Below are 53,794 nucleotides of genomic sequence, written 5' to 3'. Positions count from 1 at the left end.
CCTGGGCGTGTTCGAGCTGGAGGACGTTGAAGGCCCCCACTCCGGTGCCCGCGGCGCGGGCGCGGCGGACGATCTCGTCGGTGGGCGTCAGCGGCACGGTGCTTCTCCCGGGTGGTGGGCGGGCGTGGGGCGGCGGTCAGGCATGGACGTCGGAGAGGACGACGGAGCGGGTCAGGTTCCGGGGGGTGTCCGGGTTGAGCCCCTGGGCCTCGGCGACGGCGACGGCGAGCCGCTGGGCGCGGACGAGGTCGGCGAGCGGGTCGAGGTCGCTCTCGGCGAGGGTGCCGCCGACCTTGCGCACGTCGTCCGCGAGCCCGGCGGGCAGGGCACCGAAGCCCCAGGCCACGCGGCCGGGGCCGGTGATGCTGATCGGGCCGTGGCGGTACTCCATGGCCGGGTACGCCTCGGTCCAGGCGCCGGCCGCCTCGCGCATCTTCAGGCCTGCCTCCAGGGCGAGTCCGTAGGTCCAGCCGGTGCCGAGGAAGGTGAACTGCTCGGCCGTGCGCACGCTCTCGTCGAGCGGGGAGCCGAGGGCCTGCTCGGCGTCGCGGGCCGCGTCCTCGACGGTGCCCAGTCCCTCGGGGAGGGCGTCCTCGGCCTCCAGGTGCGCACGGAACAGGGCGAGGACGGTGGTCGCGAAGCGGGTCTGGACGACGGACTCCTCGTCGGCGAAGTCGAGGACGGCGACCTCGTCGGCGAGGTCCATCACCGGGGTGGTGGGGTCGGCCGTGATCGCGCCGGTGGGGACGGTGCCGCGGAGCCGGGACAGGACGGCGAGGACCTCGCTGGTGGTGCCGGAGCGCGTGATGGCGACGACACGGTCGTAGCGCCGGCCGTAGGGGAACTCGGAGGCGGCGAAGGCGTCGGTCTCGCCGTGGCCGCCGGACTCGCGCAGCTCGGCGTAGGCGAGGGCCATGAACCAGGAGGTGCCGCAGCCGATCACCGCGACCCGCTCGCCGCGTCGGGGCAGGGCCGCGACGTGCTGGGGCAGGGTGCGGGCCGCCTGGCGCCAGGTCGCCGGCTGGGAGGCGATCTCCACGGCGGTGCGGGTGGTGGTCATGCCGATCTCCTTGCAAGAAGTGTGCGCGATAATGACGGAAGATGCTTGAAGACGCCCCTATTCAAGCAGAAACAAGCATCCTCTTTCCAGATCCCGCGCCCTTCGGCGGCTAGAATCAGACGCGCGCACGAGCGGGGTGGTCATGCGGGCGTGGCCCCGGTGGAGGGAGGGACCCATGTCCAAGCACGAGCGGTGGAACACGCTCCTGGAGCTGCTTGCCGCCTCGGGGAAGCTGGAGGTGGAGGAGGCGGCGACCACGCTGGACGTCTCCGCCGCCACGATCCGCCGGGATCTCGACGAGCTGGCCGAGCAGCAGCTGCTCGTCCGCACGCGGGGCGGGGCGGTCGTGCACGGCGTGTCGTACGAGCTGCCGCTGCGGTACAAGTCGACGCGGCACGCGCCGGAGAAGCGGCGGATCGCGGAGGCGGTGGCGGATCTGGTCGCGCCCGGCGAGGTCGTCGGGCTCAACGGGGGCACGACGACGACGGAGGTCGCACGCGCGCTCGCGCTGCGGTTCGCGAGCGGTCGCACCGAAGCTCCGGGCACGGCGGTGCCGGCCGGGCCCGCGCTGACCGTGGTCACCAACGCGCTCAACATCGCGGGCGAGCTGGCGGTGCGTCCGCAGATCAAGATCGTCACCACGGGAGGGGTCGCCCGCCCGCAGACCTACGAGCTGGTGGGTCCGCTGACGGTCGGGGTGCTCAACGAGGTCGTGCTCGACGTGGTGGTCCTCGGGGTCGACGGGGTCGACGCCGAACTCGGCGTGATGGCGCACCAGGAGGACGAGGCGAGCATCAGCCGGCTCTTCGCGGAGCGGGCGAGCCGGGTCGTCGTGGTGACCGACTCCTCGAAGATGGGCCGCAGGGCGTTCGCGCGGATCTGTGGTCTGGACCGGATCGACCTGCTCGTGACCGACACCGGCATCGCCCCGAAGACGGCCCTGCAGCTCACCGAAGCCGGGGTAGAGGTCCTCACCGTCTGACTCATTGGTCTGATGGTGAACCAATCCAGACCTTGGTGTCTACGGTCCTCCGCGTATTCACACACTAATTACCGCGCGTGTGTATACCTTTAAGCTGCCCTCCCCCATCATGTCTCCGACGTGCCGCTGGGGCACACGGTGACAGGAAGGGCGGGGCATGATTCCCATCAGCCGCAGGGGATTCGTCGGGATCGGCGCGGGGCTCATGGCGGGGGCCGCGCTGCCGCCGCTGCGGGCGTCCGCCGCCGCGAGCGGCGCGACCGGCACCCTCGCGGACGTCAAGCACGTGGTGATCCTCATGCAGGAGAACCGCAGCTTCGACCACTACTTCGGCACGCTGAAGGGCGTCCGGGGCTTCGGCGACCGCGCCGCCGGCAACATTCCCGGCGGCTGGGGCATGTTCAACCAGCCCAACTGGGGCGGCCGCCAGTACCCCTGGAAGCTCAGCGACACCCCGGCCGCCGGCGGCGTCGACGGCGAGACCCTCGCGCAGTGCAACGGCGACCTGCCGCACAGCTGGACCTCGCAGCACGCCGCCTGGAACAAGGGCCGCCTCGACAACTGGGTCACGGGCGTGGGCAACACCCGGACGCTCGGCCACCTCGACCGCGGGGACATCCCCTTCCACTACGCGCTCGCCGACAACTACACGATCTGCGACGCGTACTTCTGCTCGACGCTGAGCGCCACGGGCCCCAACCGCACCTTCCTGTGGAGCGGGAAGGTCGACGGCACCAGCAAGGACGGGGGCGACGAGTCGGGCCTCACCTGGGAGTCGTACGCCGAGGCGCTCCAGCGCGCCGGGGTGAGCTGGAAGGTCTACCAGAACGCCCAGGACAACTACGGCGACAACGGCCTCGCGTACTTCAAGAAGTTCACCGACGCCCGCCCCGGGGACCCGCTGTACGACCGGGGCATGGGCTCGGTCCCGAAGGTGACCGGCTCGACGCCGGACGACATCGCCGCGGCGATCCGCGCCGACGTCGTCGCGGGGACCCTGCCGCAGGTGTCGTGGGTGGTCGCGAGCGAGGCCTTCTCGGAGCACCCGTACGCCCCTCCGGGCGACGGCGCCCACTTCGTCGACCTCGTCTACCGCGCGCTGGCCGCGAACGCCGAGGTGTTCGACTCCACGGTGCTGTTCCTCAACTACGACGAGAACGACGGCTTCTTCGACCACGTGCCCCCGCCGGTCGCCCCTCCGGGCACCGCGGGCGAGTACATCGACGGCGTGCCGATCGGCCTGGGCTTCCGCGTCCCGATGATTGTCATGTCCCCGTGGACCCGCGGTGGCTGGGTGAGCTCCGAGGTCTTCGACCACACCTCGGTGCTGCGCTTCATGGAGAGCTGGACGGCGGCGCTCGGCACCCCGGCGACCTGCCCCAACATCAGCGCCTGGCGCCGGAAGGTCACCGGCGACCTGACCGGGGTCTTCGACTTCGCCAACCCGGTGTACGGAGTGCCGGCCAACCTTCCCTCCACGGCGAAGGTGATCGGGCAGGCCACCTGCGGCCCGCTGCCGAACCCGGCCCCGCAGAACAACGCGCTGCCCGTACAGGAGTCCGGCACCCGCCCGGCGCGCGCCCTGCCGTACCAGGTGAACGGCAACCTCGACCGCTTCGAGTTCGGCTCCGCGGGCAAGATCCTCGCCTGGTTCTCGATGACGAACCAGGGCACGGAGGCCAAGCGGTCGGCGCACTTCTCGATCCACCCCCACCAGTACCGGGACACCGCCGCCTGGCAGTACACCGTCGACCCCGGCGGCACGGCCACCGACTACTTCAACATCGGCCTCGGCTCGGGCTCGGGGAAGTACGACATCTCGATGATGGGCCCCAACCGCTTCCTGCGCCGCTTCATCGGGGACGCCTCGAAGGCGGGCAAGGCGGTCGAGGTGGCCGCCAGGTACGCGCCGGAGGCGGGTACGGGCAAGACGGCCCTGTGGTTCAAGATGACCAACACCTCGGCCGGGCCCGTCACCTTCACGATCCGCTCGAACGCCTACCGCTCGGACGGCCCGTGGACGTACACGGTGCCGGCGAACTCCAGCCGCGAGGACTTCTTCAACGCGGTGGCGTACAACGACGGCTGGTACGACTTCACGATCCTCGCCGACATCGACGGCACCTGGTCGCGCCGGTACACCGGCCACATCGAGACCGGAGCCCCGAGCATCAGCGGCTGATCCCCCGCGGGTCCGGGCGGCGGCATGGCCGCCGCCCGGCCTCCGGTACGGCGTCAGCGGCCCGCTTCGGCGGCGCGCCGGACCGTGGCGTCGAGGAGGGCCACCGCGTCGGCGGCGGTACGGCCGGGGGCCCGGTTCCACGGCCCGATCAGCTCCTGCCAGCCGCGCGACCGGAGTTCGGTCATGATCCAGGCGGCCGCCTCGTTCATGGTGTCCGCGCTGCCGTAGCCGAGGCGGTGGGCGGCGAGGAGGGCACCGCAGACGCACCGGGCACCGCGTGCGTCGCGCAGCTTGTACGGGGCATTCTGCCAGCCCCACTCGGTCAGCACGAGGCGCGCGTAGCCGAGGTGCACCGAGGGGCGGAGGTCGGCCTGGCCGATGCGGCGCCAGGTGTGCAGCCGGTCCGGAAGCACGGCTCCGAGCCGTCCCGGGATCCGGCGCTCGGCGGGGAGCTCCGGCGGGAGGGTGGCCAGGGCCTCGGCCACGAGCCGGTCCACCGGCACGCTGAGCAGCTTCCGCCAGCCGTCCTCAGCGGGCGGCGACTCCTCGGGGGCGGTCCAGTCCGTGACGATCCGCTGCCAGGTGGCGCTCTCGAAGAGGGCGGCCGCCTCGCGGTCGAGGGTGTCGGGGCTGAGCAGGGCGGTGGAGGGCGGCATGGAGGTGTCTCCTGGGTCGACTGCCTCCACCTTTCACGATGAATGTCCCTTTTGCGACTTTTACCCCCACATGGAGCACCGCTCGCATCCATGCCACTCCACCCCTCGACGAACACCCCACCCCAGGCAATTTCCCCCCATTTACTCACGAAAGGAATTACGCACCATATGGGACATTGCGGTCCTGGTGACGCGACTCACTCATACGACCCGCCGGTCCGGCCGCCCCCTCTCCCGCCCCATACCGGACAAGGAAGTTCGATGCCTCCCGGACGGCATCGATCTTGAATTCCCCGAATTCCGTGATCCATTTCCCGATGCCCGCGACCCACTCCCCTTGTTATCCGTCGCATTACTGGCCTACGGTCACCTCCATTCGAGCGGAACGCCCAATCCTGCCGCCGCTCGGTAAAACTCCCTTTCACCCGACGGCAGGAGCGGGGGACCCACGAATACGCCGGTCCGGATTCCGGAACGGCTCGGGGTGCAGCCGCGTGCGCGCGGCCGGACATCTCCCGTCCGAACCCGACAGCTCACCCCGCAGGCGCCGGAGAGGAAACCGTCATGCCTGCTCACGGTAAGCACCGCCGTCACCGCCGCAGCCCCGTCTCCCGCGGCCTCGCCCTGGTCGGCACGGGTGGCGCCGCACTCGCCCTGCCGCTCATCGCCCCGGCCGTCGCCGACGCCGCGCCCGTGTCCGGCGCCCCGGAGATCGCCGTCCAGAGCCTCGCCGCCCCGGTCGCGGCCAAGGCTCCCGCCGCCCCGGCCGCCGCGCACACGTACACCGTCGTGAGCGGTGACTCGCTTTCCCTGATCGCCCACAAGAAGGGAATTCAGGGAGGCTGGAAGAACCTTTACCACGCCAACAAGAGCGTCGTGGGTGACAATCCGTCACTCATTCACCCCGGCCTCGAACTGACGATTCGTCGGGATTCCGTGAAGGCCGCCCCCACGCAGGCGAAGACGAAGCCGGCCACCCCCGCCGTCGCCGCCGGAACGGGCTCCTCCGCCGCCGCGGCCGCTCCGGCCGTCGCCGCCCCCGCCGCCGTCAAGGCGGCCACGGTCGCCGCGACGAACTACGCCGACAACCTCGACGGATGGATCCGTGAGTCGCTGGCCATCATGGGCCAGCACGGCATCCCCGGCTCCTACGACGGCATCTTCCGCAACGTCATGCGCGAGTCGTCCGGCAACCCCCAGGCCATCAACCTCTGGGACTCCAACGCGGTCGCCGGCACCCCCTCGAAGGGCCTGCTCCAGGTCATCGAGCCGACCTTCCTCGCCTACCACGTGCCCGGCACGTCCCTGGACCTGTTCGACCCGGTCGCCAACATCACCGCCGCCTGCAACTACGCGGCCGACCGCTACGGCTCCATCGACAACGTCAACTCGGCGTACTGATCCCCTCACGCCGGAAGTGCTCGGCGAACCAGGAGGTGGCGAGGTCCGCCACCTCCTCCAGGGCGCCCGGCTCCTCGAAGAGGTGGCCGGCGCCCCCCACCACGGCGAGCCGGTTCTCGCAGCGCAGCAGCGCCAGGGCCCGCCGGTTGAGGTCCAGGACCATCGCGTCCGCGCCGCCCACCACCAGGAGCGTCGGGGCACGCACCCGTGCCAGGTGCTCGGCCGCGAGGTCCGGCCGACCGCCGCGCGAGACGACGGCGCTCACCGGGGACTCGGGCTCGGCGGCCGCCCACAGCGCGGCCGCCGCACCCGTGCTCGCACCGAAGTACCCGAGCGGCAGCCCCGCGCTCTCGGGACGCCCGGCCAGCCACTCCGTGGCCCCGGCGAGCCGCCCGGCGAGGAGCGGGGTGTCGAAGACATGCGCCCGGTCCACCGCCTCCGACTCGGTCAGCAGGTCGAAGAGCAGCGTCCCGAGTCCCGCCCGGTTGAGCTCGGCGGCCACGGCCCGGTTCCGGGGGCTGTGGCGACTGCTGCCGCTGCCGTGCGCGAACAGGACGATGCCGCCCGCACCCTCGGGCACCGCGAGCCGCCCACCGAGGCTGACGCCGTCGACCGGGATCCGTACGTCCGTGTCCTGCACGACGGGGGCCCGCCCGGCTCTGTTCCGCTCCAGGCAGTCGATGACCTCGGCGTCCGGGGTCTGCGAGAAGTCCCGGTAGAACTGCCCGATCGCGAAGAAGAGCTCCGGGGCGTGCACGCTGACGGTCTCGTCGGCCTCGCCGCCGACACGGGCCGTCCAGCCCTTCGGCGCCACCGGCACGGCGAGCACGATCCGGGCGGCACCCCTGGCCCGCACCACCCGGCAGGCCGCCAGCGCCGTGGCCCCCGTGGCCAGCCCGTCGTCGACCACGACGACCGTCCTCCCGTCGAGAGGCACGGAGGGCCGGCTGCCCCGGTAGCGGAGGCCGCGCTGGTCGAGCTCGGTGTGCTCCCGCTCCTCCACCGCGGCGAGGTCGCGCTCGCTCACCCGGGCCTCCCGCAGCACCCGCTCGTTGAGCACCCGTACACCGCCCTCCCCGAGCGCCCCCATCGCGAGCTCCGGCTGGTGCGGCACGCCCAGCTTCCGTACGAGACAGATGTCGAGCGGCGCGTCCAGGGCGTCCGCGACCTCCGCCGCCACCGGCACGCCACCCCTCGGGAGCCCGAGGACCACGACGTCATGGCCCTTGAGGTGGTCGAGCCGGGCGGCGAGCTGGCGCCCCGCATCCGTACGATCGCTGAAGAACATGGTCCGCCGCCCTTCCGCTGGTGTGCGGCTCGGGCGCGGGGAGGAACGGCGTGCCCCGTCCCCTGCCCGTCCCTCCAGGGTAGACGCGTCACCCGGGTCGACGGGCGGGCTCGGTCAGCGGGCCGGTGCGGTCAGCGGGTCGGCTCGATCGGCGGGCCGGTGCGGTCAGCGGGTCGGCTCCGTCCACGCGCCCCGTCGGTCCGGTGGGCCTCCCCCGTCAGCGGGACTGCAGGGCGTCGAGGGCCACGGTCTGGGCTATCGCCAGCCGCCGGTCGAGCCCCGGGTCGGCTATGTCGAGCACGTACCGGTCCCGGATCCCGAACAGCTTGTCGACCGACATGACGGAGCGGCCGTCCGCGGTGAAGTCGAAGTGGTACGGCACGACGAACGGAACGAGGTCCAGGGGCAGGAACTCCCAGGCGCGCCGCAGCAGCGCCACCACCTCGTTCCGCTCCTGCCCGGTGGTCTCGCCCGCCTCGCCCTCCCGGCTCAGGTGCCAGGTGCTCCGCAGCAGGGACGCGCCGAAGTCCTTCCGGAAGCCGCCCAGTCGGGTGCCGGAGGCGCCCACCACGTCGTACGTCGCGCCGAGGTCGATGACCTGACGGGCCTTGAAGGTGAAGAGGACCTGGCGCTGGGACTCGTCCGTGTAGAAGGTGACGTGCTCCTTGAGCGCCATCCTCTTCTGGTGGGCGAAGGCGACGAGTTCGCCCTCCTTGCCGTCCGGGCCGATGGTGTGCACCAGGTACCGGTTGGCCATGAGCGTCACCTTCTGCCGGACGAGAAAGCGCTGCTGTGACTGTGCGAGGCCCATCGGTTGTGCTCCTGCCGGTCGTGGGCGGTCCCTGGAAGACCGCCCCCTGAGGTCGTGAGCACGATGATCGGCTGCCGAGGGGCCTCACCGCTGTCCTCGAAAGTCGTCGGTCCCGTTGACCTTCGGATGATCTTCGACGGGACCGGACCCCGGATCGACGGGGTCGGAGACCGGGGCCGACGGCCTCAGGCGCCGAGGAAGGCCTCGATGGCCTCGGCGAGGGCCTGCGGCGTCTCCTCGGGGGCGTAGTGGCCGGCGTCCTTGAGGACTTCGAGGCGGGCGTTGGGGTACCAGCGCAGCCACGTGGCCTCCATCGCCTCGGTGCCCAGCGCGGGGTCGTGGGCGCCGACGACGAGCAGGACGGGCGTGGGGTTGTCACGGACGCGCTCGTGGAAGTCGGTGCGGGACCAGGAGTCCAGGTAGGCGCGGAAGGCCGTCGCGGAGGAGCGGGTCACGGAGCGGTCGACGAGTGCGCTCAGCCAGGCGTCGTCGTAGCGCCCGCCGGTGGTGTTGTCGATGATCGCGCGCCGGTTGGCCGGTTCGTCGGCGGCACCGGCGAAGAGCTCCCAGGTCTCGCCGTCGAGCGGGAACCCGGCCGCGGAGACCGGCGAGATGCCGACGATGGAGCGGACCCGACCGGGGGCGTCGAGGAGCATCAGCTGGGCCGCCTTGCCGCCCATCGAATGGCCGATGACGGAGAAGGAGTCCCAGCCGAGGTCGTCGGCGACCGCGAGGGCGTCGGCCGCGACCTCCTCCATCGTGTACGCGCCCGCGTGGTCGAGGGCGTCGCCGTAGCCCCGGCAGTCGACGAAGGCGTACGTGCCGACGGAGCCGTCCAGATGGGCGCGCAGCGGGGAGAAGCTGGTGCGGTCGCCGAACCAGTTGTGCAGCACGAGGGCCCTCCCGGGGCCTTCGCCGTGTACGTCGTACGGAAGAACCTGGCCCGTCATCGTGCCCCCTGCTCGCGAGGTGGTGCCGCCGCGCGCCGATGGCGACGGTCGACGACCGAGTGTGACGGCGTGGGCGCGTGGGGTCAACACTGTCGGGTGGGGCGCGTGGGAGCGTGGCGGAGCCCGGACGGCGGTGCGCGCCTCCCGGACCGGCTGCACGTCGGGCCCCGGAGCCGGGGCGTCTCCGGTCCGGGATGCGGGTGCTTTCGCATCGGGGGCATGCTGGCTGTGTGACCTCGCACGGCGCGCCCGGCCCCGGCCCGGTGGGCGGCACCGGGATTCCGCCCGGGAGCGAAGCCGCCATCGGGCCTGTATCCGGCGCGCTGACCTGGGCCCTCGCGGAGGCGGCCCTCGCGGCGGTGGAGGAGGTCGGCGGTTACGCGGGCGGGGTCTACCTGCGCTCCGGCACCCCGGGGCTGCTGCGGCTCGCGGTCCTGGTGGGACTGCCGGGGCCGCTGTTCCGTCCGTGGTGGCGGATGCACGCGAACCGGCCGTTCCCCGTCGCGGAGGTGCACCGCTCCGGGCAGTCCGTCCATCTCGCCGACGTCGAGGAGGCCATGCGGCGGTTCCCCCAGCTGGTGGCGAGCCTGCCGTTCCCCTTCGCCTCGCTGTACGCGCCGGTGGTCGCGGGCCGTGAGCACTTCGGCGTGCTCGTGGCGCTGCGTTCACCGACCCCGGGGGTGCCGGTGAACGCGCGGGACCGGAACCGGATGACCCGGGGCGCACTCCGCCTCGGCGAGACCCTGGCCGATCTGGCACGGCAGGGGACGGAGGTCGAGTGGCCCGGGGACCCGGTGTGCGTGCAGCTGCCGACCGGTTCGGGGCCCCCGGTCCGCTTCGGCTCGTTCGCCTGGGACCTGGAGACGGGCACGGTCACGCTGGACGACGGCCTCCGGGCCGTCCTCGGAGCAGAAGTCACCTCGCCGTGCTCGGTCGAGGTGCTCACGTCGCTCCTCGACCCCGAGGACGGGTACGCGCTGTGGGCGGCGGCCCGGCAGGCGACCGGGGCGGACGGGCGGCCGTCGGTCCGCAGGATCCACTTGAGGGGGCCGGACGGCGGCCTCCACCTCCTCGAGGTGTCCGCGCGGGCGCGGCGGGCCGCACCGGGGACGGGGCCCGCGGGCGGCGGCCGGCTGGAGGGCACGCTCGTGGACCTCGGTACGGGTCTGGTCGGCTCGGACGCCACGGACCGGCTGCCGCGGGCCATTCTGGCCGCCGACCGGCTGGGCCGCGTCACCTACGTCAACGAGCGGACGGAGCATCTGCTGGGCCGGCCGCGCCGGGCGCTGGCGGGGCGGCCGCTGTGGGACGCGCTGCCCTGGTTCGGTCACCCCTTCCACGAGGAGCAGCTGCGCGCCGCGCTGCTCTCCGGTGAACCGGTGCGCTTCCTCGCCCGCCCGGAGCGTGGCCGCTGGCTGTCGGTCTCGCTCTACCCCGGCCGGGACGGGGTGACGATGGTGCTGGTCCCGGAGGAGCAACCGGTGCCGGTCGCCCGTGGAGCCGCGCGCGGCCGTCGGCGGACGGACGACGTCCTGACGGAACCGGGCGACCGGGCGGCGGAGCTGTACCGGCCGGTGGCCCTGGCGATCGCGCTCTCCGAGGCGGTGACGGCGCGCCAGGTGTCGGCCGTGGTGACGGAGGAGCTGCTGCCCGCGTTCGGCGGACGGCAGCTGGCGATCTATCTGCTGAGCGACCGGCGGCTCTATCTGGCCTGGGAGACGGGCTTCCCGCCGGGGTTCCTCGAACCCTTCGACGGGGTGGCCCTGGACGCCCAGGTGCCGGGCGTGGAGACCCTGACGACCGGCAGGCCGCTCTTCTTCGAGTCCATGGAGCAGCTGGGACGGGCGTATCCGGATCTGCCGATGGACGCGCACTCGGGCGCGCGTGCCTTCCTCCCCCTGATCGCCTCCGGCCGGCCGGTGGGCTCCTGCATCCTCGGCTTCGACTCACCACGCGGGTTCAGCCCGGAGGAACGGACCGTCCTCACGGCGCTCGCGGGGCTGATCGCGCAGGCCCTGGAGCGGGCGCAGCGGTACGACACCGAATCCGCGGTCGCGCGCGGGCTGCAGGACGCGCTGCTCCCGCACCGGCTGCCGGTGCGGGAGGGGGTGGAGACGGTGGGCCGCTATCTGCCGGGCACGCAGGGCATGGACGTGGGCGGCGACTGGTACGACGTGATCGAGGCCGGCCACGGGCGGCTCGCCCTGGTGATCGGTGACGTGCAGGGGCACGGTGTGGCGGCCGCGGCCACCATGGGGCAGCTGCGCAGCGCCGTCCGGGCGTTCGCGCTGGGGGGCCATCGGCCGCAGGACGTGATGCGCGGCACCAACCGGCTCCTGATCGATCTGGACCCGGGGCAGTTCGCGAGCTGCTGCTACGTACTCCTCGACCCCGAGACGGGTGACGCGCGGGCGGTACGGGCCGGACATCCGCAGCCGCTGCTGCGGATGCCTGACGGTACGACGGAGCAGGTGGAGCTGGCGGGCGGGATGGTCCTCGGGGTCGACGTCCGGGCGTCGTACCCGGTGACACGGCTGCGGTTGGCTCCGGGGGCGGTCCTCGCGCTGTTCACGGACGGTCTGGTGGAGCGGCCGGGCCAGGACATCGACGAGGGGATCGGGCGGCTGAGCCGCGCCTTCGCAGCAACAGGGTCGCTGGCGCTCGCGGAGACGGCCGACCGGCTGATCCGGGAGGCCCGGGCGGCCACGTCCCGGCCGGACGACATCGCGCTGCTGCTCGCGGCGCGGTGGGCGGACGGCGGCTGAGCTCTCCTCGCGGGCCGGAGGGTTTCACCCGGTCGGGCCCGTGGCACTGGTCGACGGCCTCCTGCCCGGGGAGGCTGGGAGTGCCGTGCCGATCAGGCCGGACGAGTCAGGGCGGCAGCCCGAGGAGGACACGTGCAGCAGGACAAGCAGCCCGAGTACGGCCCCGTGGTGTTCCGTGACCGCTCTGCGGGGTACGCGTTTCTGACCAGGTCCACCGCGACCAGCGACCGGACCATCGAGTGGGACGACGGCAACACGTACCCGGTGATCGACGTCGAGATCTCCTCCGAGAGCCACCCGTTCTACACGGGCACGGCGCGGACGGTGGACTCCGAGGGCCGGATCGCCAAGTTCGAGCGCCGGTTCGGCGAGCAGAAGTGAGGTCTCCCGAAATCGGTCCGTGAAACTGGCCAGGAGATGGCCAGTTCGCCTTCCAGGATGAGGTCACGAAGACGGCGGGGCGCTCGCGCTCCGCCACGGACTCCCTGGAGGGGAACAGCTGTGATCGTGGTGACCGGAGCGACCGGAAACGTCGGGCGACCGCTGGTGGAGATGCTGGCCGCGGCCGGCGAGGAGGTCACGGCGGTGAGCCGCCGTCCGGCCGGGGACCTGCCCGCCGGTGTGACGCACCGGCAGGGCGACCTGGCCGATGTCGACGGCCTCAAGGGGGTGTTCGAGGGTGCCGAGGCCGTCTATCTGCTCGTCGCGGGTCTCGGCGATGAGCTGCGTCCGCGCGAGATCGTGGCGGCGGCGGTGGCCTGCGGGGTGCGGCGGATCGTGTTCCAGTCCTCGCAGCTGGTGGGGACGCGGACCGGTTCCGTGTCGCACGAGATCCTGCGGGCGTTCGAGACGGCGGTACGGGAGTCGGGCGTCGAGTGGACGGTGCTGCGGCCCGGCGGCTTCGCGTCCAACGCCTTCCTGTGGGCCGAGCAGGTGCGCTCGGCCCGTACCGTCACGGCTCCGTTCGCCGATGTGGCGCTGCCGGTGGTGGACCCGGCGGACATCGCGGGGGTCGCGGTCGCCGCGTTGCGCGACCCGGGGCATTCCGGCCGGACGTACGTCCTGACCGGGCCGGTCGCGGTCTCGCCGCGTGATCAGGTGCGGGCGCTGGCCGAGGCGCTGGACGCTCCCGTGGAGTTCGTGGCGCAGAGCGCGAGCGAGGCCCGGGCGCAGCTGGTGCGGTTCCTGCCGGAGGAGGCCGTCGACGGGATGCTGTCGGTGATGGGCGAGCCCCGCGCGGACGAGCAGCGGGTGAGCCCCGACGTGGAGCGGGTGCTCGGGCGGGCGCCCCGGCCCTTCTCGGCGTGGGCGGAACGAAACGCGCCGGCCTTCGTCTGAAGCCCCGAAGGCCTGGGGCCCGGAGGTCTGAAGCCCCGGAGGTCCGGAGACGCCTGAGGCCTGGAGACCCGGCAGGCCCAAGGGCGTGGAGACCGTGCGACCGAGGGGCCTCGGGACCGGGCGGGAGTTCACCGCGGAGGCGGGGACGCGCGTCCGGTGGACCGCGTTCCCCGCCCCGTCCGGGTGCGAGCAGGGGCTCCAGGCCCTCCGCTCAGCTCAGGAAGGCGTTCAGGCCTTCACGATGCCGGACTCGGCGACCCGGATCTTGGCCTTGGTGGCGCCGGAGGCGGAGCCGAGCGACTCGATCTTCTTGACCAGGTCCTGGCCCTCGACGACCTCGCCGAAGACGACGTGCTTGCCGTCGAGCCAGTCGGTGACGATCGTGGTGATGAAGAACTGCGAGCCGTTGGTGTTCTTGCCGGCGTTGGCCATCGAGAGCAGGAACGGGCGGTCGTGCTTCAGCTTGAAGTTCTCGTCCGGGAACTTCTCGCCCCAGATGCTCTTGCCGCCGGTGCCGTTCTCGTTGGTGAAGTCGCCGCCCTGAAGCATGAAGTTCGGGATGACGCGGTGGAACGGGGAGCCGGCGTAGCCGAAGCCCTTCTCGCCGGTGGCGAGGGTGCGGAAGTTCTCCGCCGTCTTCGGGACGACGTCGTCGAACAGCTTGAAGGTGATGCGGCCCGCGGGCTCGTCGTTGATGGTGATGTCGAAGTAAACGTTCTCGTTGCTCATGGGGACATCCTGTCATTACTCACGTACGGCGCGCGCACGGGCCGCCTCCTCCCGGGTCACGGCGCGTCGGTGCCCCGTGTTCCGCCGGGGAACACGGGGCACCGGCCGCCACCTGGGACGCGAGGTCAGAGCAGCCCGCCGGCCTGCTGGTTCTGGAGGGCGCCCTCGGCGCCCTGGACGGTCTCGTGGAGGACGGTCGCGGTCTGGTCGTCCTGGAGGAGGCCCGTGGTGCCGGCCAGGGGGCTCTCCGCGGCGCTGGCCTGCGGCGGCGGCGTGACGATGGCGGTGACGACGCCTGCGGCGAGGGAGGCGATGGCGAGCATGCTGCGCTTCTTCATGCCCTGGTCAACTACTGAGAGGCCGTCGGGTTACGGCCGGCCGGCCTCGGATCCGTACGCGGCCGCGACCGGCCGCCGCCCGCGTACCCAGGCGAACAGCAGCAGCGAGGCGGCCGCAGCGAGCGCGCACCAGGTCGAGACGAACGCGGTGCGCCACAGGAGGGCGCAGACGACCGCTCCGGTACCGGTGACGAGTCCCAGAATCCGTAGGAGCCGGTCGCGGGCGAGGAGCAGCGCTCCGACGGTCGCGAGCAGGTATCCGGCGAGGACGAGCGGGGCGTACGGCAGGTCGACGGCGTAGCCGAGGGTGTGGCCGCGGATATCGGCCGCGACGGGGTGGACGGCGAGGCGGTACGCGAGGACGGCGGCGGTCACGAGTCCGGCGGCGAGCGGTGCGAGCAGGCGTGGCCGGTCGGCGGGGCGGGCGGCGGTCAGGACGCCCAGCGGCACCCAGAGGGGCAGCAGGGGAAGCGCGATCGCGGCCCAGGCGAGGGTGGCGGGTCCGGTGCCGCCGCCCGCGTGCCAGACGGCGGCCTCCACGACCTGGTGGGCGCCGAGGAGGAGGGGCAGGGCGGCGAGCGGGGCGTCCCCGGGGCGGCGTACGGAGGCGAGGGAGGCGACGCCGACGGCGGCGATCCCGAGACCCGCCCAGAGGTCGGCGGTCGCACTCCAGCACATGGGAACTTTTTACCCCATATACCGCAGAACGGGTGGAACCGTATCGTGGTGGTGGTTGTCTCTGCCAGTGACACCACTGTCCCCGGAACAGCAGAAATTGGGGGACGTCATGCTTCACCGCCACACCCTCGCGGCCGTCGCCGCAGGAATCCTGCTGACCGCCGGGATCGGCGCCACGATCCCGGCAGGCGCCGCCAACGCCCCGGCCCTGAACGCCTCGACCCCGGCCACGGCCCAGGTCGTCAACGTCCGCTGGGGCGGCCACGCCACCTTCGACCGGCTCGTGATCGACGTCCGGGGGGCCATGCCCCCGGTCACCGTCCATCAGGTCCGCTCGCTGTACTACGACGGATCGGGAAACAGGGTCCCGCTCGCGGGGAAGCACTTCCTGGAGATCAAGCTCTCCCCCGCGACCGCCCACGACGACGCCGGCCGGTCCGTCTATCACGGCCCCCGGCTGCTGAAGATCCATCTGCCCGCGCTCAAGGGGGTCGCACTGACCGGCGACTTCGAGGGCGTGGTCACCATCGGAGCCGCCTTCGACACCAAGCCCGACTTCAAGACCTTCCGACTGCACTCGCCGGAGCGCTTCGTCGTCGACATCGCCCACCCGATGACGGGCTGCGGCGCCTGAGCGCACACGGGTGGGGCCCGTCCCTGCGGACGGGCCCCACCGTCACGTTCCGGTGGGGCCGCTCTCCACGTACACGGTGGAGCCGGTCCTTCGCGCCCGGTCGATCTCGGCGAGGCGGGCGAACTCGCGCGGGTGCATCTCCCGCTCCCATTCGTCCAGGGTCCGCAGGCGGTATTCGCTGTGCTCCTCCGGGTCGAGGACGACGGAGGCGATCTGCTCGTCCGTCAGCTCGCCCCCGTCGAAGATGAAGCCGATGTGGTTGGCCGGCCAGTCCTCGCCCCGGTGCGTGACGAAGTCGGCGGCGAGGAGGCGCGGCTCGCCGGTGAAGACGAGCCCGGTCTCCTCGTGGCACTCGCGCACGGCGGTCTCCCAGGGGGTCTCCCCCGGGTCCATGTTGCCGCCGGGCCACTGCCACGGCTCCGTCGTGTAGGTGGCCCGCAGCTGGAAGGGGCGGCCGGCGGTGTCGGTGAAGTAGAGGCAGGCGTACGCCGTCGCTCTCGGCAGCGTGTCGACGTACTCGGCGGGCGGCAGCCAGGTGTTCGCCATGGGCGGCTCTCTCTCGACGGACCGGATGGGTCGCTTCCATCCAAGCGGTCCTGAGCGGGCCGGCCGGCGGCTCGCGAGTGGATCACCGGATCGTGTGAGAGCCGCCGGACCGTCAGACGGCGGAGACCAGTCCCGCCTCGTACGCGATGATCACGAGCTGTACGCGGTCGCGGGCGTCCAGCTTGGCGAGCAGCCTGGTCACGTAGGTCTTCGCGGTGGCGATGCTGATGTGGAGCGTGCCGGCGATCTCGGTGTTGGAGAGGCCGCGTCCGACGAGGGTGAGGACCTCGCGCTCGCGGTCGGTGATGCCCTCGGCGCGGCGGCGCGGTGCGGCGGGCGCGGTCCTGGGGCGGTCGGTGAACTGCTTGATGAGGCGCCGCGTGACGCTGGGCGCGATGAGGGCGTCACCGGAGGCGACGACGCGGACGGCGGCCAGGATGTCGTCCAGGGCCATGTCCTTGACGAGGAATCCGGACGCGCCCGCGTGGAGCGCCGCGTACACGTGGTCGTCGTCGTCGAAGGTGGTGAGGACGACGACGCGGGCGCCGGTGGGGCCCTCGGTGATGACGCGGGTGGCCTCGATGCCGTCCGTGCCGGGCATCCTCAGGTCCATGACGGCGACGTCGGCGCCGGTCTCCTCGACGAGACGGACGGCTTCGGCGCCGTTCGCGGCCTCGCCGACCACGACGAGGTCCGTCGTGTCGGTGATGACCATCCGGAGCGCGGTGCGCACCAGGGGCTGGTCGTCGGCGAGGACGACGCGGACCGGCTGCTCGGCGGTGGTCTGGCTCATCGGGGGGTGACTCCTGTGGGCAGGGGAAGGCGGGCGGTGACGCGGAAGCCGCCGCCGTGGCGGGGTCCCGCGCTGAACTCTCCGTGCAGCACCGCGACGCGCTCACGCATCCCGGTCAGGCCGTATCCGGAGCCGGGTCCGGGGCTCACGCGCGCGTGGCCGGGGACGGGGCCACGGTCCTCGACGGTGACGGCGAGGGTCTCGGGGTCGCGCTGGTCCACGGTGACGGTGCAGGAGTCGGCGCCCGAGTGCCGTACGACGTTGGTGACGGACTCCTGGACGATCCGGAAGGCGGAGAGGTCGATGTCCGGAGGGATCGGGCACGGGGCGCCGGCCCTGCGGACGGCGACCCGGACACCGGCGTTCCCGGTGAGTTCGGCGAGCCGGTCGAGGGCGGCGAGACCCGGCATCTCGGGGAGCCCCGGGAGCTCGACGGAGGCCGCGGGGCGGCCGGTGGGGGCCTCGGTGCGGCCGGTGGCGCCCGTGGCCTTCGTGGTACGGCCGGTGGGCGTCGTCGTACGGCCGGCGGCGGCCGGATCCGGCTCGGGTGCGGCCGCCTCCTCCGTGTCCGTCGTGCGCAGGGCACCGACCATGCGGCGCAGGCCGGCGAGGGTCTCGCGGCTCGCCGTCTCGATCTCGGCTAGGGCCTGCTGTGCCGCCTCGGGCTGGGTCGTGATGACGCGCCGGGCGGCGCCCGCCTGGAGAGCGACGATGCCGATGCTGTGGGCGACCGTGTCGTGCATCTCGCGGGCGATCCGGAGGCGTTCGGTGGTGACGGCCTGCTCGGCGGCCTGGGCACGGCTCCGTTCCGCGTACTCCCGGGCCTGCCCTTCCGAGCGGCCGAGGAGCCAGGCCACGAGGGCGGTCAGGGCGACGGCCAGGGTGCCCGTGGTTCCGGCGCTCCAGCCGGCGAGCAGACGGACGGCCAGGTAGACGACCAGCAGGCCCTGGGCGAGCAGGAGCGCCCGCCGGGCCTCGCGGCTGGGGCGGGCGGCGGCGATGGCGTAGAGCGCGACGTCGACCGCGAGGTACTGGGCGAAGGGGATCGCGGTGACGCCGAGGGGGGTGGTGGCGACGACCGGAGCGACGAGGAGGTAGTTGAGGGCGGCTGTCGGACGCCGGGCCAGGAGGACGCTGCCGCGCAGGGTGAGAAGAGTACCGGTGGTCAGCATGAGGAGGCCGTCCCAGCGCAGTATGACGAAGCCGGGCAGGACCTCCGGCCCCTCCTGGCCGGGCACGCGGATCCGGAGGAGGGCGGTGAAGGCCATGCCCGCGCCCCAGGCGACGGCGGCCCACCCGCCGGGTGTGACCCTCTTGAAGAACGGTGCTGACGGGGTGGCGGACATGCGGTGATCGTAGAGGGCGGTCCCCGGCGCGGACATCGGACCGAGGGTGTACGACCCGGGGTGACAGGGCCCCGGGCGATTGTCCGTGCTGGTCCGATGCCCGGCGCGGGGCCCGGGCGGCACGGTGGTTCCCATGATCGAAGTCAGGGAACTCACCAAGCGCTACGGCGCCACGACCGCCGTCGACGCGCTCACCTTCACCGTCCGGCCGGGCCGGGTCACCGGATTCCTCGGCCCCAACGGCTCGGGCAAGAGCACCACCTTGCGGATGGTCCTGGGCCTGCACGCGCCGACCAGCGGTTCGGTGACGGTCGACGGCCGGCCGTTCACGGACCGGCCGCGCGGCCTGCGGCACGTCGGCGCACTCCTCGACGCCGGGGACGTGCACGGGGGCCGGACCGCGCGGGCGCATCTGGCGGTCCTGGCGCGCAGCAACCGCATCCCGCTCTCACGGGTGGACGAGGTCCTGGAGGAGGTCGGGCTCGCGGCGGCGGCCAGGCGCCGGATCGGCGGGTACTCGCTGGGCATGCGGCAGCGGCTCGGCATCGCCGGCGCGCTGCTCGGCGACCCTCCGGTGCTGCTGTTCGACGAGCCGCTGAACGGCCTCGATCCGGAGGGTGTGAAGTGGGTGCGGGGACTTTTCCGGCGGCTGGCCGCGGAGGGCCGCACGGTCTTCGTGTCGAGTCATCTGATGACGGAGATGGAGCACACGGCGGACGAGCTGGTGGTCATCGGCCGGGGCGCGCTGATCGCGGCGGAGAGCCTGTCCGAGTTCGCCGCGCGGGGCAGGCGCCTGAGCGTGACGGTCGGCACTCCGGACCGGGCGCGCCTGACGGCACTGCTGCTCGGGGAAGGCGCGGAGGTCGAGGAGGAGGCCGGTCTGCTGACGGTGACCGGTCTTCCGGCGGCCCGCATCGGCGAACTGGCCCTGGAGCACCGGGTGCTGCTCGACCAGCTCACCACTCGTACGGCCTCCCTGGAGGAGGCGTTCATGGAACTGACCGCCGACAGCGTCGAGTACCTGGCAGGAGACGCCCGATGACGACCCTCGATGTTCCCGTGGCCTCCGTGGTGGAGCCCCGTGCCCGGTTCCGTGACCTGGTGGGGTCGGAGTGGCTGAAGCTGTGGTCGCTGCGCTCGACCGGCTGGTCGCTGCTGCTCGGCGCGCTGGCCGTGGTCGCGTTCAACTTCGGCACCGCCTGGGACCACTACCGCTACTGGCTCCAGTACGACGAGGCGGGCCGGGCCGAGTTCGTGGCGAACGACATGGCGTTGTGGGACGCCTTCACGTACAACGCGGCGCTGGTCCTGATCCTCGCCTCGGCCGCCATGGGCGTGGTCGCGGTGGTCGGCGAGTACGGCAGCGGTCTGATCCGTACGACGTTCACGGCGGTACCGGCCCGGGGCTCGCTCATGGCGGCGAAGGTGCTGGTCGTGACGGTGGTGCAGGTCCTCTTCGGGGCCGTGGTCGCGGGCGCGTCGTTCTGGTCGACGCAGGCGATGCTGTCGGCCCGGGACATCGGGCTGCCGATCACCCACCCGGGGGCACTGCGCATCGTGGTGGCCTCGGCCCTTCTCGCCCCGGTGTGCGCGCTGGCGGGGATGGCGGTCGGCGCACTGCTGCGGAAGAGCGCGGTCTCGATCGTCGGCGCGTTCGTCCTGCTCCTCCTGCTGCCCGCGGTGCTCACGGAGCGGCGTCATCTGAGCGCGGTCCTCGCGCACGCGACACCGCTGCACGCCTGGCAGCGGCTCGGGGACTCGGGACCGGCCGTCCAGGAGCCGTTCCCGTGGTCGGCGGGCGGCGCGTGGCTGGTGTTCGCGCTGTGGGCGCTGGGCGGGGCCGTGGTGACGGTTCTCGCGGTGCGGCGCCGGGACCAGTAGCGGTCACAGGGAGCGCCGCAGCCGGCGGCGGACGAGGTGCTCGTGGACGAGGCGCCCGGCGAGGGCGCCTCCGTACACGACGAAGCCGACGCCGACGAGCCAGGACTGCAGGACGAGGACCGTGCCGAACTGGCCGTACGTCACGGCGTTCGAGGCGATCAGCGGGGAGAAGACGAGCTGCGAGAAGATCCGCAGCCCGAGCAGGCCGAGCGCGGTGAGGACGGCTCCGGGGGCGAGGGCCCGCCAGCGGATGCGGCCGCAGAGCAGGAAGCGCTGCGACCACCAGAAAAAGAGGAAGGTGCCGAGGACGTCGCCGAGGGCGACGACGACGGTGACGCCGGCGGGCGCCCGGTCGGGCGCGGGGAAGGCGACGAAGAGCAGCAGGGAGCCGACCAGGACGGCGAGCCAGACGACGTGCCGCCACATGGTGTGCCAGCGGGCGGTGGGGAGGTCCCAGACCCGCTCGTACCCGGTCTGTACGGCGGACCCGAAGGTGACGCCGAAGGCCGCGAGGGCGGCGAGGCCGAAGGCGGTGGTGCGTTGCAGGGCCTGTCCCGGCTGGCCGAAGAGCCGCTCGACCTCCTCCTGCGAGACCTCGGTGACCCCGAGGCCCTGGACGAGCCAGCGGGCGAAGCCCTGGCCGCTCGCGAGGTCGGCCGCGGCGACGACGATGAGCAGGGGGACGAGGGTGAGCAGGCTGAGCGCCGCGAAGCCCATGGCGCGGTGCATGAGTTCCATGGCCCGGCCGCGGCTCCAGGCGAGGCCGACGGAGGAGGCGAGGACGCGCGCGTGGAGCCGCGCGAACCAGTGGCCGTGTTCGTCGGGGGCTCCGTCGCTCGGCGGACCGGGTGTGGAGGGCATGACTGGTGAAGTACCCGGTCGGGCACCGACGCATCGCAGGGATGCGGCCGAACGGATGACGTGAGCAGGCACGGCGATGGGAGGGGAGCGGCGGGTGCGTGGCGGGGCGTCGGCCGGCGCGGCGCGGGCGGGCAGGTGCGTGGTGGACCGTCAGCCGGCGCGGCGCGGACGGGCGGCCGGGCCCGGGCGGACGGTGACATCGCGGGGTGAGAGGAGGGCCCGCTCCTCGCCCTCGCACTGGACGACGACGCGGACGGGGGCGCCGCAGTCGGTGTGCCGGATGTCGAGGACCGGGCCCTCGGGCTCGGCGGCGTGGGTGTCGCCCCACTGCTTGAGGGCGAGGAGCACGGGCCAGAGGTCGACGCCCTTGCGGGTGAGCCGGTACTCGTGGCGGGTGCGGGCGCCGGGCTCGCGGTAGGGCTCGCTGCGCAGGACGCCGGCGGCGACGAGCTTGCGGAGCCGGTCGGCGAGGACGGCCTCCGAAAGGCCGAGGTGCTGGCGGAACTCGTCGTAGCGGCGGACGCCGTTGAAGGCCTCGCGCAGGATGAGCAGGCTCCATTTCTCGCCCACGACGTCTAGTGCACGGCGGACCGGGCAGTTCTCCGTATCCGTCTCCAGCCAGTTCATCCGCCCACTGTAGCCACCTGGCTCTGCCGTTGACAGTCAGCCGACACGGAAGCTAGCTTCGCTGTACAGAGTCAGCTGGTGAGCGGAGTGGAGTGGCGATGGGGCGGTCACGCACGGTCGAGTGGGAGGACGCCGGGGCCACCGCGCGGGCCGCGATGTCGATGGAGGGCATCGACTTCCTGCGGGAGATGGTGGCGGGCCGGCTGCCCGGGCCGCCGATCGCCGCCCTGCTCGGCTTCACCCTGGAGGAGGTCGAGCCGGGGCGCGCCGTGTTCGCGATGGAACCGGGCGAGGAGCACTACAACCCGATCGGGAGCGTGCACGGCGGGGTCTACGCGACGCTGCTCGACTCGGCCGCCGGCTGCGCGGTGCACAGCACGCTCCCGCGCGGCATGGCGTACACCTCGCTCGACCTGTCGACCCGCTTCCTCCGCCCGATCACGATGGACACGGGCAAGATCCGGGCCGTGGGCACGGTCCTCTCACAGGGACGCCGCACGGCCCTCGCGGAGGCGGGCCTGTACGACGCGGAGGACCGGCTCCTCGGTCACGCGACGAGCACCTGCATGCTCTTCCCGGTTCCTTCGTAGCCGTCTTTCAGCGGCTGCCGGAGACCGGGCGGGTGCGGGTGCAGCCGTCCGGGGCCACGTCGGGGGCGCCGCTCGCCTGGAGGGCGGCGCTCACCAGGGTGGCGAGCAGGTCGATGTCCGAGCCCATGTCCAGACGGACCGTCACCCAGCCGGATCCGGCCCGCAGCCGGACCGCGCTCGACCCGAGGAGCGCCGGGCGCAGCTTCGCGACCATGGCGCGGGTGAGGTGGACGTCCGCCTCGTGTTCGCCGTGGAAGTGGACGATCTCCTGCGTCCCGGTGCCCAGTCCGAGCTCGGCGCCGCAATGGGCGCGGCCGGGGGTCAGCGAGGGCCAGCTCATCAGACGTTCACTGGCATGCCTGGCCGTGTTCATACGAGGAGCGTGCCGGGCGCGAGGGCCGTGCACAAGCGTCCTGCCGCAACAATCCCGCCGCGGCGCAAAACAGGTCGTCGGCGGGGGTGGTGTGACCGTGCGTCACGGCAGCGCGTGGGGAGGATGTGACTCGATGTCACGGTCCCGGGCGGATACGGACGCGGGCCGCGAGGACGGCGACGTCGTCCTCCGCGTGGTGCGCGTCGAGGCGCCGGAGCACCTCCTCGACGACCCGCTCGGGGCCGCAGTCCTCGGGGAGCCGGAGGGCGGCGAGACGGGCGAGCGACATGTCGATGTCCTCCCCGCGGCGTTCGACGAGGCCGTCGGTGAAGATCAGCAGGGTCTCGCCGGGGGTGAGCGGGCGCGTGGTGGGTTCGTAGCCGCCGACGCCGGTGCCCAGCGGCGGCCCCACGGGGAGGTCGACGAGCTCCGCGGAACCGTCCGCGCCGAACACGGCGGGCGGCAGGTGCCCGGCGTTGGCGAAGGTCGCGGTGCCGCGGGACGGATCGACCTGGACGAGCAGACAGGTGGCGGGGCGGCGGGCGTCGTCCTCGGCGACCACCGAGTCGAGGTGGCGCAGCACCCGGTGCGGCGGCAGATCGGTCGAGGCGACCTCGCGGAGCGCGGCGCGGTAGGCGTTCATGTCGACGGCCGCGTCGAGGCCGTGGCCCATCACGTCGCCGACGACGAGGAGGCTGCGGCCGTAGTGGAGGCGCACGGTCTCGAACCAGTCGCCGCCGACGAGCGCGCGCGGGCCCGCCGGGAGGTAGCTGCCCGCGACCTCCAGGTTGGGGTGCGGCCGGCCCGGTTCGGCGACGAGGGCGCGCTGGAGGTGGAGGGCGGTGTCCTCGGTGGCGGCGAGCCGGCGGGCGTGACCGAGGTGCCGGGCGGCGAGCCGGGACACGTGCTGCAGCACCGCGACCTCGTCGGCGGAGAACCCGGGCCCGCTCCGCCTGACGATGACGGTGCCCATGGGGCGCCCGCCGCGGACTGCGAGGGGAACGGCGAGGCTGGGGGCCCTGTCGGCGCCGGTGCCGGCCGCGGGAATCACGTCGGCGCCGGTGGCCTTGTCGCTGCGGGTGGCGGCCCTGCCGCCGCCGGTGGCGGCCGTCAGCGCTCTGCCGCCGACCCCGGCGTCGGCCGCTCCCGCCAACGCCACCCGGCGGATCGGGCCTCCCGGTTCGTCGAGGAGGTCGACCGTGACGGAGCCGTGCAGGTGGCGGGCGAGCATGGACGCGAGTTCGCGGCACGTGGTCGTCTCGTCGAGCGTCGTGCCGATCTCGCCGATCGCCTGCTCAAGGGCGCGTGCCCTGGTCAGGAGGGCCTCGTCCCGTTCCGTCACGACACCTCCACCGCCGTGCGGGCATCCGGGTGCCATACCCGGTCCCCCATTGCACCAGCGCCCGGCGTCACGCGCGCGGCACGGGGCTCTCGCGGGACGGTTGTGCGCCGGTGGCCGATCTGATCAAGTACACCTGAGGCTACTGGCCAGTACGAGTTTTCGCTTCCCGGGGGGACAGCCATGACGACCGGATTCTTCACCTCCGTCGACGACGTCGCCGAACGGCTCGCCACGACCGGCTACCTGGCGTCGCCGGCCGTCGCCACCACCGTGTTCCTCGCCGACCGGCTGGGCAAGCCGCTGCTCGTCGAGGGCCCGGCCGGCGTCGGCAAGACGGAGCTCGCCAAGGCCGTCACCGCGGTCACGGGCGCGCGCCTGGTCCGGCTGCAGTGCTACGAGGGCGTCGACGAGTCCCGCGCGCTGTACGAGTGGAACCACGCCAAGCAGCTGCTGCGCATCACGGCGGGTCGGGGCGAGAGCTGGGACGAGACCCGGACGGACATCTTCGGCGAGGAGTTCCTGCTCCCCCGGCCGCTGCTCACCGCCATCCGGTCCGAGGAGCCGACGGTGCTGCTCGTCGACGAGACCGACAAGGCCGACGTCGAGGTGGAGGGGCTGCTCCTGGAGGTCCTCGGCGACTTCCAGGTGACCGTGCCCGAACTCGGCACGATCACCGCGACGCGACGGCCGTTCACCGTGCTCACCTCGAACGCGAGCCGCGAGCTGTCCGAGGCGCTGCGCCGGCGCTGTCTCTTCCTGCACATCGGCTTCCCCGAGGAGGAGCTGGAACGCCGGATCGTGACCCTCAAGGTCCCCGGCCTCGACGCCGCGCTCGCCGCGTCCGTCGTCCGGGTCGTGGGGGTGCTGCGGGCGATGGACCTGCGGAAGGTGCCGTCCGTGTCGGAGACGATCGACTGGGCCCGCACGCTGCTCGCGCTCGGCGCGGACCGGCTGGACGAGCGGGTCGTACGGGAGACCCTCGGCGTCCTCCTCAAGCACCAGGAGGACATCGTGAAGGCGGCGGCCAAGCTCGACCTGGACGCGGTGTGAGGCGGGCGGACGGCGCGGGCCCGGTGGGCGCGGCCGGGGCTGCGGGTAGCCCGGCGGACGTGGCCGGCACCTCCGGGGCCGTCGCGCGGATCACCGGGCTCGTCGCGGCGCTGCGTGCGCACGGGTTCGGGATCGGGACCGGTGAGACCGTGGACGCGGGGCTGGCCCTCGAAGCCGTCGGCTTCGCCGACCGGGAGCGCGTCCGGGAGGCGCTGGCGGCGACGCTGCTCCACGGAGAGGGCCAGCGGACGGTGTTCGACCAGGTCTTCGACCTGTACTTCCCGCTCGGCGCCGCTCCGGAGTCGGCCGAGGCGTACGAGAACAGCGCCGCGGACCTCGCCGCGCTCCGGGACCGGCTGGCGGAGGCCCTCACCGCCGGGGACGGCGCCGCGCTCGACAGGCTGGCCGCCGAGGCGGTGGGCGGGTTCGGCGGCTACGGCTCCGGTCCGGAGTCGGACGGCTGGTCCTCGTACCAGACGCTCTCCCGGCTGCGCCCCGAGACGCTGCTCGCCCGGGTGCGCGACCGGCTGCGGGCGGCGGCCACGACCGAGGACCCCGAGTTCACCGAGCGGCTCCTCGACGACGAGATCCGGCGGCGGATCGAGGCCTTCCGGGAGCGGGTGCGGACCGAGGCCCGGCGGCGCGTCGCCGAGCGGCAGGGCCGTGACCGGGTCGCGCGGCGGGCGGTCGCGGGAACGGCGGACAGCGTGGACTTCCTGCTGGCCGGGCGGGCGCAGCTGGACGAGTTGCGGCGTACGGTACGGCCGCTGGCGCGGAAACTGGCCACCCGGCTCGCGGCGCGGCGGCGCCGGGCGGCGCGCGGCGAGATCGATCTGCGGCGGACCCTGCGCGGCTCGCTGTCGACCGGGGGTGTGCCGGTGCGGCCGGTCCTGCGACGGCGCCGCCCCCGCCGTCCCGAACTGGTCCTGCTGTGCGACGTGTCGGGGTCGGTGGCGGGTTTCGCACAGTTCACGATGCTGCTCGTGCAGGCCTTGCACGACCAGTTCAGCCGGGTGCGGGTCTTCGCGTTCGTCAACCGGGTGGACGAGGTGACCGGGCTGATCGCGCGGGGCGCGGCGGACCCGGCGGGGCTGGGCGACCGCATCCTCGCGGAGGCGGAGCTCACCGGGTGGCACGGGCAGAGCGACTACGGGACGGCGCTCGGGGAGTTCGCCCAGCGGTACGCGGAGGCGGTCGGCCCGCGCACGGTGGTCTTCGTCCTCGGCGACGCCCGTACGAACGGTGCCGACCCGAACCTCGCGGCGCTGCGTCTCATCGCGGACCGTGCCCGCCGGGTCCACTGGCTCAACCCCGAGCAGCCCTCGCTCTGGGGCACCGGCGACTCGGTGGCACCGGCGTACGCCGAGCTCGTGGAGATGCGCCCGTGCCGGAACGCCCGGCAGCTGGGGGCGCTGATCGGCCGGCTGCTCCCGGTGTGAGCACCGGGGCCCACTCCCCCGCCCCATCCCGTCGACCGCTCCCGGCTCCCGGCTCCCGGCTCCCGGCTCCCGGCTCCCGGCTCCCGGCTCCCGGCTCCCAGCGTGGCACGATCGGTCCATGACCAACGGACCCGACCGACCTGAGACCGACCTCCCGCGCGGGATCGGAGCGCCCGCGACGCGCGCGCTCGTCGCGGCCGGGTACACCGGACTCGCCCAGCTCGCCGACGTGCCCGCCGCCGAGCTCGCGGCCCTGCACGGCGTGGGGCCGAAGGCCCTTCGGGTGCTCGGCGAGGCGCTCGCGGAGCAGGGTCTTTCGCTGGGCTGAGCACCGGCCGGTTGTACGCGGGGCGGGCCCTCGAACTAGCGTGGCCTCCATGGAACTCTTGGGAGAGATCACGGCCGACCGACCGCTGTTCGTCCTCGCCGTCAAGGAGGAGGCGCAGTTCCTCGACACGGAGCTGCCCGTCCTGCTCACCGGCATGGGCAAGGTGAACGCGGCGACCGCCCTGGCGAGCGTCCTCGGCCGGGGCCCGAAGCCGTCCGGGATCGTGAACCTCGGGACGGCCGGGGCCCTGCGGCCTGGCTGGACCGGGACGCACGTCGTCGGCACCGTGGTCCAGCACGACCTGGACGGCGAGCTGCTCGCCACGCTGACCGGCGAGACGTACGGGGCCCCGCTGACGCTGCCCGACGGCGGTGACGTGGTCCTGGCCACCGGGGACACGTTCGTCTCGGACGAGGCGGCCCGCGCCCGGCTCGCGGTGCGCGCGCCGCTCGTCGACATGGAGGGGTACGCGCTGGCCACGGCGGCCGAGCTCGCCGGGGTGCCGCTGCGCATCGTGAAGCACGTCAGCGACGAGGCCGGTGACGGCGCGGCGCGCACCTGGCGCGAATCGGTCGCCGAGTGCGCGCGGGCGCTGGCCGACTGGGCGGAGGTGAACACCCCGCACTACCGCTCCTGATCCCCGTCCCCGGGCCGCTCAGCGGTGCTGGAAGTGGACCTCCGGGTTCGCGGGCGTCGGGCCGTCGAGGATCGGGCGCGGGAGCCCGCGCAGGTGCTGGTCGAAGAAGGCGGCGACGTACGTGCGGGTGACGGCGACGGCCCGGTCGGTGGGCAGTTCCGGCTGGGGAAGGCCGAAGTGACGTGCGATCACGGGGCCGTCGGAGAAGGTGAAGTGTTCGGATCCGGCGACCGTGATCCAGCGCTTCCAGCCGTCGAGCGCGGTCCACGCCCGGTCCCAGCCGGCGTCCTGCCCGCCGGGCAGGTGCATGGTGTCGTGGGTCCCGAGCATCAGGAACGGGCGGGGCCCCGCAGGCCCTCCGCGGGGAGGTCCTCCCAGAAGGCGCCGTCCATGTTGATCCCGGCGTCGATACGAGGATCGGCCACCATGGCGGAGGCCGCGCTCGCCCCGCCGATGGAGTGGCCGGCCATGCCGACGCGGCCCGCGTCGATCACGCCTGAGTACCGCCAGACCGGCTTGGGCCCGGTGAGCCGGTCCAGGACGTACCGCATGTCGGCGGCGCGCGTCGAGGTGACGACGCTCCCGTGCACCCCGCCCTCGTCGAGGGCCGTGCAGGCGACGCAGGTGAGGGTGCGGCCGTCGGGAAGGCTGATCCCGTACGACTCGTAGGCGTGGTCGACGGACGCCACGACGTAACCCCGCGAGGCGAGGTCCTCGGCGAGATGGGTGAGCGTCCAGCGGGAGACACTGAAGCCGGGCGACAGCAGCACCAGGGGGTGACGGCCGGGCGCGGGCCGGACGTCGGTGCTGCTGTGGGTGCGTGTGCGGGCGAGCACGTCGCCGGAGACGCCCTGCCCGAGCTGCTCGGCGAGCAGCCGCGCCTCCTCCCGGGTGGCGTACGGGGCGGGGCGGCCTCCACCGGGGTGGGCGGCCGGGTAGTGGAGCGTGACCATGAGGGCACGGCCGTCGGCGGTGGGCACCCAGGGGTCGGTACGGGAGCGGTCGACGAGCGGCAGGACGGTGCTGCCGACGGCGTACGGTCCGGTGGGGGCCGGCAGCGTGGCGGGCCGCGTCACCTGCGGCGCACCGGAGGCTGCCGGAGCGCCGGCGGTGGGCGTGCCCGGGCCGGCGGCCGTGGCGATGCCGGCGGGTAAGGCGAGGGAACAGACGAGGACGGCGGCCGCGGCCGCCTTGCTGAATCGCATCATGCGGGCACGCTAGGCGCCGGGCCCGCCCCGACGCGTCCGTACACGGTCCGACGTCGCCTCAGCCCAGGGTCTGACATGGAATCCGCCCGCGGGCGGCGGGATCCCGCCCTCCGCCGCCCCGACTCCCCTCTCCTGCCGCCCTCCTGACGTCCCGGTGGACGGGACGGCCTTGACAGTGTCGAAGGCGGGCTGCCTATGGTGAGGCGTCCCCGGTCGCACCTGGCCGGGGCCTGAACCGTGGGGGAGGCACGCGTGCTCGCAGTGATCGTCGCCGCGCACGCCCCCGCCCGCCCGCGTGCCCGCCTGGTCTGCCGCCGGCACGTCGACTTCTGCCGCACCTCCTCGGCCATCTGTCCTTCCCCTCGCGCCTGACCCCGCCCCGCGTGGGTCCGCGCGTCCCGTGACGCCCCGTCGCCCGGCCCCGCGCAGCCGTGCCCCGCACCGCTGCCGTGCCGTCGCGCGTCCCTGTCGTTCGGAAGGACTCCCATGCCCCGCCCTGCCCTGCACCTGGCCGTCGAGATCGACGGCGACGGTGCCCATCCGGCCGCGTGGCGCCGTGCCGCCCACTCCCCCGGCGAACTGCTGACCCCGCGTCGGCTCGCCCGGGTGGCGGCCGTCGCCGAGAACGCCGGGTTCACCCTGGTCACCCTGGAGGACTCGATCCTCCCGCCCGAAGCCGACGGCGGCTCCGGTCCCGTGGGACGGATCGGCGCCCTGGAACGGGCCGCGTTCGTGGCCGCGTCGACGAGCGTCCTCGGCGTGGCGCCGGTCGTGGCGACCACGTACGCCGAGCCGTTCCACGTCTCCTCGCAGCTCGCCTCGCTCGACCACGTCTCGGCCGGCCGGGCCGGCTGGGTGGTGGGGACCGAGGAGGATCCGGCCGCCGCGCGCGCCTGGGGGCGGCCGGTCGTCGAGGGCGCGGACGCGCTCGCCCGTGAGGCCCGTGACGGCCTCCGTGTCGTACGGGACCTGTGGGACTCATGGGAGGACGACGCGGTGATCCGGTCGGTGGCCACGAGCCGCTATCTGGACCGGTCGCGGCTCCACGCCGTCGACTTCGTCGGGGAGACGTACTCCGTGAAGGGCCCGTCGATCGTGCCGCGTCCGCCGCAGGGCCGTCCCGTGGTCCTCGCCCGCCCGGGGCTCGTCCCGGCCGGTCTCGCCGACGTGGCGCTGGTCGGCGGGGCGACGCCCGCCGAGGCGGGAGAGGCCGCGGGGGCGACCGGCGCGCCGCTCGCGTTCGCCGAGGTCGAGGTCGCCCTCGACACCCCCGGTGAGTCGGCCCGGGAGCGGATCGCCGACCTGGAGCGGTACTCCCCCTGGGAGCCCGGCCCGGACCGGCTGCGGTACACCGGGCCCGCGGCGGGTCTGGTGGACCTCCTGGCGGAGCTCGCCGGACGTGTCGACGGCGTGCGGCTACGACCGCTCGTCCTCGACGAGGACCTGGCGGTGCTGTCCCGTCTCGTGCTGCCCGAGCTGTTCGTCCGCCGCCTCGCCGCCCGCCCGCTGCCGGGCACCACCCTGCGTACCTCCCTGGGCCTCCCCCGGCCCCTCAGCCGCTTCACGACCGACGGCGCCGCCACGCCCGTCCGGGAGGAGACCCGATGACCCGCGCCGACGCGAACGACGTTCCCCGCCCGGACGCCCGGCTGCACTTCGGGGTGTTCTTCCAGGGCGTCAACCACTGGACGATCTGGTCGGACCCCTCCAGCGGCTCCCAGATCGATCCGGCGTCCTTCCTCCGGGTGGCCAGGACCGCCGAGCGCGGGCTCTTCGACGCGTTCTTCCTCGGGGACGGCCTGCGGCTGCGCGAGTCGGAGGGCGGCATCCACGAGCTGGACGTCGCCGGCCGCCCGGACTCGATCACCCAGCTCTCCGCGCTCGCCGCCGCGACCGAGCGGATCGGGCTCGTCTCGACGTCCAACACGACCTTCAACGAGCCCGGCGACCTCGCCCGGCGGCTCGCGGGTCTCGACCTGCTCTCCGGCGGCCGCGCCGGCTGGAACGTGGTGACCACGCACAACGCCTGGACCGGCGAGAACTTCCGCCGCGGCGGCTTCCTCGACCACGCCGACCGGTACCGGCGCGCCGAGGAGTTCCTCACGGTCGCGCGGGCCGTGTGGAACGGCTGGGCGGAGGGCGCTGTCGCCGGTTCCACCGACGCCCGTTCCTGGTCGGTGCCGGGTGCGGTGGGACGCGTACGGTCGCGGACCGACCACTTCGACGTCGATCTGGCGCCGACCCTGCCGCGCAGCGCACAGGGGCATCCGGTGATCTTCCAGGCGGGCGACTCCGGCGAGGGCCGGGACTTCGCGGCCTGCAACGCGGACGTGATCTTCTCCGCGCACGGTACGGACTTCGACGACGCGCTGGCCTTCGCCGAGGACATCCGGGGCCGGCTGCGGGCGGCCGGGCGGCCGGAGGACGCCCTGCGGATCCTGCCGGGCACGGAGATCGTCATCGGGGCCACCGAGAAGGAGGCGGAGGAGAAGGCCCGCTGGGTCCGCCTGGAGCAGGTCACGCCCGCCGTCGCGCTGGGCATCGCGAGCCGGCTGTGGGGCTTCGACCTGTCCGGGCGGGACGCGGACGGGCCGCTGCCGGCCGAGGACCCGGTGGTCGCCGAGTACGACGGGAAGTTCGGCACCCGTCAGCTGGGCGAGACCTTGGACACCGTGGCCGAGTGGCGGGCGAAGGCCGACGCCAACGGCTGGTCCCTGCGCGAGACGGTCATCGAGCTCGGTCCGCAGCGCGGTCACGTCGGCACCCCGGCCGGGCTCGCGGAGAAGTTCGCCCGGTTCGCCCGGCACGGCGCCGTCGACGGCTTCAACGTCTCGCCGTACCTGGTGCCGGACGGCCTCGACGACATCGTCGACCTGCTCGTGCCGGAGCTCCAGGAGCGGGGCGCGTACCGGACGGCGTACACGGGCACGACGCTCCGGGAGCACCTGGGGCTCGCGCCGGCGGTCTGACACGGGGGCCGAGGCGGTGTCCCCGCCTCGGCTCCGGCGGCTTCACCCCAGCGGCAGTTCCAGGAAGGCCGGCGCGCCCTCCGGGGAGCTGACGACGGTCTGCGTCCACGTGACGGACGCGTCGCCGTACAGCGGGTCCTTGCTGTCGACGACCAGCATCAGACGGTGTCCTGCGGCGACGTCGTACGCGGCGGCCTGGAGCCTCCAGGTCACGGTGCGGTCCTGGTCGGGCGTCAGCCCGTACACGCTGAGCGGCTCGTGGGTGATGATCCGGGCCGTGCCGTCCTCGGCGACGTCGAAGAGGTGGGCGACGAGGCAGGCGGAGGTGGCCGTGGAGCGGACCGTGAGGCGCAGCCGAGGCACTCCGCGGATCCGGCGGCCGGGCGTTTCCTCGCCTTCCGGGGCGGTGAGCGGGGCCGTGAACGGGGCGGTGGTCCAGACGACGGCGTGCCGGCGGTCGATCTTGCGGGTGTCGTAGGTCTTGGGGTTGCCGGCCCGTTCCGCCTGGCCGGTCTTCATGAGGCCGTCCATGACGGTGGCCTCGGTGTCCACGCCCGCGAGGTACGCGCGGCGCCAGCCGGTGACCTCCGAGGGCGCCGACGTCTCGCCCGCGGGCAGGAGCCGGCCGTCGGTGCCGCCCGCGCCGTCGCCGGTGAGGCCGAGGACCTCGACACCCGTCGTGACCAGGCTCCAGTCGGCGCGGCTCTCCCGGCGGGCCTCCTCGACGATGCGGCACTCGCCGGTCGGCTCGCCCGTGCCGGGGTCAAGGACGGGTTCGGTGACGTACGTGAACATGACCTCGCTGCAGACCTGTTCCCAGTGCTCCACCCCGTTGCGCTCGCCCTTGAGGTGGTGGTCGAGCCAGGCGTACGCCTCGGCCAGGGGGAGGTTCGGCCTTCCGGGCTCCGTGCCGATGAGTCCCGGGCCCTCGGGGGCGGCGTGGTCTCCGATCCAGAGGTTGAGCCGCTTGGGGACGTCGAGGCCCTCGAAGGTCCGCAGGAGCTGGTTGACGGCGAAGAGGCCCTCGTGCCAGGTGTTCGAGAAGAAGGTCGGGGTCTCGTTGTCGTTGGTGAGGTGGAGGTACGACTCCGGGGCGCGCAGCCGGCCCCACTCGACGACCCGGTCGAGGTTCCGGTCGGCCAGGAAGTCGGCGAGGATCTCCTGGTTCCTCGCGTCGAACTTGGTCTCCACCGGGCCGCCGGTGAGCGCCAGGAGGGCCTTCACGGCCGCGAGGTGGCGGGTTCCGTGGTCGTAGAGGCTGGTGGCGAGGTTCCCCCAGGTGCTGAGGGCGACGACGGCGGTGACGCGGTCGTCGTGGGCGGCGACGAGCTGGCTGATGCCGGAGCCGTAGGACTCGCCGAGGAAGCCGATCGCGCTCGGGGCGAGGTGATCGGTCGCGAAGTCGATGACGGCGGAGCCGTCGGCCCAGTCGTGGGGTCCTGCGACGTCGACGAAGCCCTCGGAGGTGGAGGGCAGTCCGGGGATGCCGAGGCCGCGGGGCGTGTAGGCGAGGACGTGGTGGCCCCTGCAGGCGAGGTCGAGGTACGCCCGGAGGAACAGCGGCCAGCCGAAGGGGGTCCAGCCGGCCGGGACGACCACCAGCGGGTGGGGGCCGGGGCCGAGCTGCCGGAGGCTGAGGGCGGAGAGCCGGATGCCGTCCGTGGCCTCGATGCGGTGGTACGAGGGCAGGGCGCGGCTCCGTACCTCCTCGACGTCCGCGGCGAGTTCGGCGGGGAGCAGGGCCTCGGGTCCTTCGCCGGTGCCGTTCAGGAGCGCGGTGGTGAGGGTCTGGCCGAGCCGGACGACGTCGGGGTCGACGGTGCCGTCGGGGGCCCAGAGGCCGCGGCCGGTGAGGCGGGATGCCTCGGCTGCGGTGAGGCCCGCCGTGATGCCCGGGAAGCCGGGGAATTCTTCGGACGATCCGTTGGCGAAGGGGCTGTCCTGGGGCACGTGCACCCGTTCCTCTCGACTGGGCTGCTGGCGGTCCGCTCTGCGGACGGTCGCAAGCCTCACGTACCGGGAACGGAGCGACCAGAGCGCACGAACGGCGCACAGGACGCGCAACCGGGCGTCAACGGCACAAGCCGCCCCGGGCGGGTGGTTCGGAGGGTCACGGCCGGCGCCCGCCGGGCGACTCCGGCGGGTGCGGCGCGGTCGCGTCAGGCGGCCTCCGGCGGGCGGACCAGGAGGACGGCGGCCACGTCGTCGTCGAGGCCGCCCGCCCCGTAGGCGGCGAGGTCGCGGTGGAGGAGCTCGGGAAGCTCCGCGGCCGGCTGCCGGGCCCAGCCGCGCAGGCGCAGCTCCAGCGGGTAGAAGGTGCCGGCCCGGTCGCGGGTCTCGCTGACGCCGTCGGTGTACAGGAGCAGCCGGTCGCCCGGGCCGAAGGGCACCTCCTCGATCCGGTGGTGGTTTTCGGCGAGGCCCGCGAGGTTGACCGGCAGGGAGGGGTCGGCGAAGTGCACGGCCTCGACGCCGCTCCTGCGCTGGAGCAGCGGGGCGGGGTGGCCGCAGCTGAGGAGCCGTACGACGTCACGGCCGTCGGGGAGCTCCACCAGGACGACGGTGGCGAAGCGTTCGGCGGCGTCGGAGTCCGGGTCCCAGGCGCCGTAGCGGGCGAGGCCCTCGTCGAGCCGGTCCGCGAGGTCCGCGAGGTCGCGGGCCTCGTTGACGGCGGCGCGGAAGGAGCCGAGCAGGACGGAGGCGGTCTCGACGGCGCCGAGGCCCTTGCCCTGGACGTCGCCGAGCATGACGCGCACCGCGCCGGGGATCCTGACGGCCTCGTAGAAGTCGCCGCCGATCCTCGCCTTGGCCGCGGCCGCGACGTACAGCAGATGCAGCTCGAAGCGGCCGAGGCGCTCGGGCAGCGGGCGCAGGACGACCCGCTGGACGACCTCGGCGACGGCGGTGACCTCCTGCAGGTCCCGCTCGTAGCGGGTCCTGACCCGGCTGACCCAGGCCGCGACGGCGGTCACGGCGGCGATGACGGCCTCGCTGGCGAGGAGCTCGGAGGGGGACGTGACGTCCCTGGTGGGGTTGAGGAGCAAGCGGGCGGCCATGGCGAGCAGCCCGATGCCGATGGTCCCGCGCACGCTCCAGGTGACGGCGGCGAGCGCGGGCGCGGCGACGAGGAGCCGGTCGAAGCGCTCCCGGTCCGGGGTGAGGAGGTCGGCGAGGACCGTCAGGACCAGGACCAGGAAGGGCAGGGCGCGACCGAGGTTGAACTGGGTGCGCGTCGCCGTGCCGGGAGGCGGGCGGTGACCGGCTGCGGGCATCTCATGATCGTACGCAGGGCTGTCGGCGACGCCCGGGTGGCGCAGACTCCGGGCGTGTCCCACCGCGGTCCGGGCGGCCGGGGAGGGCGAGGGCGGCGAAAAGGGCGAGCGCGGCGATGGCCGCCAGGGCCGGGAGGGCGGCGCCCCGGGCCGGTACGAAGCCGCCGTCCGGGACGAGGGCGAGGAGCAGGGCCGCGGTGGCGACGCCGAGCGCGGGGCCGACGTTCATCGCCGTCTGCTGGAGGCCGCCGGCGACGCCGGCGTGGGCCTCGGGGGCGCGGTGCACGACGACGGAGGTCGCGGTGACCATGAGCGTGACGAACCCGGCGCCGAGGAGCGCGGACGCGCCGCCCACGGCGGCCGCGCCGGCCGTCTCGTCGAGCCGGGAGAGCAGCAGGACCCCGAGCGTGAGCAGCGCGGCCCCGGTGGTCGCGGTGCGCCGGGGCCCGAAGCGGCGCTGGAGCGGCGGGCAGAGCAGCGCGCCGAGGACCATGAGGACGGCGAGCGGGAGGACGCGCAGCGCGCAGGCGAGGGGGTCGAGCCCCTGGACGTCCTGGAGGAAGTACGTGACCACGAAGAGCCCGCCGGAGAGGGCGGCCGATGCCGCGAGGAGCGCGGCGAGCCCCGCGACGACCGGCACGCTCCGGAGCAGCGCCAGGGGCAGCAGCGGGTCTGCCGCCCGCCGCTCGTGCCACGCGAAGGCCGCCCCGGCCGCGAGGGCCGCACCGCAGGCGAGAAGGGCGATCCCGCGGCCACCGGGACGGGACGCCTGGTCGAGCCCGTGGACCAGCAGACCGAGCGAGACGGCGAGCAGGAGGGCGCCGAGCGGATCGAGCGCGGCGGAGCCGGACGTCGGGTGCTCGGGCGCGTGCGCCGGACGGCGGTCCCGCCCTGTCAGGGCCAGCAGCCCGATCGCCAGGGTCGGGGGCACTCCGAGGAGGAAGACCGCGCGCCAGCCGTACGAGGAGACCAGGGCGCCGCCGATGACGGGGCCGGTCGCGGCGGCGAGGCCGATGGCGGCGGTGCGGACGGCGATCGGGGTCGCGAGCCGCTCCGGTGGGAAGGCGGTGCGCAGCATGCCGAGGGTGGCGGGCTGGAGGAGTGCCCCGCAGACGCCCTGGAGCACGCGCAGCGCGATCACGGTGCCGATGCCGGGCGCCAGGGCGATTCCGGTGGAGGCGGCGGCGAAGCCGAGGGCGCCGACGGCGAAGACCCGGCGGTGGCCGTACCGGTCGCCGAGGCGGCCCGCGAGGACGAGGAGGCTCGCGACGGCGACGAGGTAGCCGGTGCTGGTCCACTGCACCTGGCCGACCTCGGCGTGCAGGTCGCGCTGGAGGGCGGGCTGGGCGACGGTCAGGACCGTGCCGTCGAGGGCGACGACGGCGGCGCCGACGACGCTGCAGGCGAGGGTGCGGTTCACCGGGCGGCGTCCCCGAGGTGGGCGTCGAGCGCGGCGGCCAGGAAGGGGCCCGGGTCGTCGTCGCCGGTGGCGAGGCGGAGGCTGCCCCAGTGCCAGAGCTGGGCGATGCCGTGCAGGTTGGCCCAGAGGGCGCCGGCGAGGACGGCGGGGTCGGCCGCCGGGCGGACTCGGGCGACGAGCCCGGTGAGGTGGGCGAAGAGCGGCAGGCTGGTCTCGCGCAGCCCGAGCCGGCCGCTCTCGAGCAGGTCGTGCCGGAACATCAGCTCGTACATGCCGCGCCGGGTGTCGGCGTAGTCGAGGTAGACCCGGGCGAGCACCTCGATCCGCTCGCGCGCCGGGGCCCCCTCGGGGTCCTCCTCGGCGACGCGCGCGGCGAGTTCGGCGAAGCCCTGGCGGGCGATGGCGGACAGCAGGTCGAGGTGGGTGGGGAAGTACCGCCGCGGGGCTCCGTGGGAGACGCCGGCGCGGCGGGCGATCTCGCGCAGGGAGAGGGCCTGGGCGCCTTCGGCGTTCACCAGCTCGACGCCGACCCGGACGAGTCGGACGCGCAGCCCGTCCTCGTGGGTGCCTTCGGAAGCGTTCTCGTGCAGGGACATAGACACTGTCTACCAAGATCGAGTAGACAGTGTCTACATCACGTCGCGCCGTGATCCGTTACACTGGGCGACAGCGAAGGGGAGTAGCCCTGCGAACCGGTCGTCGACACACTGGAACCCCCGGGTTCCCGGTGACCGGGTCCGCGTACGACGCGGACGGGCGAGACCTTCGGCCAGGCAACAGTCACGTCCGCGTTCCCGTGGGCGTGGTCCGTCATGCCGGGCCGAGTGGTCCTCCCGTCGCCCACCGAGGTGTCGTGCGGAGCCGCGGGGCCCGGACCGAGCAGAGAGCCCCGGTATGCACCTCGACCCCTTGGCGATCCTCACCGCCTTCGGGCTGATCTTCCTCGCCGAGCTTCCCGACAAGACGATGTTCGCGTCCCTCGCCATGGGCACGCGCATGCGTCCGCTGTACGTGTGGATCGGCACCTCCACCGCCTTCCTGGCCCACGTCGCCATCGCGGTGGGCGCCGGCAGCCTGCTCGGGCTGCTCCCGGGCTGGACCGTCAAGCTGGTCTCGGCCCTGATGTTCGGCTTCGGCGCGTTCATGCTGCTGCGCGGCGGGGGCGACGACGACGAGGCCGACGAGGGCGGCCGGACGGTCAGCGGCTTCTGGCCCGTCTTCTCGACCGCGTTCATGGCTGTCTTCATCAGCGAGTGGGGCGACCTGACCCAGATCACCACCGCCAACCTGGCCGCCACCAACGGCACCTGGTCGACGGCGATCGGTTCCTTCGCCGCCCTGACGACGGTCTCCGCCCTCGCTCTGATCGCGGGCCGCTTCATCGCCAAGCGCGTCCCGCTCAAGACCGTGCAGCGCATCGGCGGCGTCTGCATGGCGGGCCTCGCGATCTGGTCCCTGACCGAGGTCTTCACCGGCTGAGCAGCCACCCGCTCCGGCGCACGCCCCTTCCCGCTCCGGGAAGGGGCGTGCGCCGTTCCGGGGCCGGTGGAATCATGCGGCGCATGGCCACCACCTCCGAACCGGCCGACCGCCTCACGGCGTTCGGGAACCAGCTCGTCGACGTGCACCTCTGGCTCCGCGAGGAGCTCGCCCGCCTCCGCGAGGACCTCGACTCCTTCCTCTCCGGCGGCGGCGCCCGCCCCCGCGACCTCCGCGCGCACTGCCTCGCCTTCTGCTCCGCGCTCACCCGCCACCACACCGCCGAGGACCAGGGCGTCTTCCCCGTCCTCGCCGAGACGCATCCGGCGCTGCGGCCCGTACTCGACGAACTGGCCCGCGACCACGTGCAGGTGGAGGAGATCCTGGTCCGCCTCCAGGAACTCCTCGACACGCTCCCGGCCGAGCCGGGGACCGACCCGGACCCGGCGGAGGCACGGCGGGTGCGCGGCGAGCTGGACGGTCTCGTCGCGCTGGTGGAGTCGCACTTCACGTACGAGGAGAAGAAGCTCGTCTCGGCCCTCGACGAGCTCGGCACCCCGCTGCCGGACGACTTCGCACTCCGCGACCTGACGGGCGGCTGATTCTCGGCGTCGCCGGGTGTGCACCCCCGTCCGGCCTCTTGATGAAGCAGTGAATCACTGCTTCACTCCTTCCATGCCCTACCGACGCACCCCCGCCGTCCAGGCCCGGCTCGACGCCCAGCGCGGCTCGGTCGTCGACGCGGCCCTCGGACTGCTCGCCGAGCAGGGGTACGCGGGCTGCACGATGGCCGCCGTCGCCGCGCGCGCCGGAATCGCCACGGGCAGCGTGTACCGCCACTTCCCGAGCAAGGCCGAACTCTCCGTCGAGCTGTTCCGGACGGTGGTGAGCCGGGAGGTCGCGGCCGTCTCCGAGGCGGCCGGGCATCCCGGGCACGGATCGGCGGCCGAGCGGGTGGTCGCCGTGATCGAGACCTTCGCCCAGCGGGCCCTGAAGTCGCCGCGCCTGGCCTACGCGCTGCTCGCCGAACCGGTCGACCCGGCCGTGGACGCGGAGCGGCTCGTGTTCCGGCGCGCGTTCCGGGACGTGTTCGCCGCGCGCGTCGAGGAGGGCGTGCGCTCGGGCGAGCTGCCGCCGCAGGACGCGGTCCTGACGGCCTCGGCGCTGGTCGGGGCGGGCGCGGAGGCGCTCGTCGGGCCGCTGGCGGAGGGGTCCGTGGGGCCCGAGACCGTACCCGCACTCGTCACGTTCACCCTGAGAGCTCTGGGAGTTCCCGATGCCGCCCACGCATGAGGTCACCAACCAGGTACCGCCGCTGACCGGTTACGACGTCTCCGCCGACCCCGCGCTCCTGGAGGCGCTGCGCCGCGAGGGCGCGGGCTGGGCCGAGGCCGAGGTCCGCGAGCTCGGCGCGAAGGCGGGAGGCGAGGAGGCCCAGGAGTGGGGGCGGCTCGCCGAGCGCCACTCCCCCGTCCTGCACACCCACGACCGGTACGGGCACCGGATCGACGAGGTCGAGTTCCATCCGTACTGGCACGAGCTGATGGACACGGCCGTCCGGCACGGGCTGCACGGTGCTCCCTGGCGCGACGAGCGGCCGGGCGCGCACGTGGCGCGCGCGGCCAAGGTGTTCGTGTGGGGGCAGGCCGACGCCGGGCACCTGTGTCCCGTCTCCATGACGTACGCGGCGGTGCCCGCGCTGCGCGTCCAGCCGGAGCTCGCCGGGGTGTACGAGCCGCTGCTGACCTCCTCCTCGTACGACTTCGGGCTGCGGGTGCCGACGGAGAAGCGCGGGATCATCGCCGGGATGTCGATGACCGAGAAGCAGGGCGGCTCGGACGTCCGGGCGAACACGACCCGGGCGGTGCCGTCGGGCGAGCCCGGGCAGTACGCGCTGACCGGCCACAAGTGGTTCACCTCGGCGCCGATGTCGGACGTCTTCCTCACCCTCGCGCAGGCTCCCGGCGGCCTGTCCTGCTTCCTGGTGCCCCGGGTGCTGCCCGACGGCACCCGCAACGCGGTCCGGTTCCAGCGCCTCAAGGACAAGCTGGGCAACCGGTCGAACGCCTCCTCCGAGATCGAGTACGAGGGAGCCCTCGGCACGCTGGTCGGCGAGGAGGGGCGCGGGGTGGCGACCATCATCCGGATGGTCAACATGACGCGGCTCGACTGCGCCATCAGCTCGGCCTCCGGCATGCGGCTCGGGCTCGTGCAGGCCGTGCACCACGCCACGCACCGCGAGGCGTTCGGGGCACGGCTCGTGGACCAGCCGCTGATGCGGAACGTGCTCGCGGACCTGGCGGTGGAGGCGGAGGCCGCGACGGTCGCGTCGCTGCGGCTCGCCGGTGCGGTGGACCGGGCGGCGCGCGGTGACGCCGAGGAGGAGCAGCTGCGCCGGCTCGGGCTCGCGGTCACCAAGTACTGGGTGTGCAAGCGGGCGCCCGCGCACGCCGCCGAGGCGCTCGAATGCCTCGGCGGCAACGGCTACGTCGAGGACTCGGGCCTGCCGAGGCTCTACCGGGAGTCGCCGCTGCCGTCGATCTGGGAGGGCTCCGGGAACGTCGCCGCCCTCGACGTGCTGCGGGCGATGGCCCGTCAGCCGGAGGCGGTGGAGGCGTACTTCGCGGAGGTCGACCGGGGCGCGGGCGCCGACCGGCGGCTCGACTCGGCGGTCGCGGGCCTCCGCAAGGACCTCGCGGGGCTCGGCGACCCGGAGGCCGTGGCGTACGGGGCGCGGCGGCTCGTCGAGCGCCTCGCCCTGGTCCTCCAGGGTTCGCTGCTCGTGCGGCACGGCCACCCGGCGATCGCGGACGCGTTCTGCGCCTCGCGCCTGGACGGGGACCGGGGCCTCGCCTTCGGGACGCTGCCGACGGGCGTGGACACGGCGGCCATCATCGCGCGGAGCGGCCCGGACGCGGTGAGCACGCCGGCCTGACCGTCATCTCGGACAGGACCTGACCTACTTCGGACCTAACGTGACTCCCGTACGGCGACGAGAGCACATCGGTGAAGGGATCAGGAAGATGTCCGAGCACGACAGCACCGCTCCGAAGGGCTACACGACCGTGGCGCCTTGGGTCGTCACCGACGACACGGGGGCCTTCCTCGACTTCGTCACCCGGGCGTTCGGGGGTGAGGAGCTCGCCCGGGTGTCCACCGAGGACGGAGCGATCGGTCACGGTGAGATCCGGGTCGGTGACACGGTCGTGCTTGCCTTCGACCGGCGCGCGGACTGGCCCGTCCTGCCGAGCCTGCTGCGCGTGTTCGTCGCCGACGCGGACGAGGCGTTCGCCAGGGCCACCGCTGCCGGGGCCCATGTCGTCACCCCGCTCGCCAACGACGCCTTCGGACAGCGCGGTGGGCGGGTCCGGGACCCCTTCGGCAACATCTGGTGGGTGACCTGCCTCGTCGAGGAGGTCGCCGAGGAGGAGATGTGGCGGCGGCTCGATGACCCCGCGTACGCCGAGACCATGCGGGTGGCCCAGGCGACGCTCGACGCCGAGCTCAGCGGCAGGGAGCAGGGGCGCAGCAGTGCCCCGGTGGGCCCGACCGGCTGACCGGGACGGTCCCGGGTGGCAGTCTGGTGGGGCACGGTTCCCGGGCCGCGGCGCAGGCCGCCACGAGAGGGAGTCCCCGATGGGCAGCGAGGCGATCCACGGCGAACTGGACGGGCGCGCGGCGAAGACGGCCGAGCAGGTGGTGGCCTGGCGGCGCCATCTGCACCGGCATCCGGAGCTGTCCAACCGGGAGGTGAACACGGCCCGCCTGGTGGCGGACCACCTGCGCTCCCTCGGCCTCGACGAGATCCGTACGGGCATCGCCGGGCACGGCGTCGTGGGCGTCCTGCGCGGGTCGGCGCCGGACGGCGGGCGGGTCGTGGCGCTGCGGGCCGACATGGACGCGCTGCCGGTGAAGGACCTGTGCGGGACGGACTTCGCCTCCGGGACGGTGGACGCCGACTACCCGGGCGGCCCCTTCCCCGTGTCGCACGCCTGCGGGCACGACTGCCACACGGCGATGCTGATGGGTGCGGCGACGGTCCTCGCGGGTGTCCGCGAGCGGCTTCCCGGCACGGTCCTCTTCGTCTTCCAGCCCGCCGAGGAGGGCCCGCCGGTGGCGGAGGAGGGCGGGGCGCGGGCCATGGTCGAGGCGGGCGCGTTCGCCGGCCCGGTGCCGACGATGGCCTTCGGGATGCACGTGACGCCGTATCCGAAGGGGTACGTGGGGTACAGGGTCGGCAACCAGTACGGCGCGTCCACCCTGGTCCGTATCGTCGTCACCGGAAAGCAGGTGCACGGTTCCACGCCCTGGGAGGGCGTCGACCCGATGCCCGCGGCCGGCGCGGTGCTCACCGGGATCGGCCAGCTGTACCGGCAGGTCTCGGCCTTCGACCCGGTCACGGTGACGATCGGGCACGTCGAGGACGTGGGCCGCTTCAACATCATCGGCCAGACGGTGACCCTGTGGGGGACGGTCCGCTGCGCCGTGGAGTCCGACATGGCCGAGGTCCAGGGTCGTCTGACGACGCTGGCCGAGCACTCGGCGGCGGCGTACGGCGCGACGGCCACGGTGGAGTACCTGCAGTCCGTGCCGCCCGTGCACAACAGCGGGCCGTGGGTGGAGGCGGCGCTGCCGACCTTCCGCCGGGTGGCCGGCGGGGAACGCGTGGTGGAGACGGGCGCCACGCTCGGCTACGACGACGTCTCCGAGTTCATCGGCCGGTTCGGCGGCCTGTACGTGATGCTCGGCGTGCAGGACGCCGCCCTGGACGCCTCGGGACGGCCGGTCCCGGTGGAGGGCGGGCGCGGCCTCGTCACCAACCACAACCCGCATTTCTACGCGGACGACGACACCCTGGTCACCGGCGTCCGCCTCCACGCGCACGTGGCGTACGACCATCTGACGGGTGACCTGGTCGTTCGGCAGCGAGACCTTCGACCGTCGCCACGAAGGCCCTGAGCAGGGCGGAGTCTGCGGCGGTGAGCCACACGAGGCCGTATTCGAGGGGCGGGACGCCGTGGAGCGGAACGTAGGCGATGCCGGGGCGGGGGTGGTACCGGGCGCCCCGGGCCGCCCCCGGGGAGGCGCCCCGGCCGGCGATCACGTGGGAGAGGACCTCCTGCCAGGTGGCGGCGGTCGGCCCCCGGCCGACGGGGGCGCCGGACGGGGTCCTGCGCGGGTAGTGGTGGTCGGTCCAGTAACGGGGTACGGCTCCGCCGGGTGCGATGAGGTCGAGGCCCGCGAGGTCCTCCGGGCCGAGGGAATCGCGGCGGGCCAGCGGGTGTCCGGCGGGCAGGAGCAGGACCCGTTCGTCGGTGACGACGACGGGGCCGGTGGTGAGGTCCGGCTCGTGGACCGGGAAGGCGGCGCACTGGACGTCGAGCGTGCCGTCCTGGAGGGGGCGGACGCCGCCGTCCAGGGGTACCTCACGGACGGTGATCTCGCAGTCGGGGTACGAGGCGAGCAGCGCGTCGGCGGCGGCCGTGAGCAGTTCGCCGCCCCAGGGGGTGCCGAAGCCGACGCGCAGCCTCCCGTTGACTCCGCGCCCCGCGGCGGTGGCGCGTTCGAGGGCGGCCCTCATCTGCCGGTACGCGGGCAGCAGGTCCTCGTACAGGGCGTGGCCGACGGGGGTGAGGCGGACGCTGCGGCTGGTGCGGGCGAAGAGCGGGGTGCCGACGCGGCGCTCCAGCTTCTTGACGGTCTGGCTGATCCGGCCGGTGGAGACGCCGAGGCGCTCGGCGGTGCGCCCGAAGTGGAGTTCCTCGGCGAGCGTCAGGAACGCTTCCAGTTCGTACCGTTCGAGCACCGGCCCCGCCCTTCACGTCTACGGATCGTTGAGTGTGACTCAACGCCGGTTTCATGATGACAGCTTGATCGGCTGCGGTGGCCGCCGGGAGCCTGGAGGCATCCTCCTCCCCCGTACGGAAGGCCCTCCGTGGTCCCGCGCCCCCTCGCTCCCGCCACCTCCGCCCGGCCCGTGAACGTCCTGCTCCTCGCCGTGGCGGGGGCGGTCACCGTCGCCAACATCTACTTCCCGCAGCCGCTGCTCGCCGCCGTGGCGCGCGGCCTCGACGTGTCGGAGCGGACGGCGGGGCTCGTCGCCTCGGCCGCCCAGATCGGGTACGCGCTCGGCATCCTGCTGCTCGTGCCGCTCGCCGACTCCGCGAGGCTGCGCCGCCTCACCTCGGTGCTGCTCGCCCTGACCGGCGCCGCTCTGCTCGTCGCGGCGGCGGCGCCCGACGTGGTCACCCTGACGGTCGCGACCCTCGCGCTCTCCACCACGACCGTGCTTCCGCAGATCCTCACCCCCGTGGCGGCGGTGCTCGCCGGGCCCGGACGGCGGGGCCGGGTCGTGGGCCTGGTGGGCCTCGGCCTGACGCTGGGCTCGACCCTGTCCCGTACGGTCTCGGGCGCGGTGACCGACGCGAGCGGCAGCTGGCGCGTCGCCTACGCGGTGGCGGCGGTGGCGACGGCGGCGCTGCTCCTCGTCCTTCCCCGCCGGCTGCCCGAACGGCTGGGATCGCGGGCGGACACCTCGTACGCCCGGCTCCTGGCGGGGCTTCCCCGGCTCCTCGCGGTCCACCGGGAGCTGCGGATCTCGGCGCTGCTCGGGGCGTGCGCCTTCGCCGCGTTCAGCGTCTTCTGGTCCGTGCTCGCCTTCCACCTGGCGGCCCCGCCGCTCGGGTACGGGCCGGGGGCCGCGGGGCTCTTCGGGGTGCTGACCCTGCCGGCGGCGCTGCTCTCGGCGGCGGCCGGGTCACTGGCCGACCGGTACGGGGCCTCGGCGGTGAACGCCGGAGGGCTGGTCTGTGCGGGGCTCGGCCTCTCGGCGGCCGGACTCGCCCCGTACTCCCCCGTGGCCCTGGTGGCCGGGGCGAACCTGCTGGTGGTGGGGGTCAGCTCCTGCCAGGTGGCAAGCCAGGCGCGGATCTTCGGGATCGGCCGGGCGGTGGCCGCCCGGGTGAACACGGTCTTCATGCTGGCCACGTTCGGCGGCGGGGCTCTCGGCTCGCTCGCCGGGACCTGGCTGTACGCGTCGCACGGCTGGACCGCCGCGCTCCTCGCCGCGGGGGCGTGCGTCGCCGTCGGCGGGCTCGTGGTGGTCCGCGCGCGACCGGCGGCCCCGAGTTGCGTCCGGGACGTCACACGGGAGGCTGGGGGTATCCGCCCGCGCATCCCGCAGGGAGAGTCATGATGCTGGACCTCACCGCACTCGCCGACGAGCACCTGACCGCGGCCCGCACGGCCGCGCACGGGCGCAGCGCCCACCTGGTGATGCACGACGGGGTGCTGCGGCAGACCGTCATCGCCCTGACCTCGGGCACGTCGCTCGACGAGCACAACGCGCCGCCCGCCGCGAGCCTCCAGGTGCTCCGGGGCCGGGTGAACCTGACGGCGGCCGGGTGGACCGAGGAGCTGCGTTCCGGCACGCTGCGGATGATCCCCAAGGAGCGGCACGGGCTGACGGCGCTCGAGGACGCGGTGGTGCTGCTCACGGCCGTGAACGACTGAGAGCCGGGCCCCGGTCGAATATTCGCTGCCCTGTCGGCCCGGGGACGGGCAGACTCGCCCCATGGCGGACACGAGGGCGCGGGCGGACAGGACGTGGGCGGACACGAGGGCGTTCCAGGACGAGGTGGGCCGCTGGGCGGCCGGCGCGTCCGGCGGAGACACGGCGAGGGAGCTGGCCGTGACCCTGGGGCTGCGGACGGCGGTGCTCCTGGAAGGACCGAGCGACTTCGCGGCCGTCGAGACGCTGGCGGCGCGGCGCGGCCGGGACCTCGCCGCGGAGGGCGTGTGCGTGGTGTCCATGGGCGGGGCGATGAGCATCGCCCGCTACGCCGAACTGCTCGGACCGCCCGGCCTCGACCTGCGTCTGACAGGTCTGTGCGACGAGCGTGAGCGGGGCTTCTACGAGCGCGGCCTCGCGCGGGCCGGAGCGCCGCAGGAGGACTTCTTCGTCTGTGTGGCGGACCTGGAGGACGAGCTCATCCGCGCGCTGGGCCCGGCGAAGGTCGAGGAGATCATCCGTGAGGAAGGGGATCTGCGCCCCTGGCAGACCTTCCTGAGCCAGCCCGCCCAGCACGGCCGGCCCCGGGAGCAGCAGCTGCGGCGCTTCCTCGGCACGAAGAAGGGCCGCAAGATCCGCTACGGCACCCTCCTCGTGGAGGCCCTCGACACGGGCCGGGTGCCGGAGCCGCTCGACGGGCTTCTGCGGAGTCTGTGACCGCCCCGGGGCTCAGGCGTCCGTCGTGACCAGGACGAGGGGCGTGCCTCCGCAGGGACGCAGGCGCAGGCCGTCGACGCGGTGTTCGGCCGGCGGCCCGGCGAGGACGGCGGCGAAGTCGGGGCCCTTGGTGAGGGACCCGGCCAGGTGGCCGGGGTCGGTGGAGGCGGCGACCCGGCCCCGCGCGTTGACGAGCCGGGCCGGTGCGGGCAGCCGCTGGAGCACGGGGAGCACGGCCGCCTCGAAGTGCCGCAGGTAGACGTCGGCGGCGGCCACGCCCACGAAGCGGCCGCCGAGTTCGACCGGCGCGGAGAGCGTGAGGCTGTACTCGTCGGAGCACAGGTAGTCCACGTACGGTCCGGCGGCGGCCCGGTGCCCGGTCTCGCGGGGCAGGGTGTACCAGTCCCAGTGCGTGTAGTCGGAGTAGGCGGAGTGCTCCGGGTCGAGGTCGAGGAGGAGCGGGCGGACGGCTCCGTCGGGGCCGCGCTGCCACCACTCCAGCCAGCCCGGTACGTCGGTGAGGAGTCCGGGAGCGGCGACGAAGCCCACGCCCGAGACCAGCGGATGGTCCGCGAGCCGGGAACGCAGGCCGGGGCGCAGGGCCGCCAGGTCGGCGGCGACGGGCTCGCGGCCGGGACCGGCCACCCGGGCGAGCAGGACGGCCGTGTCGGTGCCGGTCTCGGCGACGGCGGCGAAGACCTCTTCGAGGGTGTCCCGGACGCGGCCGACCACCTCGTCGGCGGCCTCGTCGAACGGGTCCGGGGCCCGGTGCGCCGTCGTCACGCCCGCGCGTGCGGTGTCAGTGACGGCCCCCGCGGGGCTCGCGGGCCCGGTGCTCCTGCCCATGCGTGTCCTCCTCGGGACGAGGCTCGGTTGCGCGGCCGGGGGTGCCGAGGCGCAGCGCGATCAGCCGCCCCACTGACTCCCGTACGCACGTCTCGGCGAGCGTTCTGGCCCGCTCGTCGGCCTCATCCTGCACGGCGGAGATCACGGCGCGGTGACGATCCGACACATTGCCGAGATGGACGGGGTCGTCGAGGACGAGGCAGAGGAGCGCGCCGAGGTCCGTCTGGAGGGCGATCTCCTCGCGGGTGAGGCGGGCGGACTGGGCTGCGGCGGCGAGTTCGACGTGGAAGCGGCCGTAGAGCCTGCTGCGGGTCGCCGGGTCGTCGGCGGCGGCGAGTTCCTCGACGGTACGGGCGAGGGGGCGCAGGTCCCCGGGCTGGGTGCGGCGGGCGGCGAGCAGGGCTGCGGCGCCGGAGACGGCGGCCCAGTGGTCGCCGAGGTCGCGGAGTTCCTCGGTGGACCAGTCGGCGAGGCGGGCGCGCAACCGTTCCTGCGGCGGGGTGTCGGGGAGGGTGACGAAGCTGCCGCCGCCGCGGCCCCGGCGGGTGGTGACGAGGCCCTGCTGGCGCAGGGCCATGAGGGCTTCGCGCAGGGTGACGGTGGAGACGCCGAGCTGTCCGGCGAGTTCGGTCTCGCCGGGCAGCTGCTCGCCGTCGGCGAGGAGTCCGAGTTCGATGGCGTCGCCGATGCGGCGGGCGACGGTGTCGACCCGGGCCCGGGTGTCGACGGGGGTGAAGACGGCTCTGCGGGCGGCGCCGGTCCGGGCCGCGCCGCCTCCGTCGTCCGGCCTGCCGTTCGGTCTCACGGTTAACCACCTCGCGTCGAGCGTTGACTCAGGCTTTACCTTAAAGGGGTCTTGAGATTTGAACTATGACTTCATATCTTTACGCTCACGCCCGAGCAACGCTCCACCGCACCAGAAAGGTTCCCGCCCATGGAGGGAATGGCGATCCGGCTGACGGGACTGCGCAAGACCTACGGCCGGACCGAGGCCGTGGCCGGGGTGGACCTGGAGATCGCGGACGGCGAGTTCTTCTCGATGCTCGGTCCCTCCGGTTCCGGGAAGACGACCGTGCTGCGGATGATCGCCGGCTTCGAGGCGCCGAGCGCCGGCACCGTCGAACTGGCCGGCCGTGACGTCACCCGGCTCGCCCCCTTCGAGCGGGACGTGCACACCGTCTTCCAGGACTACGCGCTCTTCCCGCACATGACGGTCGAACAGAACGTCGCGTACGGGCTCAAGGTCCGCGGCGTGCCCCGCGCCGAGCGCCTCGTGCGCGCCCGGGCCGCCCTCACCCAGGTCGGCCTCGACGGTCTCGGGAAGCGCCGGCCCGCCGAGCTCTCCGGCGGCCAGCGCCAGCGGGTAGCCCTGGCCCGCGCGCTCGTCGGCCGCCCCCGCGTGCTGCTGCTCGACGAGCCCCTCGGCGCGCTCGACCTCAAGCTCCGCGAGCGGATGCAGGTCGAGCTCAAGGAGATCCAGCGAGAGGTCGGCATCACCTTCGTGTTCGTCACGCACGACCAGGAGGAGGCGCTCACGATGAGCGACCGGATCGCCGTCTTCCACCAGGGTCGGATCGAACAGGTCGCCGCCCCAGCCGAGATCTACGAGCGCCCCGCGACCCCCTTCGTCGCCGGCTTCGTCGGCACCTCCAACCTGCTGACCGGGGAGACCGCCCGGCGGGTGGTCGGCGCGCCGGGCACGTACAGCATCCGGCCGGAGAAGATCCGGATCCTCGCCGACCACAAGGCGCCCGGCGACCCCGGGCACGCCACCGCCGCCGGCACGGTCGCGGAGGTCGTCTACCTCGGCGACTCCACCCGGTTCCTGGTCGACCTCGACGGCGGCGGCCGGCTCACCGCCCTCCAGCAGAACCTGGAGACCTCCTCCGCCGACCTCGCCGCCTTCCGGGGCGCCCGGATCGGCCTCCAGTGGCACCCGAGCCACGCGGTGAGCGTCCCGGAAACCCCGTGAGTCCCCCTACGTCTCGTCAGGCACCGTCCCCCTCACGCAACGGAGAACCACGTGCGACCGCACCGCTCCCTCCTGACCGCAGCCGCCCTCTCCGGGCTGCTCCTCGTCACCGCCTGCGGATCGGCCGACCCGGCGGGGTCCGGGAAGTCCGGCGGCCTCAACCCGCCCGCCCTGAAGGCGCCGACGGCCCTCGGCAAAGCCGAGGGCGAGGTCAACCTGATCGCCTGGGCCGGTTATGTCGAGGACGGCTCCAACGACCCGAAGGTCGACTGGGTCAGCGCCTTCGAGAAGCAGACCGGCTGCCAGGTCAACGCCAAGACCGCCGCCACCTCCGACGAGATGGTCTCGCTGATGAAGACCGGCGCGTACGACGCCGTCTCCGCCTCCGGCGACGCCTCCCTGCGCCTGATCGCCTCCGGCGACGCCGCGCCCGTGAACACCGCGCTCGTGCCGAACTACGCCGACGTCTTCGCCGGGCTCAAGAACAAGGACTGGAACTCCGTCAAGGGCGTCGCCTACGGCATCCCGCACGGCCGCGGCGCCAACCTCCTCATGTACGACACGCAGAAGGTGAAGCCGGCCCCCGACTCCTGGTCCGCCGTCTTCGACAAGGCCTCGGCGCACAGCGGCAAGGTCACCGCGTACGACTCCCCCATCTACCTCGCGGACGCCGCCCTGTACCTCAAGGCGACCAAGCCCGAGCTCGGCATCAAGAACCCGTACGCCCTCGACCAGAAGCAGTTCGACGCCGCCGTGGCCCTGCTCAAGGAGCAGAACGCGCACATCGGCGAGTACTGGAGCGACTACCTCAAGGAGATCTCCGCCTTCAAGAGCGGCGACTCGGTCGTCGGCACCAGCTGGCAGGTCATCGCCAACCTCGCCGAGTCCGAGGGCGCGAAGGTCGACGCGGTCCTGCCGAAGGAGGGCTCCACCGGCTGGTCCGACACCTGGATGGTCTCGGCCAAGGCCGAGCACCCCACCTGCGCCTACAAGTGGCTCGACTGGATCGTCTCGCCGAAGACCAACGCGCAGGTCGCCGAGTACTTCGGCGAGGCCCCGGCCAACGCGAAGTCGTGCGCCGAGACCGCCGACAAGAACCACTGCGCCGTCTTCCACGCGAGCGACGAGGCGTACTGGAAGCAGGTCCACTTCTGGACCACGCCCATCGAGCAGTGCCTGGACGGCCGGACGGACACCCGCTGCGTGCCGTACGCCAAGTGGGTCCAGGCCTGGACCGAGATCAAGGGCTGACCCCGGCGCCATGACCGCACTCTCCCCCGGGCTCTCCCCCGAGTCCGCGACGCGAACCGCCGGCCCCGGACGAAGCGCCGTCCGGCGGTTCGCCGGGGCCCTGCACCGGCGGCCCCGGCTGCGCCTCGCCGCCCTGCTCACCGCCCCGCTGCTGTGGCTGGTCCTCGCCTACCTCGGCTCCCTCGCGGCCCTGTTCCTCTCCGCCTTCTGGTCGACCGACGCCTTCACCTCCGAGGTCGTCCGGATCTGGACCTCGCAGAACTTCGAGGAACTCGTCGGCTCCCCCGTCTACCGCACGGTCGCCCTGCGCACCATCGGCGTCGCCCTGGCCGTGACCGCGCTCTGCGCCGTCATCGCCTTCCCGCTCGCCTTCTACACCGCGCGCGTCGCCCACCCGCGCCGCCGCCCCCTGTTCGTGGTGGCGCTGCTCATGCCGCTGTGGGCCGGCTACCTCGTGAAGGTGTACGCGTGGCGGCTCATCCTCTCCGAGGGCGGACCGCTCGACTGGGCACTGCGGCCGCTCGGCCTGAGCGGACCGGGGTACGGGCTCACGGCGACGGTGCTCGTCCTCACGTACCTCTGGCTGCCGTACATGGTGCTGCCGATCCACACCGCGCTCGCCCAGCTCCCCGACAACCTCCTGAACGCCTCGGCGGACCTCGGGGCGAGGACGTGGCGGACCTTCGTCTCGGTGGTGCTGCCCCTGGTGTGGCCGGCGGTGGCCGCCGGGTCCGTCTTCACCTTCTCCCTGAGCCTCGGCGACTACATCACGGTGCAGATCGTCGGCGGCAAGACCCAGCTGATCGGCAACCTCGTCTACTCCAACGTCACCCTGAACCTGCCGCTGGCGGCCGCGCTCGGCACCGTGCCCGTCGCCGTCATCGTGCTGTACCTCCTCGCCGTGCGGCGCTCCGGCGCGCTGCGCAGCCTGTGACCGGCCGGAAGGACCGCGACCGATGAACCTCTCCCGTCCCGCGCGGATCGCGCTGCGCACCGCGGCCGGTCTCGGCTTCGCGGCGATCTACCTGCCGCTGCTGCTCGTCCTGCTCGGCTCGCTCAACCCGGACCGCTCGGCGAGCTGGCCGCCGCCCGGCCTCACGCTCGACTGGTGGGCGACGGCCTGGGACAACGAGGGCGCCCGCGCGGCGCTGTGGACCTCGGTCCAGGCAGGACTCGCGGCGACGGCGGTGGCCCTGGTGCTCGGCACGCTCATCGCCTTCGCGGTGCAGCGGTACAGCTTCTTCGGACGGGAGGCCGTCTCCTTCGCGGTCGTGCTGCCGATCGCGCTGCCGGGCATCGTCACCGGCATCGCGCTCAACTCGGCCTTCGGCACGGTCCTCGCTCCCCTCGGCGTGGGACTCGGGATGTTCACCGTGGTCGTCGGCCACGCCACCTTCTGCATCGTGGTCGTCTTCAACAACGTGGTGGCGCGGCTGCGGCGGCTTCCCGGCTCGTACGAGGAGGCCGCGATGGACCTGGGGGCGCACACGTTCCGCGTCTTCTGGGACATCACGTTCCCGCTGCTGCGCTCGGCGCTGCTCGCGGGCGGGCTGCTCGCCTTCGCGCTGTCCTTCGACGAGATCGTGGTGACGACGTTCACGGCGGGACCCGGGGTGCAGACTCTGCCGGTGTGGATCTTCAACAACATGACCCGCCCTCAGCAGGCTCCGGTGGTGAACGTGGTGGCGGCGGCGCTCGTGCTGCTCTCGGTGATCCCGATCTACGCGGCGCAGCGGCTCTCCTCGGACACGGCCGGCGGCGGACGGGTGTGACGGATCAGCCCGGCTCCTTCCGCACCCATTCGAGGGTCACGCGCACGCTGGCGTTCGCGGCGCCCTGGACGACGAGCGCGGTGAGCTTGCCCGCGTCCAGGCCGAGCTGACAGCCGAACTCGACGGTCGCGCGGTCCGGGGCCGCCTGATGGAGCGCCTGCCCGATCTGTCCGGCGAAGGACGAGAGCGCCTCGGTGACGCTCGACAGGTCGGGGAGGCGGCCGCCGAGCCCCTCGAGGTCCGTCTCCGTGCCGAGGCGGCGGGCCTCCACGAAGAGCGTCGCGTCGCCGACGTCGACCTTGGTGATGTCCGGCATCGAAGCTCCCTGTTCAGAGTGTCGGGCTCAGCGCACCCGCGGTCGACCTGGACGCGGGGCCGGCGGCATCCGCGGTGTCCGTGCTGCCTGTGCTGCCTGTACTGCCTGTAATACCGATGCCTTCCGTCGTGTCTGCGGCGAGGGCGCTGCCCCGGAGCCACTGGGGCCAGCTGAGGTTCCAGTCGCCGAAGCCGTTGTCGAACGGCGTCATGGGCTTCCCGTACCCGTTGACGACCCGTACGAGATCCCCCTCGCGCACCGTCCGGAACAGCCAGGCGGCGTCCTCGGTGCTCATGCCCGTACAGCCGTGGCTGACGTCCTCGCTGCCCTGGGAGTCGAGCGACCAGGGCGCGGCGTGCAGGTACTCGCCGCTCCACGTCACCCGGGTGGCCCAGCGGACCTTGAGGTCGTAGAAGTCGGTGCTGCCGCGCTTGATGCCGATGGTGTCGCCGCGCATGCGGACCAGCGGCTCCTTGCCGAGGACCACCTTGATGCCCCCGCGGGTGCGGTAGCCGGCCTTGCCGGTGGTGACCGGGAGGGTGCGCAGGAGTTCCCCGTCGCGGAAGACGGTCATCTGGTGGGCGGAGACGTCGGTGACGGCCTCGATCCGGGCGCCCGTGGTGAACGTGAGGGACTGTGAAGGGCCGCCGTAGAGGCCGCCGCCGATGTGCGCCCCGTCGAGGCCGCTGTGGACCCGGACCGTGGCATGGGCCGGCCAGTACGTGCGGGGCCGGTAGTGGAGGGTGGCGTCGTCCACCCAGTACCAGGCGCCGTCCACATGGGGCACGGACCGTACGTCGAGCGCCCGTTCCACGGCACGCCGGGCGTAGGGGTCGTCCTCCGGCACGGGCCGGCTGAGCTCGGCGGTGACCGGCCGGCCCACCCCGAACGTGCCGCCGTCCTCGGGTCCGAAGGTGACCGTCAGCCGCTCCCCGGCGGACATCGGGGCCGTCCGGAAGTCGAGGCGGGCGCGGTGGGCGCCGCCGGCCCCGGTCCCGTCGACGACGAGGCGGGCGGCGTAGCGCGCTCCGGCCGGCAGGGGCGCGGCGCTGGTCCACCGGGTGTGGTCCGCGCTCTGCGTTCCGGCGATCCGGTGGCCGCGCTGGTCGGTGACGGTGACGTCGGCGAGCGCTCCGGGGGTGCGGAGCGCGAGCTCGATGGGCCCGGTGGCCCGTGGGCCGAGCGTGAACGGCCGGCCGGTGAGGACGCGGTCGCCCCCGAGGACGACCGTGTGGCGCGGGGCGGAGCACAGGCCGCCGCCGGCGGCACAGCCGTCGACCGCGACGACGGCTGTGGCGTCCCGGGAGGCGGAGGAGCGGTGGCGACGCTCGGAGTCCTCGTCGGGAGTCTGGGCCGCCGTGCTGACGAGGACGGCTCCGACGGCGAGGGAGAGCGCTCCCCACCCCCGTGCGTATCGGCGTGACGGCACGTCGGACA

Annotated in this window: 54 protein-coding genes, 1 pseudogene and 1 riboswitch (2 of these 56 cut by a window edge); of the genes and pseudogenes, 29 read left to right on the top strand and 26 right to left on the bottom strand. The window is 73.6% G+C overall.

Annotated elements, in window-relative coordinates:
• On the bottom strand, positions 1-97 hold the 5' end (the start) of the coding sequence (locus tag ACFYX3_RS29840; protein ID WP_376589233.1) for a ketose-bisphosphate aldolase. The gene continues 737 nt to the left of window position 1, outside the view; the window shows 97 of its 834 coding nt (coding positions 1-97); the start codon lies at positions 95-97; its stop codon lies beyond the left edge, outside the window.
• A 39-nt stretch (positions 98-136) separates the two neighbouring features.
• Entirely contained in the window at positions 137-1,060 is a 924-nt protein-coding gene (locus tag ACFYX3_RS29835; protein ID WP_389019693.1) for an SIS domain-containing protein, read from the bottom strand.
• A 175-nt stretch (positions 1,061-1,235) separates the two neighbouring features.
• Here ACFYX3_RS29835 and ACFYX3_RS29830 point away from each other — a divergent pair, with 175 nt between their 5' ends.
• The gene (locus ACFYX3_RS29830; protein ID WP_389019690.1) at positions 1,236-2,042 is read left to right on the top strand and encodes a DeoR/GlpR family DNA-binding transcription regulator; all 807 of its coding nucleotides are present in this window, start codon (positions 1,236-1,238) and stop codon (positions 2,040-2,042) included.
• A 157-nt stretch (positions 2,043-2,199) separates the two neighbouring features.
• A complete protein-coding gene (locus ACFYX3_RS29825) occupies positions 2,200-4,224 on the top strand; it encodes a phosphocholine-specific phospholipase C (protein WP_389019687.1) in 2,025 nt (674 codons plus the stop codon).
• Between the two features lie 53 nt (positions 4,225-4,277).
• Here the strand turns inward: ACFYX3_RS29825 and ACFYX3_RS29820 are convergent, their stop codons facing one another.
• Positions 4,278-4,880, bottom strand: a complete 603-nt coding sequence (locus tag ACFYX3_RS29820) for a hypothetical protein (RefSeq protein ID WP_382653991.1) — start codon at positions 4,878-4,880, stop codon at positions 4,278-4,280.
• A gap of 376 nt (positions 4,881-5,256) precedes the next feature.
• Positions 5,257-5,440: riboswitch (cyclic di-AMP (ydaO/yuaA leader) on the top strand.
• Positions 5,441-5,444: 4 nt separating this feature from the next.
• Between ACFYX3_RS29820 and ACFYX3_RS29815 the strand changes: the two genes are divergently transcribed.
• A complete protein-coding gene (locus ACFYX3_RS29815) occupies positions 5,445-6,281 on the top strand; it encodes a transglycosylase SLT domain-containing protein (RefSeq protein ID WP_389019683.1) in 837 nt (278 codons plus the stop codon).
• On the opposite strand, the gene ACFYX3_RS29810 is transcribed toward ACFYX3_RS29815, so the two are convergent.
• From ACFYX3_RS29810 to ACFYX3_RS29800, 3 genes are all read right to left on the bottom strand, one after another.
• Positions 6,265-7,569, bottom strand: coding sequence for a phosphoribosyltransferase family protein (locus tag ACFYX3_RS29810; RefSeq protein WP_382653988.1), 1,305 nt, complete (start codon positions 7,567-7,569; stop codon positions 6,265-6,267). The genes ACFYX3_RS29815 and ACFYX3_RS29810 overlap by 17 nt on opposite strands.
• Before the next feature lie 217 nt (positions 7,570-7,786).
• A complete protein-coding gene (locus tag ACFYX3_RS29805) occupies positions 7,787-8,380 on the bottom strand; it encodes a hypothetical protein (RefSeq protein ID WP_376594962.1) in 594 nt (197 codons plus the stop codon).
• Positions 8,381-8,565: 185 nt separating this feature from the next.
• Positions 8,566-9,330 (bottom strand): alpha/beta fold hydrolase, encoded by a 765-nt coding sequence (locus ACFYX3_RS29800; RefSeq protein ID WP_389019678.1) that lies wholly within the window; start codon positions 9,328-9,330, stop codon positions 8,566-8,568.
• 230 nt (positions 9,331-9,560) lie between these two features.
• Here ACFYX3_RS29800 and ACFYX3_RS29795 point away from each other — a divergent pair, with 230 nt between their 5' ends.
• From ACFYX3_RS29795 to ACFYX3_RS29785, 3 genes are all read left to right on the top strand, one after another.
• Positions 9,561-12,095 (top strand): SpoIIE family protein phosphatase, encoded by a 2,535-nt coding sequence (locus ACFYX3_RS29795; protein ID WP_389019675.1) that lies wholly within the window; start codon positions 9,561-9,563, stop codon positions 12,093-12,095.
• A gap of 132 nt (positions 12,096-12,227) precedes the next feature.
• Entirely contained in the window at positions 12,228-12,476 is a 249-nt protein-coding gene (locus ACFYX3_RS29790) for a type B 50S ribosomal protein L31 (protein ID WP_376594964.1), read from the top strand.
• Positions 12,477-12,596: 120 nt separating this feature from the next.
• Positions 12,597-13,433: an SDR family oxidoreductase gene (locus ACFYX3_RS29785; protein ID WP_389019672.1), complete on the top strand. Its 837-nt coding sequence runs from the start codon at positions 12,597-12,599 to the stop codon at positions 13,431-13,433.
• A 228-nt stretch (positions 13,434-13,661) separates the two neighbouring features.
• Here ACFYX3_RS29785 and ACFYX3_RS29780 read toward each other — a convergent pair whose 3' ends face one another.
• The 3 genes from ACFYX3_RS29780 to ACFYX3_RS29770 all read right to left on the bottom strand — a co-directional run bounded on the left by ACFYX3_RS29780 (position 13,662) and on the right by ACFYX3_RS29770 (position 15,178).
• Positions 13,662-14,162, bottom strand: coding sequence for a peptidylprolyl isomerase (locus ACFYX3_RS29780; RefSeq protein ID WP_389019669.1), 501 nt, complete (start codon positions 14,160-14,162; stop codon positions 13,662-13,664).
• A 125-nt stretch (positions 14,163-14,287) separates the two neighbouring features.
• Positions 14,288-14,500, bottom strand: a complete 213-nt coding sequence (locus ACFYX3_RS29775) for a hypothetical protein (protein WP_376590545.1) — start codon at positions 14,498-14,500, stop codon at positions 14,288-14,290.
• Between the two features lie 30 nt (positions 14,501-14,530).
• A complete protein-coding gene (locus ACFYX3_RS29770) occupies positions 14,531-15,178 on the bottom strand; it encodes a DUF6629 family protein (protein ID WP_389019665.1) in 648 nt (215 codons plus the stop codon).
• A 109-nt stretch (positions 15,179-15,287) separates the two neighbouring features.
• Between ACFYX3_RS29770 and ACFYX3_RS29765 the strand changes: the two genes are divergently transcribed.
• Positions 15,288-15,812 (top strand): hypothetical protein, encoded by a 525-nt coding sequence (locus tag ACFYX3_RS29765; RefSeq protein WP_376590549.1) that lies wholly within the window; start codon positions 15,288-15,290, stop codon positions 15,810-15,812.
• A gap of 42 nt (positions 15,813-15,854) precedes the next feature.
• On the opposite strand, the gene ACFYX3_RS29760 is transcribed toward ACFYX3_RS29765, so the two are convergent.
• The 3 genes from ACFYX3_RS29760 to ACFYX3_RS29750 form a co-directional block, all read right to left on the bottom strand.
• Positions 15,855-16,358, bottom strand: a complete 504-nt coding sequence (locus ACFYX3_RS29760; RefSeq protein ID WP_376590551.1) for an NUDIX domain-containing protein — start codon at positions 16,356-16,358, stop codon at positions 15,855-15,857.
• A 112-nt stretch (positions 16,359-16,470) separates the two neighbouring features.
• The gene (locus ACFYX3_RS29755; protein ID WP_116164359.1) at positions 16,471-17,151 is read right to left on the bottom strand and encodes a response regulator transcription factor; all 681 of its coding nucleotides are present in this window, start codon (positions 17,149-17,151) and stop codon (positions 16,471-16,473) included.
• Positions 17,148-18,497 carry a sensor histidine kinase gene (locus tag ACFYX3_RS29750; RefSeq protein ID WP_389019659.1) on the bottom strand — a complete coding sequence of 450 codons (1,350 nt, stop codon included), beginning with the start codon at positions 18,495-18,497 and terminating at the stop codon, positions 17,148-17,150. Before ACFYX3_RS29750 ends, ACFYX3_RS29755 begins: the two co-directional genes overlap by 4 nt.
• 133 nt (positions 18,498-18,630) lie before the next feature.
• Here ACFYX3_RS29750 and ACFYX3_RS29745 point away from each other — a divergent pair, with 133 nt between their 5' ends.
• Both ACFYX3_RS29745 and ACFYX3_RS29740 read left to right on the top strand, forming a co-directional pair.
• On the top strand, positions 18,631-19,539 hold the full coding sequence (locus ACFYX3_RS29745) for an ABC transporter ATP-binding protein (protein WP_389019656.1): 909 nt from the start codon (positions 18,631-18,633) through the stop codon (positions 19,537-19,539).
• Positions 19,536-20,378: an ABC transporter permease gene (locus ACFYX3_RS29740; protein WP_389019653.1), complete on the top strand. Its 843-nt coding sequence runs from the start codon at positions 19,536-19,538 to the stop codon at positions 20,376-20,378. Before ACFYX3_RS29745 ends, ACFYX3_RS29740 begins: the two co-directional genes overlap by 4 nt.
• A 3-nt stretch (positions 20,379-20,381) precedes the next feature.
• Here ACFYX3_RS29740 and ACFYX3_RS29735 read toward each other — a convergent pair whose 3' ends face one another.
• Together ACFYX3_RS29735 and ACFYX3_RS29730 are read right to left on the bottom strand one after the other, a co-directional pair.
• Positions 20,382-21,239: a YhjD/YihY/BrkB family envelope integrity protein gene (locus tag ACFYX3_RS29735; RefSeq protein ID WP_389019650.1), complete on the bottom strand. Its 858-nt coding sequence runs from the start codon at positions 21,237-21,239 to the stop codon at positions 20,382-20,384.
• A gap of 150 nt (positions 21,240-21,389) precedes the next feature.
• Positions 21,390-21,866, bottom strand: coding sequence for a winged helix-turn-helix transcriptional regulator (locus tag ACFYX3_RS29730; protein WP_376590560.1), 477 nt, complete (start codon positions 21,864-21,866; stop codon positions 21,390-21,392).
• A gap of 98 nt (positions 21,867-21,964) precedes the next feature.
• Here ACFYX3_RS29730 and ACFYX3_RS29725 point away from each other — a divergent pair, with 98 nt between their 5' ends.
• The gene (locus ACFYX3_RS29725) at positions 21,965-22,456 is read left to right on the top strand and encodes a PaaI family thioesterase (protein WP_389019646.1); all 492 of its coding nucleotides are present in this window, start codon (positions 21,965-21,967) and stop codon (positions 22,454-22,456) included.
• Between the two features lie 7 nt (positions 22,457-22,463).
• On the opposite strand, the gene ACFYX3_RS29720 is transcribed toward ACFYX3_RS29725, so the two are convergent.
• On the bottom strand, positions 22,464-22,829 hold the full coding sequence (locus tag ACFYX3_RS29720; protein WP_376590564.1) for a luciferase family protein: 366 nt from the start codon (positions 22,827-22,829) through the stop codon (positions 22,464-22,466).
• A 136-nt stretch (positions 22,830-22,965) separates the two neighbouring features.
• A complete protein-coding gene (locus ACFYX3_RS29715; protein ID WP_389019642.1) occupies positions 22,966-24,171 on the bottom strand; it encodes a PP2C family protein-serine/threonine phosphatase in 1,206 nt (401 codons plus the stop codon).
• A gap of 180 nt (positions 24,172-24,351) precedes the next feature.
• On the opposite strand from ACFYX3_RS29715, the gene ACFYX3_RS29710 reads away from it, so the two are divergent.
• The 4 genes from ACFYX3_RS29710 (at position 24,352) to ACFYX3_RS29695 (ending at position 27,625) form a co-directional block, all read left to right on the top strand.
• On the top strand, positions 24,352-25,221 hold the full coding sequence (locus tag ACFYX3_RS29710) for an AAA family ATPase (protein ID WP_389019638.1): 870 nt from the start codon (positions 24,352-24,354) through the stop codon (positions 25,219-25,221).
• A 59-nt stretch (positions 25,222-25,280) separates the two neighbouring features.
• Entirely contained in the window at positions 25,281-26,660 is a 1,380-nt protein-coding gene (locus tag ACFYX3_RS29705; protein ID WP_389019634.1) for a VWA domain-containing protein, read from the top strand.
• Between the two features lie 118 nt (positions 26,661-26,778).
• A complete protein-coding gene (locus ACFYX3_RS29700) occupies positions 26,779-26,988 on the top strand; it encodes a DNA-binding protein (RefSeq protein WP_389019631.1) in 210 nt (69 codons plus the stop codon).
• Positions 26,989-27,037: 49 nt separating this feature from the next.
• Entirely contained in the window at positions 27,038-27,625 is a 588-nt protein-coding gene (locus tag ACFYX3_RS29695; RefSeq protein ID WP_389019628.1) for a nucleosidase, read from the top strand.
• A gap of 18 nt (positions 27,626-27,643) precedes the next feature.
• Here the strand turns inward: ACFYX3_RS29695 and ACFYX3_RS29690 are convergent.
• Positions 27,644-28,833: pseudogene (locus ACFYX3_RS29690) on the bottom strand (alpha/beta hydrolase family protein).
• Positions 28,834-29,319: 486 nt separating this feature from the next.
• On the opposite strand from ACFYX3_RS29690, the gene ACFYX3_RS29685 reads away from it, so the two are divergent.
• Both ACFYX3_RS29685 and ACFYX3_RS29680 read left to right on the top strand, forming a co-directional pair.
• On the top strand, positions 29,320-30,441 hold the full coding sequence (locus ACFYX3_RS29685) for an LLM class flavin-dependent oxidoreductase (RefSeq protein WP_389019625.1): 1,122 nt from the start codon (positions 29,320-29,322) through the stop codon (positions 30,439-30,441).
• Positions 30,438-31,802, top strand: coding sequence for an NtaA/DmoA family FMN-dependent monooxygenase (locus ACFYX3_RS29680; protein ID WP_389019621.1), 1,365 nt, complete (start codon positions 30,438-30,440; stop codon positions 31,800-31,802). The genes ACFYX3_RS29685 and ACFYX3_RS29680 overlap by 4 nt, the downstream gene beginning before the upstream one ends.
• A gap of 42 nt (positions 31,803-31,844) precedes the next feature.
• On the opposite strand, the gene ACFYX3_RS29675 is transcribed toward ACFYX3_RS29680, so the two are convergent.
• The 4 genes from ACFYX3_RS29675 to ACFYX3_RS29660 form a co-directional block, all read right to left on the bottom strand.
• On the bottom strand, positions 31,845-33,752 hold the full coding sequence (locus tag ACFYX3_RS29675; protein ID WP_389019618.1) for a CocE/NonD family hydrolase C-terminal non-catalytic domain-containing protein: 1,908 nt from the start codon (positions 33,750-33,752) through the stop codon (positions 31,845-31,847).
• Between the two features lie 209 nt (positions 33,753-33,961).
• On the bottom strand, positions 33,962-35,074 hold the full coding sequence (locus ACFYX3_RS29670) for a PP2C family protein-serine/threonine phosphatase (protein WP_389019615.1): 1,113 nt from the start codon (positions 35,072-35,074) through the stop codon (positions 33,962-33,964).
• 1 nt (position 35,075) lies between these two features.
• The gene (locus tag ACFYX3_RS29665; RefSeq protein ID WP_389019612.1) at positions 35,076-36,494 is read right to left on the bottom strand and encodes an MFS transporter; all 1,419 of its coding nucleotides are present in this window, start codon (positions 36,492-36,494) and stop codon (positions 35,076-35,078) included.
• Entirely contained in the window at positions 36,491-37,090 is a 600-nt protein-coding gene (locus tag ACFYX3_RS29660; RefSeq protein WP_389019609.1) for a TetR/AcrR family transcriptional regulator, read from the bottom strand. The genes ACFYX3_RS29665 and ACFYX3_RS29660 overlap by 4 nt, the downstream gene beginning before the upstream one ends.
• Positions 37,091-37,388: 298 nt before the next feature.
• Between ACFYX3_RS29660 and ACFYX3_RS29655 the strand changes: the two genes are divergently transcribed.
• The 6 genes from ACFYX3_RS29655 (at position 37,389) to ACFYX3_RS29630 (ending at position 42,932) form a co-directional block, all read left to right on the top strand.
• Positions 37,389-37,973, top strand: a complete 585-nt coding sequence (locus ACFYX3_RS29655) for a TMEM165/GDT1 family protein (protein WP_116164323.1) — start codon at positions 37,389-37,391, stop codon at positions 37,971-37,973.
• An 83-nt stretch (positions 37,974-38,056) separates the two neighbouring features.
• Positions 38,057-38,575 (top strand): hemerythrin domain-containing protein, encoded by a 519-nt coding sequence (locus ACFYX3_RS29650; RefSeq protein WP_389019605.1) that lies wholly within the window; start codon positions 38,057-38,059, stop codon positions 38,573-38,575.
• 73 nt (positions 38,576-38,648) lie between these two features.
• On the top strand, positions 38,649-39,266 hold the full coding sequence (locus ACFYX3_RS29645) for a TetR/AcrR family transcriptional regulator (RefSeq protein ID WP_116164319.1): 618 nt from the start codon (positions 38,649-38,651) through the stop codon (positions 39,264-39,266).
• Positions 39,250-40,908: an acyl-CoA dehydrogenase family protein gene (locus ACFYX3_RS29640; RefSeq protein WP_389019601.1), complete on the top strand. Its 1,659-nt coding sequence runs from the start codon at positions 39,250-39,252 to the stop codon at positions 40,906-40,908. Before ACFYX3_RS29645 ends, ACFYX3_RS29640 begins: the two co-directional genes overlap by 17 nt.
• Before the next feature lie 88 nt (positions 40,909-40,996).
• The gene (locus ACFYX3_RS29635; RefSeq protein WP_389019599.1) at positions 40,997-41,530 is read left to right on the top strand and encodes a VOC family protein; all 534 of its coding nucleotides are present in this window, start codon (positions 40,997-40,999) and stop codon (positions 41,528-41,530) included.
• Positions 41,531-41,609: 79 nt separating this feature from the next.
• On the top strand, positions 41,610-42,932 hold the full coding sequence (locus ACFYX3_RS29630; RefSeq protein WP_389019596.1) for a M20 family metallopeptidase: 1,323 nt from the start codon (positions 41,610-41,612) through the stop codon (positions 42,930-42,932).
• Here ACFYX3_RS29630 and ACFYX3_RS29625 read toward each other — a convergent pair.
• Entirely contained in the window at positions 42,832-43,779 is a 948-nt protein-coding gene (locus ACFYX3_RS29625) for a LysR family transcriptional regulator (protein ID WP_389019593.1), read from the bottom strand. The genes ACFYX3_RS29630 and ACFYX3_RS29625 overlap by 101 nt on opposite strands.
• A 129-nt stretch (positions 43,780-43,908) precedes the next feature.
• Between ACFYX3_RS29625 and ACFYX3_RS29620 the strand changes: the two genes are divergently transcribed.
• From ACFYX3_RS29620 to ACFYX3_RS29610, 3 genes are all read left to right on the top strand, one after another.
• Positions 43,909-45,168: an MFS transporter gene (locus tag ACFYX3_RS29620; RefSeq protein ID WP_389019589.1), complete on the top strand. Its 1,260-nt coding sequence runs from the start codon at positions 43,909-43,911 to the stop codon at positions 45,166-45,168.
• Positions 45,168-45,485 carry a cupin gene (locus tag ACFYX3_RS29615; RefSeq protein WP_389019777.1) on the top strand — a complete coding sequence of 106 codons (318 nt, stop codon included), beginning with the start codon at positions 45,168-45,170 and terminating at the stop codon, positions 45,483-45,485. Before ACFYX3_RS29620 ends, ACFYX3_RS29615 begins: the two co-directional genes overlap by 1 nt.
• A 61-nt stretch (positions 45,486-45,546) precedes the next feature.
• Positions 45,547-46,200, top strand: coding sequence for a TOPRIM nucleotidyl transferase/hydrolase domain-containing protein (locus ACFYX3_RS29610; protein WP_389019584.1), 654 nt, complete (start codon positions 45,547-45,549; stop codon positions 46,198-46,200).
• A gap of 12 nt (positions 46,201-46,212) precedes the next feature.
• Here ACFYX3_RS29610 and ACFYX3_RS29605 read toward each other — a convergent pair whose 3' ends face one another.
• Positions 46,213-47,046 (bottom strand): cache domain-containing protein, encoded by an 834-nt coding sequence (locus ACFYX3_RS29605; RefSeq protein WP_389019581.1) that lies wholly within the window; start codon positions 47,044-47,046, stop codon positions 46,213-46,215.
• Positions 47,000-47,851 (bottom strand): FadR/GntR family transcriptional regulator, encoded by an 852-nt coding sequence (locus ACFYX3_RS29600; protein WP_382653899.1) that lies wholly within the window; start codon positions 47,849-47,851, stop codon positions 47,000-47,002. The genes ACFYX3_RS29605 and ACFYX3_RS29600 overlap by 47 nt, the downstream gene beginning before the upstream one ends.
• Before the next feature lie 129 nt (positions 47,852-47,980).
• Here ACFYX3_RS29600 and ACFYX3_RS29595 point away from each other — a divergent pair, with 129 nt between their 5' ends.
• Genes ACFYX3_RS29595 through ACFYX3_RS29580 form a run of 4 tightly spaced genes read left to right on the top strand, consistent with a single transcriptional unit; the run spans position 47,981 to position 52,041 of the window.
• Positions 47,981-49,018 carry an ABC transporter ATP-binding protein gene (locus ACFYX3_RS29595; RefSeq protein WP_376590610.1) on the top strand — a complete coding sequence of 346 codons (1,038 nt, stop codon included), beginning with the start codon at positions 47,981-47,983 and terminating at the stop codon, positions 49,016-49,018.
• 51 nt (positions 49,019-49,069) lie between these two features.
• Positions 49,070-50,269: an ABC transporter substrate-binding protein gene (locus ACFYX3_RS29590; protein WP_389019577.1), complete on the top strand. Its 1,200-nt coding sequence runs from the start codon at positions 49,070-49,072 to the stop codon at positions 50,267-50,269.
• Positions 50,270-50,279: 10 nt separating this feature from the next.
• Entirely contained in the window at positions 50,280-51,203 is a 924-nt protein-coding gene (locus ACFYX3_RS29585; RefSeq protein ID WP_382653893.1) for an ABC transporter permease, read from the top strand.
• 22 nt (positions 51,204-51,225) lie between these two features.
• On the top strand, positions 51,226-52,041 hold the full coding sequence (locus ACFYX3_RS29580; RefSeq protein WP_116164296.1) for an ABC transporter permease: 816 nt from the start codon (positions 51,226-51,228) through the stop codon (positions 52,039-52,041).
• Positions 52,042-52,045: 4 nt separating this feature from the next.
• Here the strand turns inward: ACFYX3_RS29580 and ACFYX3_RS29575 are convergent, their stop codons facing one another.
• Positions 52,046-52,357, bottom strand: coding sequence for a CU044_2847 family protein (locus ACFYX3_RS29575; RefSeq protein WP_382653890.1), 312 nt, complete (start codon positions 52,355-52,357; stop codon positions 52,046-52,048).
• Positions 52,358-52,370: 13 nt separating this feature from the next.
• A protein-coding gene (locus ACFYX3_RS29570) for an Ig-like domain-containing protein (protein WP_389019570.1) crosses the window boundary here: on the bottom strand, positions 52,371-53,794 show its 3' portion. It continues 1 nt past the right edge of the window; 1,424 of the gene's 1,425 nt are visible here — the last part of the coding sequence; only part of the start codon is in view: it crosses the right edge, with 2 bases visible at positions 53,793-53,794; it ends in the stop codon at positions 52,371-52,373.

Origin of the sequence: Streptomyces sp. NPDC002463 (genome assembly GCF_042889835.1) — a bacterium.
Classification (GTDB): Bacteria; Actinomycetota; Actinomycetes; order Streptomycetales; family Streptomycetaceae; genus Streptomyces; species Streptomyces nymphaeiformis.
Note: the sequence above shows the minus strand (reverse complement) of the source record. Positions and strands in the feature narration are given on the sequence as shown.

Excerpts from the sequence above, each read along its gene's own strand:
- ACFYX3_RS29835 (WP_389019693.1), bottom strand. The coding sequence starts at position 1,060 with ATGACCACCACCCGCACCGCCGTGGAGATCGCCTCCCAGCCGGCGACC.
- ACFYX3_RS29830 (WP_389019690.1), top strand. The coding sequence starts at position 1,236 with ATGTCCAAGCACGAGCGGTGGAACACGCTCCTGGAGCTGCTTGCCGCC.
- ACFYX3_RS29825 (WP_389019687.1), top strand. The coding sequence starts at position 2,200 with ATGATTCCCATCAGCCGCAGGGGATTCGTCGGGATCGGCGCGGGGCTC.
- ACFYX3_RS29820 (WP_382653991.1), bottom strand. The coding sequence starts at position 4,880 with ATGCCGCCCTCCACCGCCCTGCTCAGCCCCGACACCCTCGACCGCGAG.
- ACFYX3_RS29815 (WP_389019683.1), top strand. The coding sequence starts at position 5,445 with ATGCCTGCTCACGGTAAGCACCGCCGTCACCGCCGCAGCCCCGTCTCC.
- ACFYX3_RS29810 (WP_382653988.1), bottom strand. The coding sequence starts at position 7,569 with ATGTTCTTCAGCGATCGTACGGATGCGGGGCGCCAGCTCGCCGCCCGG.
- ACFYX3_RS29805 (WP_376594962.1), bottom strand. The coding sequence starts at position 8,380 with ATGGGCCTCGCACAGTCACAGCAGCGCTTTCTCGTCCGGCAGAAGGTG.
- ACFYX3_RS29800 (WP_389019678.1), bottom strand. The coding sequence starts at position 9,330 with ATGACGGGCCAGGTTCTTCCGTACGACGTACACGGCGAAGGCCCCGGG.
- ACFYX3_RS29780 (WP_389019669.1), bottom strand. The coding sequence starts at position 14,162 with ATGAGCAACGAGAACGTTTACTTCGACATCACCATCAACGACGAGCCC.
- ACFYX3_RS29775 (WP_376590545.1), bottom strand. The coding sequence starts at position 14,500 with ATGAAGAAGCGCAGCATGCTCGCCATCGCCTCCCTCGCCGCAGGCGTC.
- ACFYX3_RS29770 (WP_389019665.1), bottom strand. The coding sequence starts at position 15,178 with ATGTGCTGGAGTGCGACCGCCGACCTCTGGGCGGGTCTCGGGATCGCC.
- ACFYX3_RS29765 (WP_376590549.1), top strand. The coding sequence starts at position 15,288 with ATGCTTCACCGCCACACCCTCGCGGCCGTCGCCGCAGGAATCCTGCTG.
- ACFYX3_RS29760 (WP_376590551.1), bottom strand. The coding sequence starts at position 16,358 with ATGGCGAACACCTGGCTGCCGCCCGCCGAGTACGTCGACACGCTGCCG.
- ACFYX3_RS29755 (WP_116164359.1), bottom strand. The coding sequence starts at position 17,151 with ATGAGCCAGACCACCGCCGAGCAGCCGGTCCGCGTCGTCCTCGCCGAC.
- ACFYX3_RS29750 (WP_389019659.1), bottom strand. The coding sequence starts at position 18,497 with ATGTCCGCCACCCCGTCAGCACCGTTCTTCAAGAGGGTCACACCCGGC.
- ACFYX3_RS29745 (WP_389019656.1), top strand. The coding sequence starts at position 18,631 with ATGATCGAAGTCAGGGAACTCACCAAGCGCTACGGCGCCACGACCGCC.
- ACFYX3_RS29740 (WP_389019653.1), top strand. The coding sequence starts at position 19,536 with ATGACGACCCTCGATGTTCCCGTGGCCTCCGTGGTGGAGCCCCGTGCC.
- ACFYX3_RS29735 (WP_389019650.1), bottom strand. The coding sequence starts at position 21,239 with ATGCCCTCCACACCCGGTCCGCCGAGCGACGGAGCCCCCGACGAACAC.
- ACFYX3_RS29730 (WP_376590560.1), bottom strand. The coding sequence starts at position 21,866 with ATGAACTGGCTGGAGACGGATACGGAGAACTGCCCGGTCCGCCGTGCA.
- ACFYX3_RS29725 (WP_389019646.1), top strand. The coding sequence starts at position 21,965 with ATGGGGCGGTCACGCACGGTCGAGTGGGAGGACGCCGGGGCCACCGCG.
- ACFYX3_RS29720 (WP_376590564.1), bottom strand. The coding sequence starts at position 22,829 with ATGAACACGGCCAGGCATGCCAGTGAACGTCTGATGAGCTGGCCCTCG.
- ACFYX3_RS29710 (WP_389019638.1), top strand. The coding sequence starts at position 24,352 with ATGACGACCGGATTCTTCACCTCCGTCGACGACGTCGCCGAACGGCTC.
- ACFYX3_RS29700 (WP_389019631.1), top strand. The coding sequence starts at position 26,779 with ATGACCAACGGACCCGACCGACCTGAGACCGACCTCCCGCGCGGGATC.
- ACFYX3_RS29695 (WP_389019628.1), top strand. The coding sequence starts at position 27,038 with ATGGAACTCTTGGGAGAGATCACGGCCGACCGACCGCTGTTCGTCCTC.
- ACFYX3_RS29685 (WP_389019625.1), top strand. The coding sequence starts at position 29,320 with ATGCCCCGCCCTGCCCTGCACCTGGCCGTCGAGATCGACGGCGACGGT.
- ACFYX3_RS29680 (WP_389019621.1), top strand. The coding sequence starts at position 30,438 with ATGACCCGCGCCGACGCGAACGACGTTCCCCGCCCGGACGCCCGGCTG.
- ACFYX3_RS29670 (WP_389019615.1), bottom strand. The coding sequence starts at position 35,074 with ATGCCCGCAGCCGGTCACCGCCCGCCTCCCGGCACGGCGACGCGCACC.
- ACFYX3_RS29660 (WP_389019609.1), bottom strand. The coding sequence starts at position 37,090 with ATGTCCCTGCACGAGAACGCTTCCGAAGGCACCCACGAGGACGGGCTG.
- ACFYX3_RS29655 (WP_116164323.1), top strand. The coding sequence starts at position 37,389 with ATGCACCTCGACCCCTTGGCGATCCTCACCGCCTTCGGGCTGATCTTC.
- ACFYX3_RS29650 (WP_389019605.1), top strand. The coding sequence starts at position 38,057 with ATGGCCACCACCTCCGAACCGGCCGACCGCCTCACGGCGTTCGGGAAC.
- ACFYX3_RS29645 (WP_116164319.1), top strand. The coding sequence starts at position 38,649 with ATGCCCTACCGACGCACCCCCGCCGTCCAGGCCCGGCTCGACGCCCAG.
- ACFYX3_RS29640 (WP_389019601.1), top strand. The coding sequence starts at position 39,250 with ATGCCGCCCACGCATGAGGTCACCAACCAGGTACCGCCGCTGACCGGT.
- ACFYX3_RS29635 (WP_389019599.1), top strand. The coding sequence starts at position 40,997 with ATGTCCGAGCACGACAGCACCGCTCCGAAGGGCTACACGACCGTGGCG.
- ACFYX3_RS29630 (WP_389019596.1), top strand. The coding sequence starts at position 41,610 with ATGGGCAGCGAGGCGATCCACGGCGAACTGGACGGGCGCGCGGCGAAG.
- ACFYX3_RS29615 (WP_389019777.1), top strand. The coding sequence starts at position 45,168 with ATGCTGGACCTCACCGCACTCGCCGACGAGCACCTGACCGCGGCCCGC.
- ACFYX3_RS29610 (WP_389019584.1), top strand. The coding sequence starts at position 45,547 with ATGGCGGACACGAGGGCGCGGGCGGACAGGACGTGGGCGGACACGAGG.
- ACFYX3_RS29605 (WP_389019581.1), bottom strand. The coding sequence starts at position 47,046 with ATGGGCAGGAGCACCGGGCCCGCGAGCCCCGCGGGGGCCGTCACTGAC.
- ACFYX3_RS29595 (WP_376590610.1), top strand. The coding sequence starts at position 47,981 with ATGGAGGGAATGGCGATCCGGCTGACGGGACTGCGCAAGACCTACGGC.
- ACFYX3_RS29585 (WP_382653893.1), top strand. The coding sequence starts at position 50,280 with ATGACCGCACTCTCCCCCGGGCTCTCCCCCGAGTCCGCGACGCGAACC.
- ACFYX3_RS29580 (WP_116164296.1), top strand. The coding sequence starts at position 51,226 with ATGAACCTCTCCCGTCCCGCGCGGATCGCGCTGCGCACCGCGGCCGGT.
- ACFYX3_RS29575 (WP_382653890.1), bottom strand. The coding sequence starts at position 52,357 with ATGCCGGACATCACCAAGGTCGACGTCGGCGACGCGACGCTCTTCGTG.